General features: G+C 46.0%; 47 protein-coding genes and 1 pseudogene (2 of these 48 running past the window's edge). 20 read left to right on the forward strand and 28 right to left on the reverse strand.

Features of this window, described 5'->3' with window-relative positions; genetic code table 11:
* The 4 genes from acs to NA59_RS00750 all read right to left on the reverse strand — a co-directional run.
* A protein-coding gene (gene acs / locus NA59_RS00735) for an acetate--CoA ligase (RefSeq protein WP_044406391.1) crosses the window boundary here: on the reverse strand, nucleotides 1-1712 show its 5' portion. The gene continues 244 nt to the left of window position 1, outside the view; the window shows 1712 of its 1956 coding nt (coding positions 1-1712); the start codon lies at nucleotides 1710-1712; its stop codon lies beyond the left edge, outside the window.
* A gap of 78 nt (nucleotides 1713-1790) precedes the next feature.
* Entirely contained in the window at nucleotides 1791-3287 is a 1497-nt protein-coding gene (locus NA59_RS14105) for a sensor domain-containing diguanylate cyclase (protein WP_052501358.1), read from the reverse strand.
* A complete protein-coding gene (dnaE, locus tag NA59_RS00745) occupies nucleotides 3284-6763 on the reverse strand; it encodes a DNA polymerase III subunit alpha (protein ID WP_044406394.1) in 3480 nt (1159 codons plus the stop codon). Before dnaE ends, NA59_RS14105 begins: the two co-directional genes overlap by 4 nt.
* Nucleotides 6764-7010: 247 nt before the next feature.
* Nucleotides 7011-9398, reverse strand: a complete 2388-nt coding sequence (locus NA59_RS00750; RefSeq protein WP_044406397.1) for a Lon protease family protein — start codon at nucleotides 9396-9398, stop codon at nucleotides 7011-7013.
* Nucleotides 9399-9442: 44 nt separating this feature from the next.
* On the opposite strand from NA59_RS00750, the gene NA59_RS00755 reads away from it, so the two are divergent.
* Nucleotides 9443-10354: a 1-aminocyclopropane-1-carboxylate deaminase/D-cysteine desulfhydrase gene (locus NA59_RS00755; protein ID WP_083944808.1), complete on the forward strand. Its 912-nt coding sequence runs from the start codon at nucleotides 9443-9445 to the stop codon at nucleotides 10352-10354.
* A 181-nt stretch (nucleotides 10355-10535) separates the two neighbouring features.
* Here NA59_RS00755 and NA59_RS15450 read toward each other — a convergent pair whose 3' ends face one another.
* The 5 genes and pseudogenes from NA59_RS15450 to NA59_RS00780 form a co-directional block, all read right to left on the reverse strand.
* Entirely contained in the window at nucleotides 10536-10994 is a 459-nt protein-coding gene (locus NA59_RS15450) for a c-type cytochrome (RefSeq protein WP_232504002.1), read from the reverse strand.
* A 51-nt stretch (nucleotides 10995-11045) separates the two neighbouring features.
* Nucleotides 11046-14981 carry an ATP-dependent RNA helicase HrpA gene (gene hrpA, locus NA59_RS00765; protein ID WP_044406401.1) on the reverse strand — a complete coding sequence of 1312 codons (3936 nt, stop codon included), beginning with the start codon at nucleotides 14979-14981 and terminating at the stop codon, nucleotides 11046-11048.
* A 13-nt stretch (nucleotides 14982-14994) separates the two neighbouring features.
* Nucleotides 14995-15248 (reverse strand): annotated as a pseudogene (locus NA59_RS00770) (Txe/YoeB family addiction module toxin).
* Entirely contained in the window at nucleotides 15239-15496 is a 258-nt protein-coding gene (locus NA59_RS00775; protein WP_044406403.1) for a type II toxin-antitoxin system Phd/YefM family antitoxin, read from the reverse strand. Before NA59_RS00775 ends, NA59_RS00770 begins: the two are co-directional and overlap by 10 nt.
* A gap of 198 nt (nucleotides 15497-15694) precedes the next feature.
* Nucleotides 15695-15931, reverse strand: coding sequence for a hypothetical protein (locus tag NA59_RS00780; RefSeq protein ID WP_044406407.1), 237 nt, complete (start codon nucleotides 15929-15931; stop codon nucleotides 15695-15697).
* Between NA59_RS00780 and NA59_RS15655 the strand changes: the two genes are divergently transcribed.
* From NA59_RS15655 to NA59_RS00790, 3 genes are all read left to right on the forward strand, one after another.
* On the forward strand, nucleotides 15930-16055 hold the full coding sequence (locus NA59_RS15655) for a hypothetical protein (protein WP_269763817.1): 126 nt from the start codon (nucleotides 15930-15932) through the stop codon (nucleotides 16053-16055). The genes NA59_RS00780 and NA59_RS15655 overlap by 2 nt on opposite strands.
* 382 nt (nucleotides 16056-16437) lie before the next feature.
* Complete coding sequence (locus NA59_RS14110; RefSeq protein ID WP_052501359.1) at nucleotides 16438-18909, forward strand: methyl-accepting chemotaxis protein; 2472 nt, start codon at nucleotides 16438-16440, stop codon at nucleotides 18907-18909.
* A 127-nt stretch (nucleotides 18910-19036) separates the two neighbouring features.
* Nucleotides 19037-20758 carry a bifunctional ornithine lipid synthase OlsF gene (locus NA59_RS00790; protein ID WP_044406410.1) on the forward strand — a complete coding sequence of 574 codons (1722 nt, stop codon included), beginning with the start codon at nucleotides 19037-19039 and terminating at the stop codon, nucleotides 20756-20758.
* On the opposite strand, the gene NA59_RS00795 is transcribed toward NA59_RS00790, so the two are convergent.
* Nucleotides 20755-21000, reverse strand: coding sequence for a CCDC90 family protein (locus NA59_RS00795; protein ID WP_044406417.1), 246 nt, complete (start codon nucleotides 20998-21000; stop codon nucleotides 20755-20757). The two genes, NA59_RS00790 and NA59_RS00795, sit on opposite strands and share 4 nt — an antisense overlap.
* Before the next feature lie 80 nt (nucleotides 21001-21080).
* Nucleotides 21081-21911, reverse strand: a complete 831-nt coding sequence (locus NA59_RS00800) for a UDP-2,3-diacylglucosamine diphosphatase (RefSeq protein ID WP_083944810.1) — start codon at nucleotides 21909-21911, stop codon at nucleotides 21081-21083.
* Between the two features lie 143 nt (nucleotides 21912-22054).
* On the opposite strand from NA59_RS00800, the gene NA59_RS00805 reads away from it, so the two are divergent.
* The 12 genes from NA59_RS00805 to NA59_RS00860 all read left to right on the forward strand — a co-directional run bounded on the left by NA59_RS00805 (nucleotide 22055) and on the right by NA59_RS00860 (nucleotide 42240).
* Entirely contained in the window at nucleotides 22055-23080 is a 1026-nt protein-coding gene (locus tag NA59_RS00805) for a glycosyltransferase family 4 protein (protein WP_044406420.1), read from the forward strand.
* Nucleotides 23081-23084: 4 nt separating this feature from the next.
* Nucleotides 23085-25043: a PhoX family protein gene (locus NA59_RS00810; protein WP_044406423.1), complete on the forward strand. Its 1959-nt coding sequence runs from the start codon at nucleotides 23085-23087 to the stop codon at nucleotides 25041-25043.
* Nucleotides 25044-25078: 35 nt separating this feature from the next.
* The gene (locus NA59_RS14670; protein WP_044406427.1) at nucleotides 25079-26923 is read left to right on the forward strand and encodes a pyruvate kinase; all 1845 of its coding nucleotides are present in this window, start codon (nucleotides 25079-25081) and stop codon (nucleotides 26921-26923) included.
* Between the two features lie 12 nt (nucleotides 26924-26935).
* On the forward strand, nucleotides 26936-29362 hold the full coding sequence (locus NA59_RS00820; RefSeq protein WP_083944812.1) for a glycogen/starch/alpha-glucan phosphorylase: 2427 nt from the start codon (nucleotides 26936-26938) through the stop codon (nucleotides 29360-29362).
* Nucleotides 29363-29489: 127 nt separating this feature from the next.
* The gene (locus tag NA59_RS00825) at nucleotides 29490-31403 is read left to right on the forward strand and encodes a bifunctional diguanylate cyclase/phosphodiesterase (protein WP_083944814.1); all 1914 of its coding nucleotides are present in this window, start codon (nucleotides 29490-29492) and stop codon (nucleotides 31401-31403) included.
* A gap of 2 nt (nucleotides 31404-31405) precedes the next feature.
* Nucleotides 31406-33910, forward strand: coding sequence for a methyl-accepting chemotaxis protein (locus NA59_RS00830; protein WP_044406431.1), 2505 nt, complete (start codon nucleotides 31406-31408; stop codon nucleotides 33908-33910).
* A gap of 182 nt (nucleotides 33911-34092) precedes the next feature.
* A complete protein-coding gene (locus NA59_RS00835) occupies nucleotides 34093-34377 on the forward strand; it encodes a peptidylprolyl isomerase (protein ID WP_044406433.1) in 285 nt (94 codons plus the stop codon).
* A 12-nt stretch (nucleotides 34378-34389) separates the two neighbouring features.
* Nucleotides 34390-35205: a 23S rRNA (guanine(745)-N(1))-methyltransferase gene (gene rlmA, locus NA59_RS00840; protein WP_044406434.1), complete on the forward strand. Its 816-nt coding sequence runs from the start codon at nucleotides 34390-34392 to the stop codon at nucleotides 35203-35205.
* A gap of 88 nt (nucleotides 35206-35293) precedes the next feature.
* Nucleotides 35294-37453 carry a RelA/SpoT family protein gene (locus tag NA59_RS00845; RefSeq protein ID WP_044406435.1) on the forward strand — a complete coding sequence of 720 codons (2160 nt, stop codon included), beginning with the start codon at nucleotides 35294-35296 and terminating at the stop codon, nucleotides 37451-37453.
* Complete coding sequence (locus NA59_RS00850; protein ID WP_044406438.1) at nucleotides 37450-37983, forward strand: DUF2062 domain-containing protein; 534 nt, start codon at nucleotides 37450-37452, stop codon at nucleotides 37981-37983. Before NA59_RS00845 ends, NA59_RS00850 begins: the two co-directional genes overlap by 4 nt.
* A gap of 122 nt (nucleotides 37984-38105) precedes the next feature.
* Complete coding sequence (gene mfd / locus NA59_RS00855) at nucleotides 38106-41570, forward strand: transcription-repair coupling factor (RefSeq protein WP_044406440.1); 3465 nt, start codon at nucleotides 38106-38108, stop codon at nucleotides 41568-41570.
* Nucleotides 41571-41601: 31 nt separating this feature from the next.
* Nucleotides 41602-42240, forward strand: coding sequence for a CsiV family protein (locus NA59_RS00860; protein ID WP_052501360.1), 639 nt, complete (start codon nucleotides 41602-41604; stop codon nucleotides 42238-42240).
* Between the two features lie 31 nt (nucleotides 42241-42271).
* Here NA59_RS00860 and minE read toward each other — a convergent pair whose 3' ends face one another.
* The 5 genes from minE to NA59_RS00885 are packed head-to-tail and all read right to left on the reverse strand — an operon-like array spanning nucleotide 42272 to nucleotide 45313.
* Nucleotides 42272-42532: a cell division topological specificity factor MinE gene (minE, locus tag NA59_RS00865; RefSeq protein WP_044406443.1), complete on the reverse strand. Its 261-nt coding sequence runs from the start codon at nucleotides 42530-42532 to the stop codon at nucleotides 42272-42274.
* Between the two features lie 3 nt (nucleotides 42533-42535).
* Nucleotides 42536-43348, reverse strand: a complete 813-nt coding sequence (gene minD / locus NA59_RS00870; protein WP_044406445.1) for a septum site-determining protein MinD — start codon at nucleotides 43346-43348, stop codon at nucleotides 42536-42538.
* 47 nt (nucleotides 43349-43395) lie between these two features.
* On the reverse strand, nucleotides 43396-44109 hold the full coding sequence (gene minC, locus NA59_RS00875; RefSeq protein ID WP_044406447.1) for a septum site-determining protein MinC: 714 nt from the start codon (nucleotides 44107-44109) through the stop codon (nucleotides 43396-43398).
* Between the two features lie 26 nt (nucleotides 44110-44135).
* A complete protein-coding gene (locus tag NA59_RS00880; protein ID WP_052501361.1) occupies nucleotides 44136-44741 on the reverse strand; it encodes a YqiA/YcfP family alpha/beta fold hydrolase in 606 nt (201 codons plus the stop codon).
* A gap of 56 nt (nucleotides 44742-44797) precedes the next feature.
* Nucleotides 44798-45313, reverse strand: coding sequence for a flavodoxin (locus tag NA59_RS00885; protein ID WP_044406449.1), 516 nt, complete (start codon nucleotides 45311-45313; stop codon nucleotides 44798-44800).
* Between the two features lie 124 nt (nucleotides 45314-45437).
* Here NA59_RS00885 and NA59_RS00890 point away from each other — a divergent pair, with 124 nt between their 5' ends.
* On the forward strand, nucleotides 45438-45641 hold the full coding sequence (locus NA59_RS00890; RefSeq protein WP_044406451.1) for a hypothetical protein: 204 nt from the start codon (nucleotides 45438-45440) through the stop codon (nucleotides 45639-45641).
* 16 nt (nucleotides 45642-45657) lie between these two features.
* Here NA59_RS00890 and ampD read toward each other — a convergent pair whose 3' ends face one another.
* On the reverse strand, nucleotides 45658-46209 hold the full coding sequence (gene ampD / locus NA59_RS00895; RefSeq protein ID WP_096777565.1) for a 1,6-anhydro-N-acetylmuramyl-L-alanine amidase AmpD: 552 nt from the start codon (nucleotides 46207-46209) through the stop codon (nucleotides 45658-45660).
* Nucleotides 46210-46283: 74 nt separating this feature from the next.
* Between ampD and nadC the strand changes: the two genes are divergently transcribed.
* From nadC to NA59_RS00910, 3 genes are read left to right on the forward strand one after another with little or no spacing between them, the layout of a single operon-like run.
* On the forward strand, nucleotides 46284-47150 hold the full coding sequence (nadC, locus tag NA59_RS00900) for a carboxylating nicotinate-nucleotide diphosphorylase (protein ID WP_044406453.1): 867 nt from the start codon (nucleotides 46284-46286) through the stop codon (nucleotides 47148-47150).
* A 9-nt stretch (nucleotides 47151-47159) separates the two neighbouring features.
* Entirely contained in the window at nucleotides 47160-49157 is a 1998-nt protein-coding gene (locus tag NA59_RS00905; RefSeq protein ID WP_232504003.1) for a monovalent cation:proton antiporter family protein, read from the forward strand.
* Entirely contained in the window at nucleotides 49158-49412 is a 255-nt protein-coding gene (locus NA59_RS00910) for a SlyX family protein (RefSeq protein WP_052501362.1), read from the forward strand.
* 234 nt (nucleotides 49413-49646) lie between these two features.
* Here the strand turns inward: NA59_RS00910 and NA59_RS00915 are convergent, their stop codons facing one another.
* The 11 genes from NA59_RS00915 to ileS form a co-directional block, all read right to left on the reverse strand.
* Nucleotides 49647-50708, reverse strand: coding sequence for a nuclease-related domain-containing protein (locus NA59_RS00915; protein ID WP_044406461.1), 1062 nt, complete (start codon nucleotides 50706-50708; stop codon nucleotides 49647-49649).
* Nucleotides 50709-50773: 65 nt separating this feature from the next.
* A complete protein-coding gene (locus tag NA59_RS00920; protein ID WP_052501363.1) occupies nucleotides 50774-51454 on the reverse strand; it encodes a glutathione S-transferase family protein in 681 nt (226 codons plus the stop codon).
* A 9-nt stretch (nucleotides 51455-51463) separates the two neighbouring features.
* Nucleotides 51464-51721: a YfhL family 4Fe-4S dicluster ferredoxin gene (locus NA59_RS00925; protein ID WP_044406463.1), complete on the reverse strand. Its 258-nt coding sequence runs from the start codon at nucleotides 51719-51721 to the stop codon at nucleotides 51464-51466.
* 1 nt (nucleotide 51722) lies between these two features.
* Nucleotides 51723-53174, reverse strand: a complete 1452-nt coding sequence (gene trhP / locus NA59_RS00930; RefSeq protein WP_044406466.1) for a prephenate-dependent tRNA uridine(34) hydroxylase TrhP — start codon at nucleotides 53172-53174, stop codon at nucleotides 51723-51725.
* Nucleotides 53175-53217: 43 nt separating this feature from the next.
* Complete coding sequence (locus NA59_RS00935; RefSeq protein WP_044406469.1) at nucleotides 53218-53739, reverse strand: DNA-deoxyinosine glycosylase; 522 nt, start codon at nucleotides 53737-53739, stop codon at nucleotides 53218-53220.
* A gap of 48 nt (nucleotides 53740-53787) precedes the next feature.
* Nucleotides 53788-54252 (reverse strand): hypothetical protein, encoded by a 465-nt coding sequence (locus tag NA59_RS00940; protein ID WP_044406471.1) that lies wholly within the window; start codon nucleotides 54250-54252, stop codon nucleotides 53788-53790.
* Between the two features lie 303 nt (nucleotides 54253-54555).
* Complete coding sequence (locus tag NA59_RS00945) at nucleotides 54556-54945, reverse strand: hypothetical protein (RefSeq protein ID WP_044406474.1); 390 nt, start codon at nucleotides 54943-54945, stop codon at nucleotides 54556-54558.
* Nucleotides 54946-55038: 93 nt separating this feature from the next.
* Complete coding sequence (gene rimO / locus NA59_RS00950; protein ID WP_044406477.1) at nucleotides 55039-56370, reverse strand: 30S ribosomal protein S12 methylthiotransferase RimO; 1332 nt, start codon at nucleotides 56368-56370, stop codon at nucleotides 55039-55041.
* Between the two features lie 200 nt (nucleotides 56371-56570).
* A complete protein-coding gene (locus tag NA59_RS00955) occupies nucleotides 56571-56783 on the reverse strand; it encodes a hypothetical protein (protein ID WP_044406483.1) in 213 nt (70 codons plus the stop codon).
* Complete coding sequence (locus NA59_RS00960; RefSeq protein ID WP_044406487.1) at nucleotides 56780-57073, reverse strand: BrnT family toxin; 294 nt, start codon at nucleotides 57071-57073, stop codon at nucleotides 56780-56782. The genes NA59_RS00955 and NA59_RS00960 overlap by 4 nt, the downstream gene beginning before the upstream one ends.
* Nucleotides 57074-57090: 17 nt before the next feature.
* On the reverse strand, nucleotides 57091-57671 hold the final stretch of the coding sequence (gene ileS / locus NA59_RS00965) for an isoleucine--tRNA ligase (protein WP_044406490.1). 2248 nt of this gene lie beyond the right edge of the window; only the last 581 of its 2829 coding nucleotides appear in the window; its start codon lies beyond the right edge, outside the window; the stop codon is at nucleotides 57091-57093.

Consider the following 57671-nt stretch of genomic DNA (forward strand, 5'->3'; position numbering starts at 1 on the left):
TTCAGGACCACAAACGCAAAAACCGACTCACCTTTAACATCATGCGGCTTACCAACGACCGCGGCTTCGGCTACTTTTGGATGTGCAACTAAGGCAGATTCAATTTCCATCGTACCTAATCGGTGACCTGACACATTCAATACGTCATCAATACGCCCTAAAATCCAAATATAACCATCCGCATCTTTATGCGCGCTATCGCCAACCACATAATATTTATTATTAAACTTAGCATAGTAGGTATCAATATAACGCTGATCATCGCCCCAAACGGTTTGCAACATAGACGGCCAAGGCTTACGCACCACCAGATACCCCCCTTGGTTATTGCCAATCTCATTGCCCTCTTCATCCACCACGGCGGCATCAATACCTGGCAATGGACGGGTACACGAACCTGGCTTTAACGGTGTCACACCAGGGAAAGGCGCAATCATGTGCGCACCGGTTTCAGTTTGCCACCAGGTATCAATAATCGGACATTCACCACGTCCAATCACCTCGTGATACCACATCCAAGCTTCAGGGTTGATCGGCTCGCCCACTGTGCCAAGAATACGCAACTTAGACAGGTCATACTGAGCAGGAATCTCTTTGCCAAATTTCATCAAGGCACGAATTGCGGTCGGCGCGGTATAGAATACCGTAACACCATGGTCTTGACACACCTGCCAGAAACGACCGGCATCTGGATAGGTTGGCACACCTTCAAACATGAGAATGGTCGCGCCCATTGCCAAGGGGCCATAAGCCACATACGAATGGCCTGTAATCCAACCGACATCCGCAGTACACCAGAACACATCCTTATCTTTTAAATCGAACATCCACTCATTGGTGACCATCGCATTTAATAAATAACCTGCCGAACCATGTTGAACACCTTTTGGTTTACCTGTAGACCCTGAGGTATAAAGCAAAAATAACGGATGGTCAGCGGCTACCATAACCGGATCATGGTAATTACTCATTCCCGCTTCGGCTTCATGCCACCATAAATCTCGACCTGCCTGCATGGTCACGTCTTGCTTAGTACGCTGGTAAACAATCACTTTTTTAACATGGTCACAGCCTTTTGATAAGGCTTCATCTACCGCCGCTTTAAGCGGAATCGATTTCCCGCCACGCAAGCCACCATCGGTGGTAATAATCATCTTAGCGCCGGCATTCTCAACGCGATCACGCAAGGCTTCAGCCGAGAATCCACCAAACACAATCGAATGAATCGCGCCGATACGTGCACAGGCCTGCATGGCAATGACCGCTTGCGGGATCATCGGCATATAAATAATCACCCGATCACCCTGCTTGATACCCTGAACCTTTAATGTATTAGCAAAACGGCACACTTCATCATGCAACTCTTGATAGGTGTAATGATGCACATCACCTTTATCGCCCTCAAAAATAATCGCTAGCTTATCGCTCTTGGTATCCAAATGACGATCAATACAGTTATAAGACACATTCATCTCACCATCTGCAAACCAGCGATACAAAGGTGCTTTCGACTCATCAAGTGCTTGAGTAAAAGGTTTGTGCCAGCTTAGTTTTTCTTTGGCTAAGTCTGCCCAAAAACCAACATGATCTTGTTCTGCTTTGGCATACATTTCAGCGAGCTTGGCTTCGGTAATTGTGGCTTGGGCTTTGATGGCTTCTGAAGGTTCAAAAACTCGGGTTTCGGTTAAAATGGATTCAATATTCGTTGACATTCACGCCTCCGCTTGTTTAATAAATAATGGTATAAACATAAAGTTTCGATATTCTACCGTTTTTGCTCTTTAATCTGTCTAATTTTCGTCAAAAGCACTGACAATTCGGTTTCTTCCGCTCTGTTTCGCCTGATATAAGCGTTGATCCGCTCTTTCTATTAAACTAGCCACATCATCACCCGCGCGCACATTCGTCACACCGCCACTAATCGTAACAGGGTAAGGTTGATGCTGTGTTATATTTTCTTCCACATACACTCTAAATGCTTCAACCTTTTGCAGAACCACCTTGGTTGGAATATGCTTAATGAAGACCGCAAACTCTTCCCCACCCCAGCGCACTAATAAGTCATCTTGTCGAAAAAAATGACGCATCATATTCCCCAACTCCATCAATACACGATCGCCCGCCGGATGCCCATAAGTGTCATTCAAAACTTTAAAGTGATCAATATCAAAAAACAGCAAACAGCCAGTTTGCTGACACTGAATCAAATTTTTAAGCTCTAAATTAAAGAAGCGCCGATTGTATAAACCCGTTAACTCATCGGTATTGGCCTGATTTTTTAACTTATCCTGTATTCGACTAAGATCATCAAGCGCACGCGCAGAACGTGCTAGCGCGACGGAATAGCGATTAAACATATAATAGATTACCGCCAGCAATAATAACAAAACCACCAGATTTACCAAATTAGCACGAATTAACTCCATTTGGTTAGCATAAACCAAATCAGTAATATCTTTCGCCACCACAACTTTTGCCACCAACTCACCTTGATGGCTAGATTGATCAAGATCGGTCAGCAAAAGATAATGACGCCCCTCAACTGTTAGTCTTGCGCGCTCAACAGACAGGTCTATTGAAGAATTAAGCGAGTCAAAAAAATCCGTGTTTTGAATAATAGAGTAGTTATCTAAGGTGTCAAATTGGTAATCATTAATTAACTTACCCAGCGAACGGGTTTTAACCAAAATCATCGACTCTAGTTCAAACCTTGCTGCCAAACGTTCGACAAAATAATTAGGGCGAATACCAAACTCCAGCAACCCAAAATGTTCGCCCGCCTGATTGATTAAGGGTGTGGTAATTCGATAGGTAATGCCATTCTTACCGACCTCAAAACCCTGCAATGCGGTCTTGGATTGGTTTGCATCACGCACAATAGGTCGGTAATCCGTTAAATCGTCGCCAAAGTTATTGGGCTGGTGTAAGCGAAGCAAGGTGATATTTTGTGGGTCAAAATAATGCATCACATGCAAATCAGGATTATCCTGTTGCAAGCGTTGGTAGTCTGGATTGGAATAGGCATACAGCGCCTCTCGATCACCCTGTTTAAAAGCCCGCTGAACGTGCTGTTCATTGGCATAGTGATGTGTGAGTGTTAAATAACGCTCAATCAAAGATTGCTGTAAATCTTGATGATAAATAAGCGCCTGATCCCCCAACTGCACAATCTCCTGCTGTAGCTTATGATTATGGCTATGATAATCATAAGCACCTCGCAGCAGTACACTCAGAAAAACCAAAACTGAAATATAAAGCAAATACTGCCACTTTAAACAATTATTCATTTCATCACTACCTGAGGTTGCCAGTTCAACGCAGCGAGTAACTCAATAAGGGCATCATCAGGCTTGAGTGACCAGTTGGACTTAAACTGCGCTTTTGCATACTGATTTTGATACTCAAGCACTAAGGGCAAGCCATCTTCTACCTGATAACTCATCATAAGCGCATTAAGTTCATTTAATTTTTGCACATCTAGCACGGATTCGCGAACAAGAATTTTTAATGCCCGGGCTTGCTGAATTCGCATCTCCGCCAAGGTGACCACCTGCTCGGCGCTTAGTTTAATCCCGCCATTAAAGCTATCTTCCTCTACCGTGCCATACATCAACAACACCGTATCTGGCTGCACTAAATCCTTAACACTACTAAACACCGCTGGGCGCAATACGGCTTCTAAACGTGCGGTGCGGTCATCAAGGGTAACAAACCCCATCTTATCACCGCCACGAGTATTTTTAGCACGCACCGCCACAACCAGGCCTGCTACCCAGCGTTTATCATATTTATTGGGTGTAATTTTGGCTAAGGTTTGGCTCACATAATGGCTTAACTCTTGGCGATAAGCTTCAATCGGGTGACCACTTAAATACAAACCTAGAGTATCCTTCTCACCCTTTAAACGTTCACGCTCTATCATTTCGGGGATATCAACCAGGCCTGGTTGTGGTGTAATGTCTGGCTCGTCGGCCATCAACGCACCAAATAAATCATCTTGACCCGATGCCTCATTCTGCAACGCCTGCTCTGCTTGATGCAAGGCTAGACTAACACTGGACAGCATCGCCTGACGATTGCTATGCAAACAATCCATCGCACCCGCGCGAATTAATGCCTCCATCACGCGACGATTGACCTTTTTCCCTGATCGCGCCGCAAAATCAAACAAATCATGAAAAACACCTTGCGCTTGACGGTCAGCAATCACCCCGTCTAATGCCGCTTCACCCACCCCTTTAATCGCGCCTAAGCCATATAAAATCGTTTTAACATCGCTAGCTTTAAACTTAATATCACAGCGATTAACATCAGGCGGCACCAACTCCAAACCCATGGCATAACACTCGTTAATCATATGCACCACTTTTTCAGTGTTATCCATATCCGAGGAAATCTGTGCCGCCATAAAATGCGCCGGGTAATGGGTTTTGAGCCAAGCCGACTGATAAGACACCAACGCATAGGCCGCCGAGTGAGACTTGTTAAAACCATAGCCCGCAAACTTTTCAACCAAATCGAAAATCTTCATCGCCAGCTGACCATCGACGCCATTATCGATCGCGCCCTGCTCAAACTTGCCGCGCTCCTTGGCCATTTCCTCCGGTTTCTTCTTACCCATCGCACGGCGCAACATATCCGCCCCACCCAGTGAGTAACCCGAAAGCACCTGCGCAATTTGCATAACCTGCTCTTGGTAAAGAATAATGCCGTAAGTCGGCTCTAAAATTTCTTTTAGGCTTTCATGCTGGTATTGCGCATCGGGATAAGACACGGCTTCCTTGCCATGTTTACGTGCGATAAAGTTATCCACCATCCCCGACTCAAGCGGACCAGGACGAAACAAGGCCACTAACGCGATAATATCTTCAAAACAGTCGGGCTTTAAGCGCCGAATCAAATCCTGCATCCCGCTGGATTCAAGCTGGAATACGCCGGTTGTGCGCCCAGTTTTAATCAACTCAAATACCGCACGGTCACCCAATGGAATCCGCGTAATATCAACAAACCCCTCATCACCTGGTTGCTTGCCGGCATTAATCGCCTGCAACGCCCAGTCAATAATGGTTAAGGTACGCAAACCCAAAAAGTCAAACTTCACCAAGCCAATGGTTTCAACATCATTCTTATCCAGCTGAGTGACCACACCCCGACCATCGGCTTCCGAATACATCGGACAGAACTCGTCCAGCGGTTTCGGGCCGATCACCACCCCACCCGCATGCTTACCGACGTTACGCACCGTGCCTTCAAGCTTTAAACCTAAATCCAAGAGTGTTTTAACATCTTCATCGTTTTTATAGCGCTGCTGCAACTCCTCTTCTTTTTCGAGCGCATCCTTCAGCTTAATCCCTAGTTCGAGCGGAATCAGCTTAGCGACACTATCGACCATGCCATAACCATGACCCAAAACCCGCCCAACATCGCGCACAACCGCCTTGGCGGCCATCGTACCGTAGGTAATAATTTGCGACACATGATCACGACCGTAATGACGCGATACATAATCAATCACCTCATCGCGGCGCTCCATACAGAAGTCAACGTCAAAGTCAGGCATCGACACCCTTTCCGGGTTCAAGAAACGCTCGAATAGCAAATCGTATTCAATCGGATCCAAGTCGGTAATTTTCAGCGCATAAGCCACCAAAGAACCCGCGCCCGATCCACGCCCAGGACCGACGGGGATTTGATGATTTTTGCCCCACTGGATAAAGTCCGCAACGATAAGAAAGTAACCAGGAAAACCCATTTGCAAAATGGTATTCAGTTCAAACTCTAAACGCGCGACATACTCAGCCTTTTTCTCAGCCTGCTCCGCTTGCGAAAGATGACCAAACAAAAAGGCCAACCGTTCATCCAAGCCCTTGCGACACTCCAGATCAAAAAACTGATCCATCGTCAGGCCCTCAGGCACCGGAAAATTAGGCAAATAATAGGTACCTAACTCCAGCGTTAGGTTACAGCGCCGTGCAATATGCAGCGTGTTCTCAATCGCCTCAGGAATATCCGCAAACAGCGCCAGCATTTCGTCACTAGAACGCAAATACTGTTGATCGGAATAGGGTTTAGGACGGTTTGGATCATCTAACACATAGCCGCCGTGGATACAGCAACGCACTTCATGCGCTTCAAAATCTTCACGCTGCATAAACCGCACATCATTGGTCGCTACCACCGGCAAGTCAAACTGATGCGCTACCTCAATCGCGCCCTGAATATAACGCTCTTCATCGGTGCGCCCCGTGCGCACCAACTCTAAATAAAAACACCCAGAAAAATGCTGCTGCCACCAACGCACCCGCTCCGCGATTAAGTCCGAATTTCCAGCCAGTATCGCCTGCCCAACATCGCCCTGTCGCCCACCGGATAAAACAATCAAGCCTTCATTATGTTTCTCCAACCAGGCCTGGTTGACCAGCGCCACTTGCTGCATCGCATGCAATTTCTGATTTGTTAAATAACTCTTTGAAATTAAACGTGATAAATTAAGATAACCCTGATGATTTTGACAAAGCACGCTAATACTAAATACCTCGCCCTCGGCGGACTCCACCCACAAATCCGCCCCCAAAATTGGCTTAACCTGCGCGCCGCGTGCCGCGCTATAAAACTTCACCAACGCAAACATATTACATTGGTCGGTCAAGGCCATCGCCGGCTGTTGGTAGGCTTTAACCTGATTCACTAAGGGTTTGATATGCAAAAGACTATCCACCACCGAAAATTCAGAATGGACATGAAGATGAATAAATTGGGACATGGGCAAGGAAGTTCGTTTAAATAATAGTCTATTCTAAAGACAAAAACGCCACATTGCTAGTGATAAACCGACGGAGGGTGCAATCAAAAGTGCCGGCAACCTCAAAAGATTCCGGCCTTCGCCAGCATGACAGGAGAAACGTTTTCTCACACTCACGCACAGCATCAGCGCGAGAAAACCTAGATCCGCCTGTTAAGGTTTAGCCCCTATGCATTCGAGCTAGGTATAAGTACGACTAATTTCCAAGCTACTCGCGATCTTTTTCGTTCATTCGCTCTAGTGCTTGCATAATGCGGGCGTTGAAGCTGCCTGATGGAAACGCGTCTTCTGCATTCGCTTCACCTACAGGCATGTCACCAAACAAGGCCAAACCTTCATCAACATGGCTAATGGCATAGATGTGGAACACCCCTTTTTCCACCGCTTCGCGTACTTCTTGATTGAGCATGAGATGACGGGTATTGGCTTCTGGAATCACCACACCTTGATGCCCCGTTAAACCACGGGCGGAACAGATTTTGAAGAAACCTTCGATTTTTTCATTAATGCCCCCCACCGGTTGGATTTCACCAAACTGGTTTACTGAACCGGTTACGGCCAAATCCTGACGCATTGGTACCTGTGCAATCGCTGACAACAAGGCAAATAACTCGGCGGATGATGCACTATCCCCTTCAATACCGTCATAGGTTTGCTCGATAACAATCGAGGCGCTAAAGCCTAATGAGCGGTAGCGCATGTAACGCCCTCGGACATAACCCGACAAAATCAGCATGCCTTTTGAGTGAATCGGCCCGGCCATTTCAATTTCGCGCTCGATATCAACAATCCCTTCATCACCCGCCGAAGCCTGCGCCGTAATACGCACAGGTTGACCAAAAGATTGACGCCCGACGGTCATCACGGTCAAGCCATTGACCATACCGACATGATGACCCTGTAATGAAATAAGCACTTGTTGTTCGATAATCGCGCGATGGAAATATTCCTCCATCAAACCTGTATGAAAATCACGCTGGGCAATGGTCGCTTCAATGGTTTCACGGCTGACTTTTTCTTGACCGTTAGCGCGGGCAAAGGCGGTCGCTTCGGCCAATACATCACGCAAAATGGCTTTATTAGTATAGAGGCGGTTTTCGTCTTCCGCCATGCGTGATGCATATTCAATCAAACGCTCAAATGCAGACAATTCAACCGGTAAGTCTTCCCAAGATTCAATTTCACTGGCGAGCTGTTGCGCTAACGCCAGTTCATGATCAGGAGTTCTGGCGAGCTCAACTTCAAACTCAACCTGCACCTTAAACAATCGGCTAAACTGGGCATCTATTTCATGCAGTGCATAAAAATGTGCAGACTGCCCGACTAGCACGAGGGTTAGATTCAATGGAAAATCCGGCAAGTGATAAGGCACCACACTATTGGATGACGGTATTTCAAAACTAAGATGGCGCGACATCAACGAGGCTTTTAAACTTGACCAAATTTCTGGGTCTTTTAACAGTGATTGGATATTCAGAATTAAATAACCGCCATTGGCTTTTTGCAATAGACCCGCTTGATGGTTCATCGCTAAACCTAGGGTATCACCGGTCATGGAGGAGGCGGCTGTGTTAATCGCATAGCCAAACAATTTAGGCATGGTCGCATTTTGTTCGTAAATAACCGGCGCATGCTCTAATTCACGGTGATCGACCAATAAATTAACCCCAAATTGACCGATTCCCTGTTGTTCGGGGGCGGTTTCTTCGATTGGACTATTGTTCGTATTGCTGGTGGTGACCTGATCGGCCGATTGATCCCAGAACAAATGTAACTTAGCGAGCAACGCCTGTTCAAGGTCATCAAGATAACTCTCTACTTCGGGATTCGTCGCAAACTCTTGTTTCAAGTTTTTAATCAAGGGCGCAATATGCTCGGAGGCGACTTGGGTATTTAGCTGCTTGCCCTCCTCCAGATACTCATGTTGCATCGTCGGGAAACGGGTCAAGGCTTCGTTGATTTTAGCTTCAACCTGATCGAGCGCATCGGTAAAGTATTTTTGCACATCGGCATCCAATGACTTAAGTTCCGATAGGCGCATTTTTTCGCCATCCACCAACGCATGTAAGACAAAATTATTTTCAGTTTGTTGCACATCAATACTGAGCTCACGCGCGAGTTCAAACGCGGGTTCAAGAATCTCTTCTTGCTCAGCCGCTAAACGACGCTCCAGCTGTTGTGAGCGTAATTGATAAGCATGGCCATCAAACACCACGGGTAATTGGTTTTTGAGTTGGGTTATAAACCGTTCAATCGCTTGACGAAACCCATATCCCTTACCCGCTGGGAAATATAAATACATGGTTTTTGGCGTTTCTTTAAAATTAGACACCAGCACCACATCATCAGGCATGGGCTTGTTTTGTGCGGCCGTTTTTAGCATCGCCTTGGTCATGCCGATGCGTCCAACGCCCGGCTCACCCATAATAAAAATATGATTTTGATTGCGCTTTAGATGCAAGCCAAAGTTAAGCGATTGATAGGCACGCGGGTGAAAACGCTGCATAAAATCATCAATCGAGGTCGTGTTTTGCGCAAAGGCTTGCGGATCGATTTGAGTTTGACGGTAAAGCTGTTGGCTAGAAAGTTTTCGCATTACGCACAATCCAAGTAAAATAGTAAAAAATTAAAAGAGCGCTATTGTACCAAACCATGCCCATACCTCATCAACAAATTCCTACCCCATTACAAAAGCTTGTGTCTCCGGTGTTTGCGCAAGCAGGCATTGAGGTCTGGATCAAACGCGATGACTTAAACCATCCGCTGATTCAGGGCAATAAATGGCATAAGCTAAAACTCAACCTTGAACAGGCCAAACAACAAGGCGCACAGGAGCTTATCAGCTTTGGCGGCGCCTATTCCAACCACATTGCGGCCTTAGCCGCCGCAGGTAAAGCCTATGGCTTTGCCACACGCGGGTTTATTCGTGGTGATGAACTCGCTCACAACAACCAGGCCTGGTCGGCCACCTTAAAAACAGCCGCAGAAAATGGGATGATGTTTGAGTTTTTAAGCCGTAGCGAATACCGTTTACGCCACAACCCGAGCTGGTTATCTGATTTGCAGCAATCTTATCCAAACGGTTTTATTTTACCCGAAGGCGGCAGTAATCCATTGGCTGTGGCAGGTTTTGAATCCTTGATAAATGAATTAAATCAGCAGCTTGATTTTAGTCACTTGCTTTGCGCCGTCGGCACAGGCGGCAGTCTGGCTGGAATGGCCAAATTCGCCCGTGCTGATCAACAGGTTTGGGGAATTGCCAGCTTAAAACAAGCGGATTATTTAATCCCACAGATTAAAGATTGGATAGCTGAAGACAAACAAAACTGGCATTTATGGACAGAGTTTCATGGCGGTGGCTATGGCAAGACGACAGATGAAATAATTAATAAAACCAATGAGTTTGAAACGCAATTTAATGTTTTACTTGACCCTATTTACACGGCTAAACTGGTGTATGGGTTTTATCAATTATTGTCTAATGGTTGTTTTAAGAGAGGAAGCCGCGTGGTGCTATACCACAGCGGCGGCTTACAAGGGCGAGAGGGGTAAGAGAGTTAAGGGCAAACGCATCTTCAGCAAATAATAATCAATAGCTTACAATCAGATCTCGCTCCCACGTTGAACGTGGGAGCGCCTTGGACTTGGGTTCGAGGGCTGTTTCATAGGTTAAATCGGTATGCATTCCCACGCACAGCGTGGGAACGAGGTTAAGAGAGTTAAAAACTTAGATCTAAAAAGTAAGAATAAATCTAACCACATTCTGAATATCTTCGTCAGACATGTCTTTCGCCATTGGTGCCATCATGCCGGTCATCGGACCGACCTGCTCGCCTGCACGATATAGCATCATTTTACTGATAAGATCTTCTTCAGGTTGGCCTTGTAGTTTAGGACCCACACCGCCACCACCGGTCATACCATGACAACCCGCGCAACTGGTGTACAGTGTTTGACCCGATGCGGCTTTGGGTTGCATTTTTACTTCCGTCAGTACAGGTAGAGGTGCCGCCTCTTCAATCTTAGCCACAGCAGGCACTTCAATACGCTGGCCCAATGAAGGCGCTTGAGGTTCCGCTTGTTTGGTAACCTCACGGGTATCGACCGTGGTTTTAGGTTCGGTTTGGTTCTCACCACACCCCACTAGCATAAAGCCTAAACTCAACGCGACGCTCATTGTGATTGTTTTCATGGTTAGTCCTTTATTTATGCTTTTTAACCTATACACAAGTGTAACAGGAATTTAGCAAGATTTTAATCTTTTTTGAATCCGTTCTATCGAAACAGGCTTAATTGTTTTCATGGGCTGGGCAAACAGCGATACCCGCAATTCTTCAAGTAACCAACGAATTTCAATGAGTTCAGCCGTTGGACGTTCGTCATAAGCCTGAGCAATACGTTGGTAGTCTTGCAACACAGCTTGCAGTTGTCGCTGGATTTGCTGATCTTTTTGGGGATCAAGGTCGAGTTTTTCAAGCCGCACGTCGAGCGCTTTGAGATAACGTGGCGTTTGTTTAAGCCACGCATCGGGTGTCTCTAGCACAAAGTTTAAATGTACTAGGCGATCCAGTTGGGTTTTAATGTCGTCCAACGAAGCGAGCCAGCGCGGATTCAATTTGCCTTTGATCTGCTTCGCTAGTTTTTGATGAGCGATTAAAATTTCGGTGATGAGTTTTGCTAGGGCTTGAGATTCAAGCACCCATTCGGCTTGCAGTCGTGCCAGCGCCTGCTGAAACTGCGCTTGTTGGCGAATCGCTTGCGGCTCGATCACGAGCCGACGCAATGCTTTATCAATGATCTGCTCATTTAAATGCGCACAAGAACCATAAGGTGCAAAACACAAGCAGGCCTGGTTGAGATTAAGGTGTTTTTGCAAATACTTAACCTTGTCTTGCAATAGGCTTTTTAGCAAAGCCCACACCGCATAACCATGATGTTTTTTAGCTTGCAATTCATCGCCACTGCGCGACAAAACCACCTGCCCTTGCTCTAGCACCAGGCCTGGGTAGGCTTGTAATTGTTTGCCGTGAGATTTGATATTTTCATGGTCGGCTAAATCACCAAAATCCCATTGTGTGATCAGTTGTTTTTTGTCGCCATCACCACTGGCAATGCGTTGTTCAACCAAATGATGATAACGTTGTTTTAGCTCGGCTAAATCAGCACTTTCCGCAATCAGCTTGCCTTTGTCATCGAGCAGCTGATACCAAGGCAGCAAATACGCCGGCAGATTGACCGCACCAAAATCCGCCACCGATACTTTCTGGTTAATACCGCGATTAAGCGCTTGGATTAATTGCGGAGCAAATTCACCTTGCTGTGGATCAAGCTGTTGACTCACTCGCTCAGCTACCCCAGGCGCGGGCACAAATTGTTTGCGAAGTTGTTTGGGTAATGCCTTGATATAGCATACTATTTTTTCTTTTAGAAACCCAGGTGTTAGCCATTCAAACTGCGCCTCATTCACCAGGTTTAAACCTGCGAGCGGAATTTTAAACACCACGCCATCTTGTTGTTTTCCTGGTTCAAAACGATAATCCAGCTGCAAGGGAATACGCTGGCTGAGTTGAATTTGATCCGGAAAATCACGCTCATACTGGCTGTCTAAATCCTGTTTCAGGAGGTCAGATTCTTTGAGCTTGAGGGCGTCTTGCGCTTTGGCTCCGGCTTTTTTCAGCCAGCTTTCTAACGCCGGTTGGTTGCTGATATGTTCAGGAATCCGCGCGGCATAGAAGTCTTGCAACACCTGTTCTTCAACGAGCAAATCCGGACGACGCAGTTTGCTTTCGTAACGTTCAATGTTCTCAATCAGCTTTAGATTGTGCTGGTAAAACGCGGCTCGCGTATTAACGTCCTGCTGAGCCAACGCACGAATAAAAATGCCACGCGCCTCTTTCGGGTTAATTGGGCCATAATTACAAACACGACGACTAACAATCGGTAAACCATAGAGTGTCACCGATTCATAGGCTCCAACCTGACCGGTTTTTTTCTGCCAATGCGGGTCAGCGTAGCTGCGCTTTATTAAATGCGGCGCTAATTCCTCGACCCAGCGCACATCAATCTGTGCGTTGGTTCGCGCATAGAGTTTGCTGGTTTCCACCACTTCTGCTGACATCAGCCATTTAGGTTTAAGTTTGAACTGTGCCGAACTGGGGTGAATAAACAGCTTAGTGCCACGCGCACCGAGATAGCTATTATCATCCGAGCGCATCATCACCTGCCCTAACAAGCCGGCCAGCAAGGAGCGATGCACATTAATACTGTGTAAATCACTCAAGCGCTCTAGCGTCTGCCCTTGTTCGGTGATTTCCTCATACAGATGCAGTTCACCGACTTTTAAGCCAATGGATTTTAAACTGACTTTAAGCTGATGAAACAGATCATGCCATTCACGCAGTCGCAGATAGGATAGGAAATTGGTTTTACACAATTTGCGCAGTTTGTTTTGGCTCAGGTGGCGTGCTTGGTACTCGTAAAAACGCCAGAGGTTTAAGAAAAATAAAAAGTCCGAGCGCGGGTCTTCCCATTGTTTATGCTTGGTGCGTGCCGCTTGCATGGTTTGTTCGTTGATGTCGCGTGGGTCTTGAATACTAATCGCGGCGGCAATAATTAACACCTCGGCCAACACATTGTTTTTTTCCGCCTCCAACACCATTTTGGCAATCCGTGGCTCTAACGGCAAACGAGCCAAATCGCGCCCTGCTTCGGTTAGGTTTTTCTTATCATCCAACGCACCAATTTCAATCAGTTGGCGATAACCATCATTCACCGCTTTATCTTCCGGCGGCTCAATAAACGGAAAGCTTTGCACCTTGCCAAGTTTAAGTTGCGCCATATTCAATAGCACAGAACTTAAAGAGGTGCGATGAATTTCTGGATCGGTGAACTCAGGGCGGGCGTTAAAATCCTCTTCCGAATACAGACGAATACAAATACCATCGGCCACCCGTCCGCATCGGCCTTTACGCTGGTTAGCGGAAGCTTGTGAAATGCGCTCAACCGGTAAACGCTGCACTTTGGAGCGCACACTGTAGCGGCTAATTCTAACCAGGCCTGGGTCTATCACATAGCGAATGCCCGGAACGGTTAGCGAGGTTTCCGCGACATTGGTAGATAAAATAATCCGCCGCTTGTTGGACGTTTGAAATACCTTGTTCTGCTCGCTAACCGATAAACGCGCATACAAAGGAATGACATCGGTGTTTTTTAGATTTTGTTTGCGTAAGGCTTCGGCGGTTTCTTTGATATCACGCTCACCGATTTGAAACACCAATACATCGCCATGCCGATCATGGGCGGCTAACTCCTCAAGCGCCTCGACGATGCCAGCGGTCATATCCTGTTCAATCACCGTGCCATCATCCATCTCAACCTGACCTAAAGGCCGATAACGCACTTCAACCGGATAAGTTCGCCCCGACACCTCAACAATAGGCACGGTTTGGTTGGGTTGATTAAAATGCGCGGCAAAACGCTGGGTATCGATGGTTGCCGAGGTGATAATCAGTTTTAAATCAGGGCGTTTGGGGAGCAGTTGTTTCAGAATACCGAGTAGAAAATCAATATTAATGCTGCGCTCATGGGCTTCATCAATAATAATCGTATCGTATTGGCTTAAAAAACGGTCATTTTGAATTTCAGCCAACAGAATACCGTCGGTCATCACCTTGATTAAACTGGTTTCATGCACTTGATCATGGAACCGTACTTGATAACCGACCAATTCACCCAAGTTAGAACCCAACTCTTCAGATAAACGTTCAGCCACACTACGCGCCGCAATACGACGCGGTTGGGTACAACCAATCCGACCTAACACCCCCCGACCGGCTTCTAAACAAATTTTGGGAATCTGAGTGGTCTTACCCGAACCGGTTTCACCGGCAATCACCACCACTTGATGGGTTTTAATAAGCGCTAACAACTCATCACGCCGCCCCACGACTGGCAAAGCAGGATCAAAATCAATTTTTGGCACCAGCGCTTTTCGGGCTTCTACTTTGTTTAAGGATTGCTGTAAACGCGCAGACCAACGCAACCAGGCCTGGTTGTCTTTTTCTTCATCTGATGTTAGCTTAAGTCGCGCTAAATCACGCTTCAAACGAAACTGATCACGCGTCTGCGCTTGCGTGATCAACGGAAAAAGTTCAGCTGGGTTTTTAGGAAATGGGGACATAAATCAAATAATATTAATAGTGATGACGAAGTTGAGCAATCAGTAAATCACCATCGAGTACCTTATAAACAATACGATGCTCTTGATTAATGCGACGTGACCAGTAGCCAGTCAGTGCGTGTTTAAGCGGCTCAGGCTTGCCACGCCCTTCAAAAGGCATTCTCTGGATTTCTTGGATCAGATCATTGATTTTCTTCAAGGTCTTCTTATCTTGCGTTTCCAAAATAAATAGTCAGACCAAGCATTGTCTGAAAATATTAACCGCATTCTATCAATGCTCGCTCTCTACCTTGTCCATCCTCAAGCTCATTAATGGAATCAATTAAGCGTTTGGCATTTTTCGGGCTACGCAGTAAATAAGCGGTTTCCTCCAAGGCTTGATAATCCTCAAGAGAAATCAAAACAGCAGCACGATCATTTTTCTTTGTAATCACTAATGCCTCATGGTTATCACACACCTGATTAATACTATCTGCCAAATTATTACGGGCCCAAGAATAGGTAACGGCTTGCATTGTTATTAACTCCACTTAACTAATGACAATATATTGTACAACAATTACCATCAAACACTTTAACGATTTACTTTAACTCGTTCCCAAACTTACGTCATTGCGAGGCCGAAGGCCGTGGCAATCTCTGGCAAGCTGTGCGCGACCTTTTCTCGTTCCCACGTCGTGCGTCACTGCGAGTTATAAACATATGTGCATACGTTAGCAGCGTGGGAACGAGGTTAAATCAATTTTGGGCACCAGCGCTTTACGGACTTCTACCTTGCTCAAAGATTGCTGCAAACGCGCTGACCAACGCAACCAGGCCTGATTGTCTTTCTCTTCATCGGGTGTCAGTTGAAGTCGCGCTAAATCACGCTTCAAACGAAACTGATCACACGTCTGCGCTTGCGTGATCAACGGAAAAAGTTCGGCTGGGTTTTTAGGAAATAAGACCATGAGTGAAATAACTACATTAATGCTCGCACTCGACCTTGAGCAGTCTCAAGCTCATGCATCGCTTCATGATGACGACAGGCCTGATAAACGCCTTCCGTTACAGGGTTGCCTGCCCAAAAAGTAGGGATTAGCCTGCATTATTATTCACTCCACTTAATCAACGGAACCGTATTTTACAACAGTTAAGCAAAGAACTCCGCGCTTGTTAATACACAATCAAAAGCATTAGCCGCCTATCTGACTCAACCCAGAACCTTTTCGCTTCAACCGGTTTAGTCCGATAGACTCCTAATGAGACCACCTCTCGTCCCACTTAAACTAACAAGCTTTTAAGGAGCATCAAAAAGAACATTACTTATACAAAAGCTTTGACAAAAACAATACCAGTGGACATAATAACCTTATAAACGCTATATTAGGCGGCTAGAAAAAAATATAAAACAATACAACTTACGTTGTTCTATTTGAATATGACACCATATTCCCAGTATTAAAGAGGACTCAACATGAAAAAAAGCATCGCTTTTAAAATTAACGCTATTCAAATGTTAATTATTGCGACTGTGTTATTGCTCAGCGGGATCGCGATAGTGAACATGTTTGCTACCAAAGTTGAACAACTGAGCAAGCAGAACCTGACAGACCAAGTGGAAAGCCTTGAATTTGGCTTGCAAAATACCTTTTTAACAATGGAACAAGGTGCCGAGACCTCATTTAATGTTTTAAAAAGCTTGATGGGACCACTCACCCCTAGCGCACAAAAAATAGACATTAATGGCAAAGCCTACAATACACTCGAACGCAACAACCAACCGATTACCGGTGACTTTGAGGTTGTTGATTATTACACACAGCTCACCAATGGCTCTGTGGCGACCATTTTTGCGCGTGAGGGTGATGACTTTATACGCGTCACCACCTCCCTAACAACACAAAACGGCGCGCGCGCATTCGGCACACTCCTTGACCGCGCACATCCTGCTTATACCAAGATACTTCAGGGTGAACGTTTTAGAGGCATCGCCACGCTGTTTGGCAAGTACTACATGACGGTTTATGAGCCTATCATTTCAAATGGACGTGTTGAGGGCATTTACTTTATTGGATACAACCTTGATCAAGACATCGCGCAGATCATGTTGCAAGTCAAAAACCTTGCCATAGGCGACTTTGGCTATTTTTATATCCTTTCTTCAACGGGGCAACTATTGGCACACCCCACGCAAGAAGGAAAGAACATCAATGACCTCCCCCTTCAAGACGCCTCCCAACTCAAAACAATGCTGGAACAAAAACAAGGTGTAGCGGAATACCAAGATGTGTCCGGTGAGGATAGGTTAGCAGCCTTTATCACGATCAATGGATTTAATTGGACACTGGTTGCCTCAGCAAGCAAACCGGAAATCTTAGCCACCGCGGGCCTAACCAATCAGTTTTACATGCTATCGATACTGAGTGTGCTACTACTCATTATCCTGCTTGCGCTAATCATGACCTTTATTGTACGCAAAGAGCTCAAGCCAATTCAAACCATGGCGGCCAGTATGCGTCAAATAAGCCAAACAGGTAACCTATCTACACGTTTAGCGGCAACTGACAATGAATTAGGCATGATATCAAGCTCATTTAACCAGTTAATAGACAATATGGAAACCTCGATCAAGCGCACCACCCACGTGCTACAAAACGTAGCTAATGGTGAATTCAGCAGTCAAGTTGAGGGTGAGTTTGAAGGTGATTTTAAACGATTAAAACAAGGCGTAAATGATACGGTGGGCAGCATCAAGTTCACCATGGAACAACTGCAAACAGCGATGCGCTCACTGGAGGAAGGTCGTTTTAATGTCAGCATTGATGACCAGGTTCAAGGAGCATACCGTCAAATGGTACAAAGTGCCAATAGCGCGATGCAAGGCTTACACACAACCATTGGCGACATTATTGTTGTTATGCAGAAAATGCAAGCAGGCAAATTCCAGCATCGCGTCAAAACGGATGCACAGGGTGATCTACTCACGCTTAAAAATGGGATTAATGGTTCAATGGATGCGCTAGAAAGTGCGATGCAAGACATCACCCGAATTGTGGTAGCGCAATCAAAGGGAGACCTAACCCAAAAAATAACCGCCCATTACCATGGCGAATTGCGCATACTCACAGAGGCTGTCAACGCTACGGCTGAAAAACTGATACAGGTTGTGTCACAGGCCGTGCATGCCTCTGAAGTTGTCAGCGGTGCCGCCGCAGAGGTATTTGACGGATCAAACAACTTAAGTCAGCGTGTGCAAGAGCAAGCGGCGGCTTTAGAGCAAACCTCTGCCACAATGAACCAAATGAACGCCGCCGTACAGCAAAATACCGACAATGCCCAACAAACGGCACAGGTTGTACAACAGGTTCAAACACAAACACAACAAGGTGCTGAGGTGATGCAAAAAACCATTGAAGCCATGGGCAATATTCAGAACTCAAGCCACCGCATCGCAGAGATCGTCAGCTTGATTGACGGCATTGCCTTTCAAACCAACTTACTGGCGCTAAACGCCGCCGTTGAAGCGGCACGTGCCGGTGAACACGGTAGAGGGTTTGCGGTGGTCGCCAGTGAAGTGCGTGCCTTAGCGCAAAAATCGGCTAACGCCGCCAAGGATATTAAAGCACTGATTAACGAAAGCGTAGCCCGCATCGATGAAGGCACCCAGCTTGCATCTCAATCAGGTGAAATGCTCAATGGTATCAATAATTCGATTGACGATATTACATTAAAAATCAATCAAATTGCCGCCGCTTCTACAGAGCAATCCGCAGGCATTCAGCAGGTGCACCAAGCCATTGCACAAATCGATGGCGTCACCCAACAAAACGCGGCATTAGTTGAGGAAACCTCCGCCGCCTCAGAAAGCCTCACTGAACAGGCTAAGTTATTACAAGAGGATATGGCCTTTTTTAACACAGCAGAACCACAAAAAAGGTTAAATTAACCCACAACCCAGATAGCCTTGACATCTTCCTCGCCGGAAGATGTCAATTCATAAACACCTCATCAAGCTGTCATACGCTTGTCATCTAACACCGGCATTATTTATCTTATTTTAAAAGAGATCAGACATGCTAAACCTTGAAAAAACCCTTGAAGACCGCTTCCCAGATTTCAATAAAAAACCGGGTGCCAAGCTAATGGTGAAACTGCTTAAAGCCCTCACCCATCAAGATGAAATTAATCAATTTATTGAAACCCATCAACACTTACGCGGTTTTAACTTTTTAAACAAAGTGCTCGACCACTTTAACTTTGGCTATCAAATTAGCGCCCGTGAGCTAGGTTATATTCCCTCAGAAGGTCGCGTTATTATTGTCGCTAACCACCCTATCGGCTCCTTGGATGGACTTGCACTGCTCAAACTAGTACGTTCAGTCCGTCCAGATGTGCGCATCGTCGCGAATGATTTGCTCACTCAACTCGACCCGATTCGCTCATTATTTATTCCAGTTGATAATATGTCGGGCAAGGTATCGCACAAAACCCAATACAAAAATATGTTATCGGCGCTTAACAACAACGAAGCGATGATTATCTTCCCCGCAGGCGAAGTGTCTCGCATTCGTCCGAACGGTGTGCGCGATGGCAAGTGGAAAGCGGGCTTTATTCGACTCGCTGAAAAAACGCACTCACCCATTCTCCCCATCTTGATTGAAGCACGTAATTCAGCGTTATTTTATAGTTTATCCGCCATTTACAAACCCTTAGGCACAGCGATGCTGATCCAAGAAATGTTCAACAAAGATGACAAGGAAATTGCCTTCCACATTGGCAAGCCAATAAACTGGAAAGCCATTAAAAAATTAGACCTAGAAGAAAAAGTACTGGCCGCACGCTTTAGAAAACACCTTTACCGCCTAAACAACCCGAAAAAAATAGCGCAAAACCCATTGTTTGACGCTGAAATCACCGTTGCCCACCCTGTTGACCCTAAGGCACTTAAACGTGAGCTGAAACAAGCGCAAAAACTGGGACAAACCGCGGATGGAAAAATCATCTATTTGTATGACTACAAAGACGATTCACCCGTGATGCATGAAATCGGGCGTCTAAGAGAACTCACTTTCCGCACGGTAGAAGAAGGGACAGGCGGTTCATTGGATCTTGATAAATACGATAGCTACTACCGTCATTTAGTATTATGGGATGACGAAAACCTCGACATTGTCGGCGCTTATCGGATTGGCGAAGGAAAGCAGATTCTCGAAAACAAAGGGATCGAGGGCTTTTATACCCACAGTCTGTTTAACTATGATGAAGCCATGCTCGCCTTGCTGCCCTCATCGATTGAACTGGGGCGTAGTTTTGTTCAACCGCGTTACTGGGGACTGCGAAGCTTAGATTACCTTTGGTATGGTATTGGCGCTTATATTGCCGCCCATCCAGAGGTTAAATACCTGTTTGGCCCTGTCAGTTTAAGCGCAGCCTATCCTGAGCCTGCTAAACAAAAACTGATCGGTTTTTATCAACAACAATTTGGCAGCTGGCAACATCTCGCGCAAGCCAAAGCGCCTTATGCCTTGACAAGCGACACCCAAAAACAGGTAGCCGATGATTTTTCGCAGGATTACGCCACCTGCTTCAAACGCCTAAATCACCAACTGGATCAACTCGGGGTCAAGGTGCCTACACTCTACAAACAATACAGTGAGCTATGTGATGAACAAGGCTGTCACTTTATCGGTTTTAGCGTAGATGCCCAGTTTGGACATTGTATTGACAGCTTGATCATTGTCGAACTCGACAAAATAAAAGAAAAGAAAAAACAACGCTACATGAAAGGGATTTAATCGGCAAAAAGCTTGTACAAAATAGCCATCGAAAGAGCAAGATTAAAACCAATCATCCAACGATGCAACTTCTGCTCAGTCTTAATTTCCCATGTATCGCGCTTTGTTGCCAACTGTGTTTCTAGCGCCTGCTCAAAAGCGCGCTTTTGACTTGTGGCTAACGCTTCTGCCTGCTGGGCTGTAAAGCCATTTTTTTCGAGTTCTTTTACATACTCTAAAGTATCAAAATTGACGATTGACATGACTCAACTCCACACGATTAAAATTCCATTAAAGTTCTACGGACTGATTATATCACCAAACAACAAAAAACAACGCCTCATCAAGCCGCTTCTTGCTCGCTTGATGACCAGCGGATGAGGTGGATTTCGCCTTGCTCGTCTTCAATAAGTGCGCTTAGGGATTCAACCCAATCACCGCAGTTATAATAGGTTACACCCTGCTCAAACTGGCGGATCTCAGGGTGATGTATATGGCCACACACCACACCTTGAACCTGCTTTTGGCTGGCCGATTTTGCTACCGCCTGTTCAAAATCACTAATAAAGTTGACGGCACGTTTTACCTTGTATTTTAGATAGGCCGACAAAGACCAATAGCCAAACCCTAAACGACGACGCGCCGCATTAAACCAGCGATTAACGTTTAGCACCGTTTCATAGGCCCAATCACCTAAAAAAGCCAGCCAGCGATGACACTGGATAACACCATCAAACTGATCGCCGTGAATCACCCATAATTTTTGTCCGTTTTTTAGCTGATAAATATATTCATCCACTAACAAGACATTGCCGAACTCTATCCCTGAATAGCGTCGCATCACATCATCATGATTACCGGTAATATAAATGACACGGGTGCCGCGTTTAGCGCGGGTTAAAATGCGTCGAATCACATTGGTATGCGCTTGCGGCCAAAAAGGTTTTTTTCGCATCCGCCACCCATCAATAATATCCCCAACCAAAAACAAGGTATCGCAATTATAGGTTTTTAAAAAATCGGATAATTCATCGGCCTTAGCCCCTTTCGATCCGAGATGCACATCCGATATCCAAATGGTTCTGACTTTAACGGGAGAGTGCTCAGCCTCCTCTATTGGGGTTTCAATATCCTTCATCCATGCCGGAATAGCGGCGCGTTCTTTTAGCATCATTACTCTCACCTTATCAACGTTTAACCATACTAGCGCGACTGAGTGAACTTGATATGACGACAAATTGACGTTTTTGTGACCAGGCCTGGTTGTCATATTTGTTTCATTTAACAAACGTATGATTAAAAGAAAAGGACAAGGATATGAATACAAACACAATCAAACGCATCACGCTGGTCACCGATGCTTGGCATCCACAGGTGAATGGTGTCGTCACCACCTTAACCCAATTAGTCAATCATCTGCAAATGATGAATATTGAGCTGGACATCATTCACCCTTATGATTATGCCTACTTTGGCCTGCCCAGCTACCGAGAAATTCCGTTCGTCTGGCAAGCCAAAAATCTTGCACAACGCTTGGACGACTTTCAACCGGATGCCATTCACATTGCCACCGAAGGCAGTTTAGGGTGGCGCGCTCGGCGATGGGCGATTAAAAACAACCTCCCCTTCACCAGCGCTTATCACACCAAATACCCAGAGTATCTGCGTAAACGTCTACCGATTCCACAAGAATGGACCTATCGATTGCTCGCGCATTTTCATCTGCCAGCAACACGCACCTTTGTGCCTGCGCAAAGCATCATGAGCGAATTAAATCAACGCGGCTTCAACAATCTGGTGATGATGAGCCGTGGGGTAGATAAAAGCATTTTTCACCCTGGGCAGGCTATCGACCTACCTTACCCTCGGCCGATATTGCTCTATGTTGGGCGGATTGCCGTTGAAAAAAACCTTGAAGCCTTTTTACGATTACCGATTGCAGGCAGCAAAGTCTTTATCGGCGATGGTCCCGCCAAATCGGAACTGCAAAAACGCTTTCCCAAAACCCATTTTATCGGTGTAAAAACCGGTCAGGAATTGGCGCAATATTATGCAAGTGCCGATGTAATGGTGTTTCCCTCACTCACTGACACCTTTGGACTGGTTAATATCGAAGCGATGGCCTGCGGCACGCCTGTAGCGGCATTTCCGGTTACTGGCCCAATTGATATTATCAACCACGGTGTCAATGGAACGCTTAATGAAGACCTTGAAGATGCAATAGAGGAAGCACTAGAGCTGGAACCTGAGTACATCGCGCCCAGTGTCGCCCACTATGACTGGGCCGAGGTGGCCCAAGCGTTTTTAAACCAACTTGCTCCTATTCAACGCAACGAGAGATAAACCGATGACCACACACCACAGCCAGATTATTGATCATCACGAAGGCGATGAAGACCTTTGCAACTTGTCAAAAAACAGTCATTTAAATCAAGTTATTGAACGACGCATGAGCCGAAGACACTTGCTAAAGGGCGCACTCAGTAGCGCCATGCTTGGCTTTATCTCCCCCGCTTTTGCGACCACTGAGCGCCCCGCTTTTTCAGCACAACGCCTTGGTTTTGAAGCCGTTAAGATATCCAGCGCAGACCAAGTTATTGTCCCCAAGGGTTATCAGGTACAAACCTTGATCCCTTTTGATAGCCCCTTGCCCCACCCTACAGAAAAAAACCTAAAAATTGGCAGCCATCATGATGGCATGCACTTTTACCCCATCCATCAAGGCCATAATGAAGGCTTGCTGGTTTTAAACCACGAATACGTCGAACCGCGCTTTATGCACCCCCATTATCACGGTCTGACGCTCAGCGCCAATGCCATTAAACTCAACCAACAAGGCTTGCGCCCACTCAATGAGGTCAAAGCCGAAATGGCGGCGCATGGCGTGTCAGTGGTGCATATTAAACGCAATGCACAAGGCGAATGGCAAACCGTTGAAGACAAACTTAATCGACGCATTGATGCCACAACAACGATGTTCATTTCGGGCCCAGTTCGCGCTCATGATTTGGTAAAAACCGCCTTTAGCCCTGAGGGGACTAGCGCGCGCGGCACACTGAATAACTGCGCGCACGGTGTCACCCCCTGGGGCACCTATTTAACCTGTGAAGAAAATTGGGCGGGCTATTTTTACAATCCAGGCGCTCAGCCGCGTGAACAAAGTCGCTATGGTGTTCGCAAAGAAAAATCCAGTCGTTATGCATGGGAAAAAACCGACAGCCATGATTCCATTTTTACGCGCTTCCATTGCGAAGCCTTTGCCGACAGCGCAGAACATGACTACAGAAACGAACCCAATACCTTTGGCTGGGTGGTCGAAATAGATCCATTTAACCCAGAATCCACCCCCATCAAACGCACCGCACTCGGACGGTTTGCCCATGAGGGTGTGGTGTTCCAAAAGCCCCAAGCAGGTCAACCGATTGTCTGCTACATGGGGGATGATGCGCGCTTTGAATATCTGTATAAATATGTCAGTGACGCGCCGTTTCAACCCGGTGAATCAGGCGGTGAACTGCTTGACCAAGGCACGCTCTATGCCGCACGTTTTCATGATAATGGTAAAGGTGAATGGCTCGCCTTAACGTTTGGTCAAGGGCTACTCACCCCGGCGCACGGCTTTCACAGTCAAGCTGAGGTATTGGTCAACACCCGCTTAGCGGCGGATCGCGTTGGCGCAACCAAAATGGATCGACCTGAATGGGGGGCGGTACATCCACAGAATGGTGAGGTCTACTTCACACTCACCAACAATCATCGTCGAACCGAAGAACAAACCGACCAAGCTAACCCTCGTGCGCAAAACCGCTGGGGACATATTATTCGCTGGCGTGAATCCGCGAAACACGCGCTAGAGTTTGATTGGGACATCTTTCTATTAGCGGGTGATGAACAAGACAGCGCCTTCGCCAATCAACCGCTGGATCAAACGAATAAATTTAACAGCCCTGATGGGCTTTGGTTTGATCTTGAAGGGCGTTTATGGATTCAAACCGACATGAGTGAGTCGGTGCTAAACCAAGGCGACTGGGCGCAATTTGGCAATAACCAAATGCTGGTGTGCGACCCACTTAGCCAAACCATCAAGCGTTTTCTAGTGGGCCCAGTTGGCCAAGAAATTTCAGGCATCACCAGTACACCCGATGGAAAAACCTTATTTGTCAACGTCCAACACCCAGGTGCCACCACCCGTGCAGAGGACTATGCAAAGGGAGAGTTTACAAGCCACTGGCCGCAAGGACAAGGCACGCCTCGCTCGGCTACGCTGGTCATTAGCAAACGCGATCAAGGCATTATTGGTACTTAATCCTATAAACTTAACTCTACAAATAGGAATAAAATATGGACGTCATACAGCTCGACCACAAAACACTTTTTGATCAGGTTTTACAACTTAGAAATGACGTGCTCCATCAAGCCGCAATCATGCTTGATGACCCACTTTACAAAGGCCAGGATCACTCTATGCGCCGTCTTAATCTTGCGCATTATTTAGCATTGCGCAGTTTTGAACTGCGACAATTACAACAAGCCCTCTCAAAACTCTCCATATCATCACTTGGACACAGTGAATCCCATGTCCTAGCCAATATCCAAGGCATACTAGACTTACTAGCGCAACTCACACGCCAAGATTACCACCCTGAAGCCGCTCAGTCCGAACAAACAGCCGAAACCACGCTTGAAGCCAATACCAAACAGCTATTTGGCCATCACCCATCCAATCGCAAGGCACGCATTATGGTCACCCTGCCGACCCAAGCCGCTTGGGATGAACACCTCATTCCCGACCTACTCAAACAGGGTGTCAACTGCTTTAGAATCAACTGCGCGCACGACCAAGCTGACATTTGGCATAAAATGGTTAAGCGCATCCGCGCCGCAGAAGAAGAACTTCACCTTCACAGTAAAATCATGTTTGACCTTGCGGGACACAAACTGCGAACCAACCCACTACTGCAAGCTAAACCCGTGAAACGCATCAAGACCCAAAAAAATCCACTGGGTGCGGTGATTGAATACGGACAAGTCTGTTTTTATCCCGATGAAATCAACCCAGAAGACATGAACTGCCCTTTCCCACTGATTCCTCTGCCGACACACCTATATCCAAAGCTCAAACCCGCTGATAGCTTTTTCTTTAAAGATGCCCGAGGCAAACAGCGTGCCATCAAACTCGTTGAAAAAAATCCCGATCACAGCTGGCACGCGATGACAGAGCAAACCTGTTATCTAACACCTAACTTAAAATTCCACTGGCAACGCATAGACAAAAAGGGGCACTTAAAAGAAGTGGACACCTTCAGCCTTCCGCTGTTTAACGGCGAAGAATCCCCCATTCGCCTGTTAAAAGACGACCTTCTATGGTTAAGTGCCAAAGAACACCGCTGTAAACCAGCGCTCTATAATGCACGCGGACAACTAGAAAAACCCGCTATCTTGTCGATTGCAGTACCCGAAGTGATTAACCAATTGCAAACTGGACACGGTGTTTGGGTTGACGATGGCAAACTGGGTTGTGTGGTAGAAAAAGTAACCCAAGATGGCGCCCAACTGCGTGTCACCATTGCGGGTAGCGGGGGCGTGCGCGTTAAAGCCGATAAGGGCGTTAACTTTCCAGATACCGCGCTAAATCTTCCCAGTCTGACTGAAAAAGATTTAGCCGATCTCGATTTTATTTGTCAACACGGCGATATGGTGGCGTTTTCATTTGTACAACGTCTGAGCGACATCCACAACCTACAACAAGAACTCATTAAACGTGATTGCAAAAACCTACCGATTATCGCCAAAATCGAAACACGTTTAGGTGTGCAAAATCTTGCGCAAATTCTACTCGGCACGGTAGATCAGCACCCGATGGGCGTGATGATTGCGCGCGGTGATCTAGCGATTGAACTGGGCAGCGTAAAAATGGCTGAAATCCAAGAAGACATCCTCTGTGTATGTGAAGCCGCCCAAGTCCCTGTTGTTTGGGCCACTCAAGTACTCGAAACGCTAAATAAAACCGGCGTTATTTCACGCCCTGAGATTACCGACGCCGCCATGAGTGTGCGTGCCGAATGTGTGATGCTTAATAAAGGCACGTACCTACCTGAAACGGTCAAGGTGCTGAATGCGATTCTTGAAAACATGGAACCGCGCCAGCAAAAACGCTTGTTTTATCTCAACCAATGGTCGCTTTAACAAGGAATAGACATGAATAACGAACAGATTGATTTAAAAGCCAGCTTACTGCACTACCTGCAAAATCAACTTGATCGTCGATTTACCACCGAGCAAGATTATAATCGCGCGGTAGCTAGCGCGATTCGTGACTATCTAATGCCCGCTTGGCGTGAAACCCTGGCTCGCCATCACCATCAAGAAAAACGTCATGCCTATTACCTATCAATGGAATTTCTAATTGGGCGCTCGCTGGTCAATAACATGCAAAATCTCGGCATAGAAAACGAGGTGACTCAAGCATTTAACGAACTCGGTTTATCGCTTGAATCCATCCAGCAAGCCGAAGCCGATGCCGGGCTTGGCAACGGCGGGCTGGGGCGTCTTGCTGCCTGTTTTATGGACAGTTGCGCATCACTTGCACTGCCCGTTACGGGTTATGGACTGCGCTATGAATATGGACTGTTTCGTCAGTTAATAAAAAACGGTCATCAAATTGAAACGCCCGACTGCTGGCTTGAATTTAACAGTTACCCCTGGGAAGTGAATCGAAAAGAATACACCTGTAAAGTCAAATTCGGTGGTCACTGCTGGACACACAAAGACCCCGACACGGGGCGTTTTGAGGTTATTTGGCAAGCGGACGAAGAAGTATTAGCCGTTCCGTTTGATGTGCCCATCGTTGGCTATCAAAACAACACCGTTAACACGCTCAGACTATGGGATGCTAATGCGACCGAAGCCTTTAAGCTTGACGAATTTAACGCAGGCGATTACTTTGAAGCGGTCGCAACGAACAACAGCGCAAAAAGTATTACCATGGTGCTCTACCCCAATGACAGCAATCAAAACGGCAAAACACTGCGACTGCGCCAACAGTACTTTTTAGTTTCCGCCAGCCTGCAAGATGTGCTGACCCATTGGGTTAAAAAACACGGAATTGATTTTAGTCAATTTGCTCAAGCCAATGTTTTTCAACTCAACGACACCCATCCCAGTTTAGCGGTGGCTGAACTTATGCGGCTTTTAATCGACGAATATCAACTTGAATGGAACCAGGCCTGGTTGATTGTGACACAAACCATGGCCTATACCAACCACACCCTATTGCCCGAAGCCCTTGAATCTTGGCCGGTTGAGATGATGCGCACATTACTACCACGCCCACTGGAGATAATAGAGGAAATCAACCGCCATTTTCTAGTCCAAGTGTCTTACAAATGGCCAGGAGAACTGGACAAACAACGCCAACTGTCGATTATTGACGGCTATGGCATGGTTAAAATGGCGCACCTTGCGATTGTTGGCAGCTTTTCGGTTAATGGTGTGGCCGCGCTTCATTCCGAATTGTTAAAAAGCAAACTGTTTAACCACTTCTACCAACTCTGGCCGCATAAATTTAACAACAAAACCAATGGCGTCACCCCACGCCGTTGGATTGCCGCCGCCAATCCTGCGTTGCGCAACCTACTCAACGACACCTTAGGGAGCGATTGGATCACAAACCTGAACCAGCTTGAACAACTCGAAGCCTATCAAAACGATTCGGCGTTTCTGGCTCGCTGGCGCGAGATCAAGCAGAACAACAAACAACGGCTTGCTGATTTCGTAGCGCAGCAGACAGGTATTGAGCTAAATATTGAAGCCATGTTCGATGTACAGGTAAAGCGCATTCATCAATACAAACGCCAAATCCTTAATGTTCTGCATGTCATCCATTTATATAGCCAAATAAAAAAAGGGCAGACCGACAACTGGACAAACCGCGTCGTTATTTTCGGTGGCAAAGCCGCGCCTGGCTATTGGATGGCAAAACAGACGATTAAACTGATCAATAATGTGGCTCAAATCGTCAATAAAGATCGTGATGTCGGCGATAAACTCAAGGTCGTTTTTTATCCTGATTATCGGGTATCCGCCATGGAAATGGTTTGCCCTGCTACTGATTTATCGGAACAAATTTCAACCGCCGGCAAAGAAGCCTCTGGCACAGGCAATATGAAGTTCATGATGAACGGGGCGCTAACGATTGGCACGCTGGATGGCGCGAACGTCGAAATGCTCGAAGCACTCGGTCAGCAAAATTTCTTTTTGTTTGGTCTTGAAGCTCACCAAATTCAAGCGTTAGAGGGTCATTACCAACCGCAAGACCTTATCAATCAAGACACGGATTTACAAGCGATATTTCATTTACTTGAAGTCGGCCACTTCAGCCTTTTCGAATCCGGTATTTTTGATCCACTCATTGCCTCATCAAAAGACCCGGCTGATCCCTGGAAAACGCTGGCCGATTTTCGCAGCTATATTGATGCCCAAGCACAGGCCGCACAAGCCTACCGTGACCCGCAGGCCTGGTCCAGAATGAGTCTACTTAATTGCGCCCGCAGTGGACGCTTTTCAGCAGACCGCACGATTCAGGACTACAACCGAGATATATGGAAACTTAACGACTTAAAATAGAATAAAAGGACTTATTCACCTTAAAATTCTGTATACCCTGTCATATTACCGTCATCATAAAAGACTAAAATGCATTAACCCCTGTCAAAGGGAACCTCGCAAACTTAACTATTTTTATGAGCTTAATATGACAAACATTGACGCGTTACATACAACTAACACAGTACATAGCCAGCCGTTTATAAAACTGGTTAAAAATACGCATCAACCCGATAATACATCAGCGAAACGCACTGGCAAGTCAAATCACTTTTTTGATGCTTCTAACATAAAACTAGACCCAATATTACGTGAAATCTTTGAAAAACAACAACTCACCCCGCTATTTCAACCGATTATTGATTTAAAAAACAAATGTGTTTTTGCCCATGAAGCCTTGATTAGGGGCCCGAAAAATTCAGAACTCTATCATCCTCTCAAACTGTTTGAAGTAGCGGATCAACAAGGATGTTTGTTTGAAATGGATTGGCTTGCACGAAGTATATCGATTAACACCTTTCAGCAACAACAGGCACAAAACCATCTATTCCTAAACATTAGCGTCAACTCACTGATGACTGAAAGTCATCAAAAAGGCATGACCCTCGACTACCTAGCCGAAACGGGGTTAGCTCTGGATCGCGTTGTAATAGAAATCACAGAACTTCAACCTGTTCACGACTTTGAACTGTTTGTACAATCCGTTAATCATTATCGCGAAATGGGCTTTAGAGTTGCGATTGATGACCTTGGATCGGGGTACAACGGGTTACGCCTCTGGTCTGAGTTACGCCCCGATTTTGTCAAGATAGATAAACACTTTATTAGCGGCATTGCGCAAGACGCAGAAAAACGTCATTTCCTGCAAACGATTAAAGTGCTTGCACAAGGACTCAACACCCAACTCATCGCCGAAGGCATTGAAACCCCCGAAGACTTAGCGGTGATTGAATCACTAGAGATAGATTTTGCGCAAGGCTATTTATTTCGACGCCCTGAACGCCATATTAGCGAAAAAATACAACACCAATGGAAACTCAATAACAGGCCAAAAACACCCATCTCAGCTACGGTGGCAAGTGATTTATCCCAGCTTGTGTTACAAAATCAGAGTATTGCACCCAGCGCCTCTGTTGATGAGGTCGCGCATAAATTGCTTAACCACAAGGAACTCGACTTCATTCCTATCGTTGAACAAGGCAAGGTCTGCGGCATGATCTGGCGGCGCGATTTAATGGATAAACTGGCACGTCGCTACGGTCAAGAATTACACCGTCGCAAATCGATAGCACACGTTATGGATAAAAATCCAATAATTGTCGATATTCACACCCCGATTGAACAACTGAGCCGAGAGATTACCGATGGTCATCGAAACCAAAATGGCGATGCGTTTATTATTACCCAACAAAACCAATACCTTGGCTGTGGGCGCTTTATTGATTTACTACGTTTAATGACTGACCTAAAAGTCAAAAACGCGCAATACGCCAATCCGCTTTCCGGGCTTCCTGGTAATGTGCCGATTCAACGTCATTTGCAACAATCTATAGAAAAGCGTGAAGGCTTTAGCGTGATCTATGTGGATGCTGATCACTTTAAACCCTATAACGATTTTTACAGTTACGAGCAAGGCGATGAAATCATTCGCCAATTGTCCCGTATTTTACAAGGCGTTTGCCAGCCACAGGATGACTTTATTGGTCATATTGGCGGCGATGACTTTATGATAATTCAAAACAACACCCATGCTTACCCAACCACCTGCGAAGCCATTCTGGCGCAATTTAATCAACTCATTCAAGACTTCTACCTACCCAACGACCGCGAACAAGGCGGGATAGTCAGCGTCAATCGACACGGTGAAACCGAGTTTTTTCCAATGATGAGTTTATCGCTTGGAGTACTCGTGGTGCCACCAGGCCTGGTCGCCCATCAGCAAAAAATTGCTGGCTTAGCGACAAAAGCCAAAAAGCAAGCCAAACAAACGGCTGGCAATAGCTGGATTATGATTGAAGCTAACCAAGATAATCAGATTAATTTATTAAATCAAGGACACTGAAAATGAACTTATTTAACAACCTAAGCATCAAATCACGCTTAAGCTTAAACGTGTTATTAAGCTTAACCTTTGTTGGCATGGCGGTATTAAGTGGCTGGTTAGCTACTCAACACGCCGCTGACCAGGCTCAGCAACTCACAAACCAACAGCAAACCACAACCCAGCAAGTGGCCGAATTTCACAAACAATTTATTACTACCCTGCAACAATCCAACAACTATATTTTGACCAATGAACCTACCGAGGGCGAACGCTTTAATCTATTAATTGACCAACAGATTGAATACCTGCAAACCTTGCTGATAGGCTTTGGTGCGACACTCGATCGCAATGAAGCGGGGCACTCTATTCTTAGCGAACAACCCCAAGGCGAACACGCCTCATTGATTAACACACTTATTAGTATCGACAGTGATCTAAGAATGCTTAAAAGCGCAACCAATGCCAATGTATTTATGACAAACCGCATTAATCATTTACTCGAGTTTGGTATTAAACGCAGCGTGAATAATTTGCAATCGGCCCTAACAGAACTTGAAAGCTTTACGATTGACAAGCCTGACATTGAAGCGCCACTCAACCAACTTAGACAACGCCTTGCCTCATCGCAATTAAGCGTTGCCAATATGATTGCACTTAAAGATATTAGCCTCAAAGCCGAATTTGATGAACAAGGCTTGGGCTTTAGCGCAATGCCACTTATTGCGCAGATTAACCAAGCCTTTCAAGGCGACTTCTTTAATCAGCAACTCGCGCAAAACTTAGAGCGTAGTTACGGGGATTATTTTGATTCGTTTGGTGATATCCGCGATACCCTAAATACCATGACACAAAACAATGCCAGCCTCGCCGCCATATCTGAACGCAGCAATATGACATTACTGGGATTAATGTCAAATCTGCAAAACCAAACGATTGAATCCCTCATTACCCTAGAGAAACAAAGTAATAAAACGGCTGAGCTACTGCTTTTAATCGGCATAGTAGGCCTTATCATACTACTCATTTCCAACTTACTAATTAGCCACTCTATCGTTAATCCACTAAAAAACATGCAACAACAACTGTTAGATGTGGCCAACAACGCAGACTTTAAAAACTGGCAGATACTGCAAGGAAAGCATGAGCTCGCGGATATGAGCCGCGCCCAATTTGCACTCCTAGCATCGGTTTCTCACGCCTTCAATGAAATTGATCAGGTAAGTCAAGCACTGGCTCAAGGTAATACCCAACAAAGGATGTCGTCTGACTATACCGGTGATCTCGCCCACCTAAGCGAATCCTTTAACCAGAGTTTGGAGTCAGTAGAAACCACATTCAATGAAATCGAACAAGTAAGCCATGCACTTGAACAAGGGGATTTATCAATTGAAATAAACACAGATGCTCACCAAGGTCAATTCCACAACGTATTACAAGCGATGAGCAATGCGATTGGCGTTCAAAAAACCGCGATTAACGATATTCGACGTGTCACCCACTCGATGCGCGCCGGACAGTTTAGTCAGCGTGTCGACATTGAAATGCCAGGCGAACTACACAATCTCAAACGCTACTTAAACGAATCGCTTGAGCGGCTTGAAGACGCCATTAACAATAAAGCCGAATCACTGCTTGCCTTTAGTCAAGGTGACTTTTCGCACCAATCCAGCCATCAATTTGAAGGCAAACTTCAAGAGCTCAATGGCCACATGAGCAATATGGCTCAAAGCATTAGTCATATGCTCGAAGACGTTAAACACGCTACCGATCATGCGGTACATGGGATGAAAGAAATCAGCTCTGGCAACCAAGACCTCAACCAGCGGGTTCAAAAACAAGCTATAGCGGTTCAAAGTACCAGCGCCAATATGTCGGTGATGATGGGCTCGATTCGCGATACACTCAACGAGTCGCAACAAGTCAGCCAGACCACGGATCAGGTCCAACTGGATTCGGCATCCGGTTTAGTGATTGTTGAACAAATGGTCGTGGCGATGCAAGGTATTCAATCCGCTAGCAAACAAATCGCCGACATTACCGGGCTGATTGACAGCATTGCCTTTCAGACCAACCTGCTCGCGCTCAACGCCGCCGTTGAAGCTGCCCGCGCAGGTGAAGCGGGACGCGGTTTTGCTGTGGTCGCTGCCGAGGTGCGCAGCTTGGCGCAACGCTCCGCCGAAGCGGCACACCAAATTCGCGGTGTCATCAAAACCACCATGACCAGCATTGATCAAGGGATGACACTCAGCCAACAAACCCAAGCGGTATTTGAACAAAACACCACCTCGATAGAGCGTGTGGCCAAAATGATTATCAAAATGAACCGAAGCTTAGAACAACAAAGTTTAGGCATTCATGAAGTGACAAACGCCCTCAACGACATCGACCAATCGACCCAACAAAATGCCGCCTTGGTTGAGCAAATTGCCACCACCTCCTCCAATATCATCGAAGAAGTTTTAGGACTGGAACACAAGGTGAGTGGCTTTAAATTGCGTGATAAATCGGTCATGCGTGCGGCATGACAGGCTGGCTCGCTGGTAGGTCATGCGACTAGGATTCGATAAAATGCCCGTTGCGAGGCGGGAAGCGACGCTAAATATGCGGGTTAGATGCATTTGCCCTACGTTTTCAAGCTAAAATTTGGCAAAACGACCGTTTGCGGTTACCATGTGCTTTTTTTTAAACTTAGTAGAAAGGAAATCCCATGGCAAAACGTGCCTCTGCTCGTCATCTTTTAGTTGAAACCGAAGCTCAGTGTTTAGAATTGAAGCAACAAATTGAAAAGGGGGCTGACTTCGCTGAAATCGCTAAGGCGCATTCATCCTGCCCCTCATCGGCTCAAGGTGGTGAATTAGGTGAATTTGGACCAGGCATGATGGTGCCTGAATTTGATAAGGTTGTATTTAGCGCACCGGTCAATACGGTTCAAGGCCCTGTTCAAACGCAATTTGGTTACCACCTGCTTGAAGTCACCTCTCGCACCGAATAATCTTAACCCAACATGTACGCCTGCCCACTTTGCCAACAACCGCTGATGCGTGTCGCTAAACAGTGGGTATGTGAAAATCGCCATAGCTTTGATATCGCCAAAGAAGGTTATGTCAATTTATTGCCTGTACAAAACAAACGCTCAATCGATCCAGGCGACAATCTGACGATGATGCAGGCCAGGCGTGCATTTTTAAATCAAGGCTTTTACCAGCCATTGGTGCAAAGCATTTCCAGCTTACTCCAAACGCATCTGTCTGATAATGCCTCGCTTTTAGATTTAGGTTGTGGTGAAGGTTATTACACCCAAGCTCTCGCACAACAGCTTAACACTACTGGTCAACACCAATTTTGGGGCGTTGATATTTCTAAAACCGCGATACGTTATGCGGCTAAACGCGAACCTTCGATTGCATTCACTGTCGCTAGCGCTTATCAATTACCCTTTTTTAACGCTAGTTTCGATGCAGTGATTCGGATTTATGCCCCCTCTGACGACAACGAACTGCGCCGTGTAATAAAACCCAATGGCTTGCTACTCACGGTACAACCCGCTGCTTATCATCTGTTTGAATTAAAACAAGCCATCTATCCAGCACCCAAACGGCACACAGAAGATGCCAAAGTGCTTGAAGGTTTTGAACTTGTATCACAACAAACCCTAGATTACCCAATGCATTTTACTCGCCCTGAGGATCTGTTAAACCTAGTGAATATGACCCCTTTTGGTTGGAAATGCGACCAACAGAGAAAACAACAAATAGGTCAAACTATTGATTTAGTCCAAGCTGATTTTTTAATTCAACTCCAAAAAAAATTACCACAATAGTTTCATCAATAACCCGGCCGGGTTGTTAGAGAAGTGCTTTAAAATCTGTTAGCATAGTCGTATATTTTATTTTGGCTGATTAAACTCGATGACTACTGCATTATTGCTTGCGCAAAAAATTTTCCCTAACCGTGATCCAGACCAGTTACCCTCCACACTGTTAGAAGCCTGCCGCCTTGCAATGGAGGCGGATGCTTTGCCAAATCGCCGTGTTATTTCAAGCCTTGAAGCGATTAATGCGCTACTGCCCTTAAATCTGGATGATAACACCCTGACGGCGACACTGATTAGCGACTTAAACCTGGAGCCCATTTATCCGATTGAAAAACTAGAAGCCCAATTTGGAGGCAATATCGCTAAATTGGTAGAAGGCATTCGTAAACTCAATAATTTTAAAGAGTTTGACCCTAACACCCATTCCGATCAAATTCAAACGGAACGTTTGCGTCAAATGCTACTCGCCATGACCTCCGACATTCGTATTATGGTGGTCAAACTAGGCTATCGTGTGGCGCGTTTGCGCCATTTAAAATTTGAAGACGACAACACTCGGCGCCAAATTGCTGAAGAAACCCAGCTCATTTTCGCTCCCCTAGCAAATCGCTTGGGTATGGCACAGCTAAAATGGGAACTTGAAGACTTATCTTTTCGATTTCTTCACCCAGAGACCTATAAATCCATCGCTACACAGCTGGCGGATAAGCGTACCGAACGTGAAGCCTACATTCGCTCCTTCACCGCACAACTGCAGTCCATTTTAATTGATGAAGGTATCGCAGCTGAAGTAACTGGACGACCAAAACATATCTATAGCATCTGGAAAAAAATGTCGAAGAAGAAACTTGGCATAGATGAGCTATATGATTTACGTGCAGTGCGGGTGTATGTCAAGCATATTAGCGAATGTTATCGGGTACTCAGCCTTGTCCATAGTCAATGGAATTTTATTCGCTCCGAATACGATGACTATGTAACTACACCAAAAGAAAATGGCTATCAATCGATTCATACCGTGGTAATAGGCCCACAGGGCAAAACCGTAGAGATTCAAATACGTACCTATGAAATGCATGAGCATGCTGAACACGGTATAGCGGCCCACTGGAAATACAAGGAAGGCGGTAAGGGCTATGATGCCAACCTTGAAAACAGCATTAGCAATATGCGACAACTCCTTGAAAACAGAACAGATTCAGACGTTTTCAATGAAATAAGTACCGAACTACAAAGCCAAAATATTTTTGTCTTAACACCCAAAAATCAAATCATTACCCTACCCCAGGGCAGTACCGCTTTGGACTTTGCTTATGCTATTCACTCTGACTTAGGTCACAGCTGCCGCGGTGCTAAACTGAATGGTCGGATCATCCCACTGACCAAGGCGTTAGATACAGGAGATCGCGTTGAAATATTGGCGATCAAACAAGGCGAGCCCAACCGTAACTGGCTCAATCCCAACTTAGGTTACTTAAAAACAAGCCGTGCGCGAACGCGCATCCGTCACTGGTTTAATAAGCGTGATCGCCACCTCAATATTGAATCGGGCGAACAACTTTATCAGCGCGAAACCAAGCGTCTTCATGTGCAAGATATGAAAGCAAAAGACATTGCGAAGTATTTCTTTTTTGACGATGAAAAAGATTTATTTGAAGCGCTAGGTAAAGGTCAGCTGAATGAGCGCCAACTGATTAGTGCCCTACAAAAACGCTTGCAACCGCGTGCTAATAAACCCACCCTTAAATCCAATTACGCCGAGAATCTAGCGACGCTTGCAGATGATCAAGCCTATGTCGTGGGTGCGCCCCAACTTAAAACACATCTCGCACCCTGCTGTCTTCCTAAGCCAGGTGATCAAGTTGTTGGCTTTGTCACCCGTGGACGGGGCATTACGGTTCATACATCAGACTGTGCCAACATTCTAAACCTCAGCAATCCAGACCGTCAACGGCTGATTGAGGTCAACTGGGGACAAGCCAGTGAGGTACAGGATGAGATCTATGTGATGACGATGCATATTCTCGCGTTTGATCGCAAAGGACTATTGCGCGATATTATGAGCAAACTCACTGATTTAGATGTAAACTTAGTACGCTCTAACACAGCAACCCAAAAACAAGATAGAACGGTCGAAATGCAGCTTGATTTAGAAGTATCATCACAGACCGATTTAAGCGCCCTACTCGATCAAATAGAGGCCTTACCCAATGTAGAAGAGGTAAGCCTAGAACAAGCTGAGGAACATTCATGAGGTCGGTCAAACTAAGTATCTTGCGCGGCATCCGCGCCATTAAATACAGCCAATGGTTAAATAAACGCTTTCCTGGTTTAAAAAACAAAGACCTGTGGCGTGGCGATCGTAATACCTTTGCTAAAGCGGGATTTGTCGGCGCTTTTTGCGCCTTTATTCCAGTTCCTCTCCAAATGCCCTTAGCGGCGATTATGGCCTATTATGCCAAAGCCAACATTCCCTTTTCAGTGGCACTGGCCTGGATTACTAATCCGGTCACCATGTGGCCGATCTGGACGTTTGGCTATCTAGTCGGTGCCAAAATTTTAGGCATGCCAACACTGCGCAACATTGAAGTCACCGAGGGTTTAGGGGTCTGGGGCTGGATGACTGAAGTATTTCCACAAATTTGGATTCCTTTGTGGTTTGGTAATATTTTTATGGGCACATTGGTTGGTCTAGGACTTTATTTAGTCATCCGTTTTATACCGATTCCCCACTTCAATAAAAAAACAATGAAAAAATCACTCTCAAACAGCATTGAAAAATAATCTCACCCTAAGCACCAACATGCTCAGGCTAAGAGCTAGCGCGTTTGCAGCCGATTGGCTTTAGTCCGACAGGCTCTTAGAATAAGATTTTTTAACTTAATGATACAAAAGGCAACCCAGGCATGAGCCAACATTTATCCCTTGTTGATTTTAAACCCATTGAACTCAAAGCTAGCCGCTCCCATTGGGGGCCACTTAATCTAAGTGAGCAAGCACTCGCGATAGTGCAACAAGCGATAACCGCACCCGGCCTGGTGGTGCTGGTGTGCCGGGATATGGCGCAAGCCAATGAAATGATGGAGCTGACGCAATTTTTTGCGCCGGACACGCTCACGCTATTGCCGTTTCCTGAATGGGAAACCCTGCCCTATGATCGTTTTTCACCCCACCAAGACATTATTTCTGAACGCTTAAAAACGCTTTATCAATTGCCGCAGACCCATAAAGGGCTGTTGATTATTCCGGTAGCCAGTCTGCTGCAAAAAATCGCGCCTGCTCAGTTTATTCAGCAACATACCCTATTACTTCAAGTCGGTCAACGTATTGATAGCGCCAAGTTTGCCAGTCAACTCGAATCGGCGGGTTATCAACGGGTCAGCCAAGTGATGGAGCATGGTGAGTTTGCGATTCGCGGCGCACTGATTGATTTGTTCCCGATGGGCAGCCGCCAGCCGCTGCGCATTGATTTGTTTGATGACGAAATCGACACGCTGCGCCAGTTTGATGTCGACAGCCAGCGTACTACCGGGCAAATCGAACAGGTTGAGCTGCTGCCCGCGAAAGAATACGACTTTACCGAAACCGGCATTGCTCAATTCCGCCAAGCGTTCCGCGAGCAGTTTGCGGGCGATGGACGTAGCAGCGCACTCTACAAACAAGTCAGCGACGGCGAAAATGTCGGCGGATTAGAGTATTATCTGCCGCTGTTTCATGCGCAAACCGCTACCCTATTTGATTATCTACCCGCCGATGCGTTGTTTTTTGACACGGCGGATTTAGAAAACGCGATCGAGCACAATTGGCAAGACTTTAACGAGCGCTATGAGATTGGGCGCTATAATCCAGATTATCCGCTCTTAGCGCCCAATCAATTAATTCTAAGCGCCCCCGAATGCCTTGGACACCTTAAAGCCTTCCACCGCATAAGTCTGCACAGTGCTAGCGAAGGCAAGCGTTTTAATGCACGATTTGATAGCCAAACCCTACCCGATTTACGCGTTGATTCACATTCTGATTATCCCTTGGCCAAACTCACTGCATTTATTGATCGTTATGCGGGTCAACTGGCCTTCTGTGCAGAAAGCTTAGGACGACGTGAAACCCTGCTGAACCTGCTGAACAAGCAGCGTATTCAACCTAAGGTATTTGAATCCTGGGCAGAGCTTGCAGAACACCGTGCTGAATGCACCGCACAACAACCAGGCCTGGTTGTCGGGCCGTTGCAGGAATCCATCCATACACGCGATTTTACACTGATTGCCGAGGCGGCTTTACTCGGTCAAACTGTGGTGCAAAAACGTCGCCGCCGCACCAAGCACCATGAGTTTGATCAGGCGATTAGTAATCTGGTTGAGCTCGAAATCGGCAGTCCTATCGTGCATATTGACCATGGTGTTGGCCGCTATTTAGGTTTGGAAAAACTGGCTTTGGATGGCGATGAACGCGAGTTTTTAATGATTAGTTATGCCGGTGGCGACAAGCTGTATGTGCCCGTGACCTCATTACACCTAATCAGCCGCTACACCGGTGCCAGCCCAGAAACCGCGCCGCTGCACAAACTCGGTACCGATAAATGGGATAAGGCTAAACGCAAGGCGGCTGAAAAAGTACGCGATGTCGCCGCTGAACTGCTCGACATTTATGCGCAACGCGAAGCCAAACAAGGCTACAGCTATCAACTAGCGGATGAGGCCTACGCACAATTTTGTGGCGGTTTTCCGTTTGAAGAAACCGATGACCAAATACAGACGATTGCCGCTGTGGTCGCGGATATGCAATCGAAAAAACCGATGGATCGTTTGGTCTGCGGTGATGTTGGTTTTGGTAAAACCGAGGTCGCGATGCGTGCGGCGTTTGTGGCGGCTTACGATGGCAAACAGGTCGGCATTCTCGTTCCCACCACCCTGCTCGCCCAACAGCATTTTGAAAATTTTAAAGATCGATTTGCTGACTGGCCGATTCGCATTGACGTGTTATCACGCTTCCAAACCGCCAAACAACAAAGCCAAGTGCTCGAAGCCCTGGCGGATAACAAAGTGGACATTATTATCGGCACCCATAAGCTGATTCAAAAAGATGTGGTGTTTAGCAATCTAGGGCTATTGATTATTGATGAAGAGCATCGATTTGGTGTACGCCAAAAGGAGCAACTCAAAAAACTGCGTGCACAGGTCGATGTATTAACGATGACCGCCACGCCGATTCCTCGCACCTTGAATATGGCCATGAACGATATTCGTGATTTATCGATTATCGCCACCCCGCCGGCAAAACGCCTGTCAGTACAAACCTTTGTTCAGCCCTGGCAGGAAGACACCGTGCGTGAAGCCTGCTTGCGTGAATTACGCCGTGGTGGGCAGGTGTATTTACTGTTCAATCAGGTAGATAAAATCGAACACATGGCTGAAGAAATCCAAGCGCTAATTCCCGATGCGCGTGTCGGTGTGGCGCACGGTCAAATGCATGAACGTGAGCTGGAAAAAATCATGCAGGATTTTTATCATAGACGCTTCAACATTCTGGTCTGCACCACCATTATCGAAACCGGCATTGATGTGCCTACCGCCAATACGATTATTATTCATCGTGCGGACAAATTCGGGCTGGCTCAGTTGCATCAACTAAGAGGTCGCGTGGGGCGTTCGCATCACAAAGCCTATGCCTATCTACTCACCGGTGACAAAGCGAGTATCACCGAAGATGCCCAAAAACGCCTAACGGCGATCGCCAAGCACGACACACTGGGCGCAGGCTTTATGTTGGCCAGCCATGACCTAGAAATTCGTGGCGCAGGTGAATTATTAGGCGAAGGCCAATCAGGTCAAATCCACGAAATTGGCTTTGGCTTATACAGCGAGCTGCTCGAACGTGCGGTCAATGCACTTCGCTCCGGTAAACAGCCTGAATTGAATGCGGACTTGAGTGGCGGTTGTGAGGTGGATTTGGGCTTTGCCTCACTGATTCCTGAGGATTATTTGCCCGATATTCATAGCCGGCTGGTGTTTTACAAACGGATCGCCAGCGCACAAGATGAAACGCAACTGCATGAGCTGGAAGTCGAGATGATTGATCGCTTTGGTTTGTTACCCGAGCAGGTCAAAAACCTGTTTGCCGTGACACGTGTAAAACTGCTTGCGGCGCCGATTGGAATTAAAAAACTCGATGCGGGTGACACAGAAGTTCGGATTCAATTTAATAGCCAGCCGAATATCAACCCAGTAAAACTGATACAGTTGATTCAAACACATCCAAAGCGTTATCAGCTAAAAGGTCAAACAGAGCTGAAAGTTTTCGATACAATGCCTGATATCAAAACCCGCGTCAGCACCTTGGCGTTTGTGCTTAACAATCTATCAGTGGATCAATAACCAGCCATAAAAAGCGTAACGAGTTCATACTATGAAAAAACTAATTTTAAGTCTATTTATAATGCTGTTATTCCAACCAGGCCTGGTTGGCGCTAACCCGCAAACTGAACCCAAAATTCAGGTTGAGATTATTATATTTCAGTCCTTAGCACTGCGTGGTTGGACGGAGGAGTACTGGCCTGACCTGGATGGCATAATTTCAACAGCCGATAGTCGTCGCATCGCGGGACTGGATGGTTATGCACAACGGCTAGACCCTGACCAAAGAACCCTACTGGAAGAAGCCGGCAAAATGACGACCGATCGCGGATATGACATTTTAGCGCATCTGGCCTGGCAGCAACCGCTACGCTCAAACCAACTTGCCATGCCTGTTTTAATTGACCCTAGCCTACAATTAAGACGTGCTAACGTCAGTCGCCTACTTGGTAAAATTAGAATCTACCAAGAACGGTTTATTCATGCCGATGTTCAAATGGAATTAGATCGCCAGATTCCAACCAGAATCCGAGAAAACTTCGCTAACCACCAACAAATTCCAATCGAATGGTTGCCTGAGAGCTGGCGTTTTAAGATCGAAGAATCACGCCGCGTTCGCTACGGTCAAATTCATTATCTTGACCACCCTATTTTTGGTGTCTTGATAAAAATTGACCGTGTTGCAAATTAGCGCCGTATGATTTTGGAGACGTGATAACGAACTAACCTTTACCCTCTGGTAAAACGAGGTTTAGTTCTAAAATTTCAAAACCATTTTCCTCATCCAAAGAAATTTTAAGATTATCTTCTTCAATTTCAACATACTTGGCGATCACAGCTAAAATTTCTTCGCGCATTTTAGGTAAATAATCCGGTGCTTTTGCATGAGAGCGCTCGTGCGCAAGCAAAATTTGCAACCGATCCTTGGCCTTGTTCGCAGAACTTTTTCTACGCTGGCCGAGCAAATAATCTAACAACGCCATCGTTTACTTCCCAAACCATTTTTTAAACAAGCTCTTATGCTCAACCGATAAAAACCGTTGTGGCTTATCTTCACCCAAGAAACGATCTACAATATCCTTGTAAGCCTCAGACGCACTCACACCTTCGGTTAAAATAACAGGCAGGCCTGAGTTAGATGCCTGCAACACATCCTCTGATTCAGGTACCACACCTAGCAGTTTAATATTAAGTAACTCAACCACATCTTCCATCGCTAACATCTCACCCGCTTGTACGCGATTCGGATTATAACGGGTGAGCACTAGATGCTCTACAATCGGATCATCACCTTCAATCGCACGCTTTGATTTAGCTTGCAAAATACCTAGAATGCGGTCCGAGTCACGTACTGATGATACTTCAGGGTTAGTTACAACGACCGCTTCATCGGCATAAAAAAGTGCAAGCTGGGCGCCCTTCTCAATCCCCGCGGGTGAATCACAAATCACATAATCAAAGCCATCCGCACGCAAATCCTCGATCACCTTGCCCACACCTTCTTGGGTTAGCGCATCTTTATCACGGGTTTGTGATGCGGCAAGAATGAATAAATTATCGACCCGCTTATCTTTAATCAACGCTTGTTTAATACTGGCCTCGCCCTGAACCACATTAACAAAGTCATAGACAACACGGCGCTCACAGCCCATAATCAAATCCAAGTTACGCAAACCAACGTCAAAGTCAATCACTGCAACTTTAAAGCCTTTTTGCGCTAAACCGGCTGCAAAGCTGGCGCTTGTAGTGGTCTTACCCACCCCCCCTTTACCTGATGTTACTACGATAACACGTGCCACATGTGCTCCTTTAGAAAACGTAAATTTTCAGAAAATTAAGATAAGAATTATAATAAATTAAATACTAAACGATCTTGCTGTAAGCAAATTTCAACCCAACCCTGCTTATATTCAGGCTTAATATCTTCAGCCATTTGATATAAGCCAGCAATGCAAACCATTTCGGCATCTAATTGCTGAACGAAAATACGCGCTTGTCGATTCCCATTACTGCCTGCAAATATTTTACCCTTGGCTTTACCATAAACATGAATATGACCATCCGCGACTACTTCAGCACCGGGGTTAATCGCGGCTGTAACGATCAAATCTCGCCCTTTGGCGTAAACTTGCTGTCCAGAACGTACAGCTGTTTTTACCATTAAAGCGCCTTGATCTGGCGTATCAGCAGAAGCCGCTGAACTGGCAGCGCGTGACTTATCTGCCTGATCTGCTTTATCTACTTTTTCCGCTGACACCTTCACAGGCTCAAATACCGCTAGCCCGGCATACTCGGCCTGCTCAATAAGCTGAGGATCAGCCGTGCGCACGCCAACAGGCATCATATTTTGTTGGTGCAACAACTCCACTAGTTGCGCTAAAAACATCGGCGCGAGTGGCGATACTTCCGGTTCAATAACGATGGGTAAGGCCTTAAAAAAATCAGGGGCTTGAGCCACCTTGTTTGTTAACACCGCTTTTACTTTCGCAAAGTCATCGCTAAACACTTTTAATACGGATAACGATAACACCGACCCCTTCAGGGCAATCACTTCGCTCATTCTATGTCCCGTTTAAAAAATAAGCATTATTTTAGCATGTCAGGCCAAAAAGACTGAAAAAACCCGCATACTTGTTGATCATAATTGGCAATATTTACAAATCTATGTCCACCGCCTTGTGAAGTGTAGGTTTGGACATCGGCCAAATAGTCCAAGGCGAGTTGCGCATCCAGCACTTCATCGTCTAGCTGTTGCAACAATAATAAGCGTGACTTCAAGTTAGCGGACAGGGTTTCCACCCGATAGGGTGCTAAGCGCTTGAAGTGTTCGGCTTGCCAGCTAAAGGCTTCCGACGCATCTAGGGGTGAGGGAATGGATTGTTTACAACCTTGATGCCAAGGAGGAATGGCAGGATTAATTAATACAGCAGGAAGTTGAAACCGTTCGGCAAAATAGATCGCTAAATAACCGCCCAGTGAGGAACCGATTAAACCTATTTGATAGTAAGGAGAAAGCAGGCCTAAGGTTTGGTTTAGCGTATCCACCGATAACCTTGAATCTTTCGCTAGGCTAGGCGCTAACACACGATGCTTACCAAATAGTTGCTGGTAGTGTCGTGCCTTAGTGCTCAAGCCTGTGGAGCCATAACCATGAATATAGACAATCAGTACAGGCTTGTGCAAACCCGACACTGAGAACGTCTTGGATAGAAATGCGCGAGTCGCCAAAGCGCTGTTTATTAAACCGATTACATATCCATCTCGGCTTTAATCTGCTCGACCCACTCATTGACACGCGCCTCTGTCAACTCTGGCTGCTGGTCTTCATCTATAGCTAAACCGACAAAAAACTCACCATCCTCTGTCGCCGCTTTCGATTCATCATACTCATAACCGGCGGTAGGCCAGTAACCGGCTGGTGTGCCACCATTTTCTAACACCACGTCATGCATCATCCCCACAGCATCAATAAAATACTCAGCATAATCGGCTTGGTCGCCTAACCCAAAACAAGCCACTGTTTTGCCGGTGAAATCAATCGATGAAAAATCTTCCCAAAAATCATCCCAACTCGATTGACGCTCGCCATAATACCAAGTAGGCTGACCTAGGATAATTTTTTGATATTGATCAAAATCGGATTTTTTGGCACCTGCAATATCGTGTACATCGACACGGTCTGCGCCTAATTTTTGTTTAATCAAGTCAGCAACCCGCTCGGTGTTGCCCGTATCCGTACCATAAAACAAGCCGATCTTTTCCATAAGCCATCCTTAATAAATAAATTTTACGTTTTCTGATCAGGTTTAACTGTATCAGATTTAAAAAAGTGCGACAATACTATCACATTTTTATCTATTATCTTATTCAGCTATTTTATCAACACCTATGAAAAAAATTGATTGCTTTCGCTGCCAGTACTTTTATGTCACCTGGGAACAGGCCAACCCGCGTGGTTGTAAAGCCTTTGGTTTCAAGACTTGGCAAATGCCCAGTCAAGTGGTTGAAGAATCCTCAGGCCAACCCTGCATGCAATTTCGTCCCAAGCCTATGCCCGAAAATAACAATAACAAAAAAGGCTGGATCGCTTAACCCGGCGAGTTAAAGTCTAGCTATTGTTAAGCAGCCGAAATAAGGCGCGCCAATTGAACAAGGGGCCAGGATCCGTTTTCCGCCCCGGCGCGATATCACTGTGACCCACAATATGTTTTTCATCCAAAGTTGGATAGGCGTTCAACAACGCCTTGAGAGCCAATGCCAAAGCTTGGTATTGGCTGGCGGTATAACAAATCGCATCGCCCCCTTCCAGCTCAATCCCAATCGAAAAGTCATTACAAGCTGAGCGTCCTTGATAACGCGAAACCCCCGCATGCCAAGCTCGTTGGTCAAAATTAACAAATTGGATGATCTGACCATCGCGGCGAATAAATAAATGCGCCGATACCCGCAAGTTGGCAATTTCGGCATAATAAGGGTGCGCATCAGAATTCAATTGATTGGTAAAAAGCTGCACCACTCCTTCGCCGCCAAACTGATTAGGCGGTAAACTCATGCCATGAATCACAATTAAATCGATAATCTGACCAGATCGTGCGTCACAGTTTGGGCTTTCTACCCATTGCGCTTCAACTAAACGCCCTGATTCAATGTGATAGCGCATAAGTTTTTCCTTCATTTTAGGTGTATCAGCTATAATAAGATTTTATAACATAACACATAACTAAGACACTTTTTATGAGCCTATACTTTACCGATTTAGACCAAAATGTCCGCCAAGCGCTAGCGGAAGACCTAGGCACGGGTGACATCACCGCCAACCTTATTCCAGCAGGCAAGCAAGCCCAAGCACGTGTCATAGTGCGTGAAGAAGCTATTATTTGTGGTCTAGCTTGGTTTAATCAAGTTTTCAAACAGGTTGATCCTTCGGTGACGATTAACTGGCACTGTGAAGATGGCATGCGGGTTAAACCGAATGACCTGCTTTGCGAAATCAAGGGATCGGCGAGAGCCATTTTAACTGCAGAACGCACGGCCCTTAACTTCCTACAAACCCTTAGCGCCACCGCTACCATCACCGCGAGCTATGTGGCGGCGTTAGTTGATAGCGATGGCGATAGCAATGGCGTTGGCCATTCCAAGACCCAATTGCTCGACACGCGCAAAACCTTGCCAGGCCTGCGACTTGCTCAAAAATATGCCGTCAAATGTGGCGGCGGGCGCAATCATCGATTTGGGTTATATGATGCGATTTTAATCAAAGAAAACCATATTATGGCTTGCGGTGGCCTATTCCAAGCGGTGCAAACGGCGAAACAACAGCAACCTGAGGTATTGGTCGAGGTCGAAACCGAAAACCTTGATGAAGTTCAACAGGCACTCGATGCCAAAGCCGACATTATTATGCTGGATAACTTTTCGATTGAGATGATCGAGCAAGCGGTAAAACTTAATAACAACCAAGCCAAGCTTGAAGTATCGGGTAACATCGAAATCGAACAGCTTGCGCGCCTAGCGGCCACCGGTGTGGACTATATTTCGACTGGCGCCATCACCAAACATATTCGCGCGATTGATTTATCCATGCGCTTTCACTTTATCTAGGATGGCTAGATGCACAGCGTAATGCAAGAAAACATTTTATTATCCGTAGTACTATTGCTAGGTATGGCTGTAATGACGGTGTCGATTGCGCGTCGTTTGCACTTTCCGCCGATTTTAAGCTATATCCTTGTTGGGGTTATTGTGGGCCCTGGAGGCTTTAGCCTGATTCAAGATGAAAGCAATATACGTTTTCTGGCTGAATTTGGCATCGTATTCCTGCTATTTACCATTGGGCTAGAGTTCTCCATCGCGCAAATGCGCGCGATGCGTAATATTGTGTTTGGCTTGGGGACCTTGCAGGTTGTTGTAACTGGCGCGCTCGCCTATCTGTTTGGCTGGTTACTCGGTTTCGATAACCATACCAATATCGTGATTGCCAGCGTGGTGGTAATGTCATCCACCGCCATCGCGATTAAACAACTGAGTGAACAGGGTGAGATCCAATCACGCCATGCACGCAATGCCATCGGTATATCGATATTCCAGGACATCTCCTCGATTCCATTACTGATTCTATTTTCCGCATTGGCCTTTAGCCAAGCTGAAAGCTCGCTCGGTGAAGCCCTCGGCATCTCTTTTTTAAAAGGCGTGTTTGTTGTTATTCTAATGCTGGTAGTCGGGCGTTACTTATTGCGCCCTCTTTTCCACGAAGTCGCCTCAGCCAAGTCCACCGAACTGTTTATGCTCACGGTTTTATTAGTGGCTCTGGGCGCCGCCACCTTGACTGAACAGATTGGCTTATCTCTAACACTAGGGGCTTTTTTGGCGGGTATGATGTTGGGTGAAACTCAATTCCGCCATCAAATCGAATCCGACATTCGCCCTTTCCAAGATATTTTGCTTGGTTTGTTCTTTATCACCGTCGGCATGATGATTGCCCCGTTGCTCATCTGGCACAACCTCGGTGTGATACTGTTGGCGACGATTGGGATTATTTTGCTCAAGGCGCTGGTGGTCTATGGCTTAATGCGTCTGTTTTTCTCTACCAGCAGTGGTGTCGCCATTCGAACGGCGGTGACCTTGGCACAGGTCGGTGAGTTTGGTTTAGTCTTGATTGCGTTAGGCTTTTCTTATCAGCTGCTCGATAATGATATCGGTCAAATCCTGCTTTCCGCCTCGGTACTCAGTATGATGCTGGCGCCGTTTTTAGTCAAATTTAATGGTCGCATTGCCAATGCGCTTAGCTTTGATTATGTCAAAGAAAAGCGCGACATGGAAACCCATATTGAACAAGACAATGAATATTTAAAAGACCATGTTATTGTCTGCGGTTTCGGACGTGTTGGGCAGATTACCACACGTTTTTTACGCAAAGCAAATCAAGCCTATATCGCGCTTGATCTCGATGCAACCCGCTTAAAAGAAGCCCAACTTGCCGGTGAAAACGTCTATTATGGCGATGCGGCGAAACCGGATATTTTGCAGGCAGCGAAAATTGAAAAAGCCAAGGTCATTATTATCACTCACCCTGATCATCACTTGGCGCTTAAAACCCTGCGTTCGGTGCGCAGCCTTGATGCTAATATCCCGGTTTTGGTGCGCACACCTGATGATGCCCATGTCGATGAACTGATGGCGGCTGGGGCGACGGAGGTGATACCTGACTATTTTGAATCCAGCATCATGCTCGCCTCACATCTACTATTGATGCTCGGGCATCCACCGAGTCAGGTATTGCGTGAAACCCGTCAGGCGCGCGCGGATCGCTATACTCTTTTAGCAAACTTTTACCCTGGTGAAAGCGATTTACGCACCGGCTCGCCAATGGTTCAAGGTGGCGTTATCCATGCGGTGAAGCTTGATGAAACCGCTTATGCTGTTGGCAAACGTTTACATGAGCTACCCTTTGATGAGCATGGCATTCATATTGATGCAGTAAAACGTGGCTCTGTTCGTGGCGAAAACCCGGATGACCGCACCCGATTGCGCCCAGATGACACACTGATTATTTCTGGTCTGCCTGAAGAGGTTGAAGTGATGGATAGAATTTTAAAAACAGGAAAATAAATGAGCGAAACCGCCAAAACACAACCAGGCCTGGTTGTTGAACTAACCAATCTCAATAATAAAGTGATGGATTTAGAAATAAAACTGAGCTATCAAGATGAAGCCTTGCAGGCGATGGAACACACCATCGCTGCGCAGCATCAATCAATTCAGGGCTTAGAGCGTAAACTGACGCTCCTTGCCGAGTATCTTAAAAGCTTAAAGGAGGACCCGATTAAACCTTTAAGCGAAGAAGTCCCGCCACCGCATTATTAGCAGATAACCTTTGCTCATATGCTTATACCTCTCGCCCAAAAAATCATGCGTCATTGCAAGGCCGAAGGCCGTGGCAATCTCTTGCCGACTGCGTACGCCCTTGAGAGACTCAGGCTTCGCGCTGACTTCGTTGGCCGCGTCGCTGCGCTCCTCGCAATGACGGTAATTTTCTATCCTTAATCGCAGTGACGCATAGCGTGGGAGCGAGAAAAGAAGTGAGCTTAGATTAGAATCTTAGTGGGTGGGCTCAGCATTTTCAACAGGCGATTTTGCTGGCGTTTGTAATGCCGGATCTTTCGCCATTTCAGTCGGCAATAAGAAGAAAATACCGCGCTGACCTTTTCTAAACTGAATACCCGCTTCACGTCCCTTATCACTAACGAAGGTCTTAAACCCGCGCTTTTCTAGCAAACCTTGCTCAACCAAACGTGCTTGCAAGTCTTGAGAATGAATCCCCATCTCGCGTGCCAATTTCGCCAGCGTTAGGCGCTGCAACCTGGCCTCTGGCTGATAAGATGACTCAGTCCCGGGCTTGACTTCAACTTTAGTGGGATCATAGTCTAAGTTTAAACCGTACTTTTCAACATAGTCGATGATTAAGGGTTGGTGCGCCTCAACCAATGGCGCGACTTGTTTTACAAGCTGCGAATGGGGCACGCCCTCTGGTGAACCAAAACCAAATAGACGCTTAATCGACGCCATCAAACCACCTTGGTCACTCGGCTTGTCCGCTTCAAGACGTTTTTTAACTTCATCTGAACGTACAATCATGTCATAACCCGTATCGGGTTTGATTAATTTTGCACGGTAATCGACAACAATAAAATGCTGAAATGCCGGCATCTTGCCCAGCATTGTTTCCAGCTTTGGCTTTAAATTTAGTTTATTTTTTTCTGCATTATCTAGCGGTGAGTTAATAGAATAAAAACTACGCTTAAAGCGATTCCAATAGGCAAATTGACCGTCTTCGCCCACCTTAAGTCCATTGGTAAAGTTCTTTGTTTCAAACAATGTCACACGTCCATCACACCCAATAACAAGATGATCGAGTTGCGATGCCTGCTCACCCTGCCCCAAACGTAAGTCATGCATAATAACGACATCATCACGACCTGCATATAAATTCTCAATAAACTCAGAGGCATTAAACTTACCCCTATCGCCACCCCGTACACGCTTTAAATCCACCAAAGCTTTACGCTTAATATCTTCTTGCTCTACAGTAAGTTGGTCTAATATCCATTCTAGTTGTTTAATTTCTTCAACACGCGGTTCAAACTTTTTAAGTACCGTCATTTTATTCCTTTTAATATTTCAAATAAAACCCGCATCAACGCGGGCTATAACACGTCGCTAACACGCTAGCTTAATCGTGTACTCATGTAACCATCAAAATGCGCGATCACACCGCGATACATTTGGGGTAACTCAGCGACGACCGAATCTTTAACACAAGGTCGCGCCAATAAGGTTTGCTGCCAAGCCTGCATCACAGGCAGACCATCCAACAAGTCCAAATCACAGTGGCTTTTCAACAAGTCAAAACGCATTAACATCGGCGCATAGGCCGCATCAATCAAACAAAAATCTTCGCCATTAAAAAACGTCTTACCCGAATGAACCGACTCTAATCGTGTCAGCAGCTCTTGTATAGCGCCAATCATTTTCTCGCAGGTTGCTTGGTCTTTTTCATGGATGATGCCGTGTAAACCCTGCATCCCCATTAATTCACCACCAAATGCAATCCACGCACGGTTTTTAGCTTTAGTCAGTGGATCAACCGGATGTAATGAAGGCGGTGTAATCTCATCCACATACTCTTGTATTACAGAGGACTCAAACAACACCTCAGTGTCATTCACTTTTAAAACAGGCACCTTGCCTAACGGCGAAATGGCTTTAAACCAAGCCGGCGGGTTTTGCAAATCTATATAGGTAATCTTAAAGTCCACTTTTTTGTGTTTCAGCGTAATAATCGCACGCTGTACATAAGGACAAAGTTTAAAACTAATTAACTCAAGTTGTGGTATCGTCGCTGACATCCTTGCTCCTTAAATTTTATTCGCTTGTATGAGCTGCTTAAATTTTTCATATAAACTGTCCTGATTTTCAACATGCTCAGGATCCTTAATAATCACATCTAACGGGCAAACACTAATACAAGTAGGGTTATCATAATAGCCAACACACTCGGTGCACAAGTCTGGATTGATCTCATACACCTTTTCGCCCATATAAATCGCCTGATTTGGGCACTCAGGTTCACACATATCACAGTTAATACAACCGGATAAAATCTTTAATGCCATGTTAGCCTACCGACTTAGCGGCCGCATCACGCTTGGTATCGCCACCCCAAGCTTCATTGCGCATTAACAAACCAAACTTTAACACATCTGGGCTTAAACCTCTAAAGGGATTCGGAATACGCGCAATCCAACCCGACCCCAGCGCCGCCTCAATCGGACGATCATATTTATCTTGCATTTGCGCTAACACCATCGTCATATTGCCCACTGGGGTCATAATCTCGACCGAATCGCCGACACAAAATTTATTTTTGACATCAATTTCAAGGTAATCATCGGTAACATCAATCACCTCACCCACAAAACGCTGGCTATCAGACTTGGACACACCATAATCATAGTTTTGATATTCAGAATGAACATGGCGACGCAAGAAGCCTTCGGTATAGCCACGGCTCGCCAAACCGTCAAGCTGTAACAACAAATCCGAATCAAACGGTTTGCCTTCAGCGGCATCATCAATCGCTTTGCGATAGACCTGCGCGGTACGCGCGACATAGTAATGCGACTTGGTACGCCCTTCAATTTTTAATGAATGCACCCCGATTTTCACCAGGTCTGGAATCAACTCCACCGCACGCAAATCTTTGGAGTTCATGATATACGTACCATGCTCATCTTCATAAGCAGGCATCAACTCACCTGGCCTGCCCTGCTCTTCTAGTAACCATATGCGATCCGTAGTGTCACCTTCGCCCAGCGTGGGTGCTGTTAGGGGTGCTGTGACTGGCGGATTAACCGGCGCGGATTGCGCAGGAGCCGGACGCCCGGTTGTGCCCGTTAAGTCGGTAATGCGTTCAATGCCAACCACTTCACCCGCTACATTTTCTTTACCTTCATAGGTATTGTAGTTCCAGCGACAAGCATTGGTGCAGGTCCCCTGATTGGCATCGCGCTTATTAATGTAGCCAGATAACAAACAACGTCCTGAATAGGCGATACATAAGGCACCATGGACAAAGACTTCCAGCTCCATCTCCGGAACCTGCTCACGGATTTCAGCAATCTCCTGCAAAGACAACTCGCGGGATAATACCACACGTGTAATCCCCATTTGATACCAAAACTTCACGGTTGCCCAGTTTACCGCATTGGATTGCACCGATAAATGAATTTCTTGCTGAGGAAAGGCTTCACGCACCATCATAATCAAACCCGGGTCTGACATAATCAGCGCATCTGGCTTCATATTCACTACCGGCTCAATGTCCTTCAAAAAGGTTTTCAGCTTCGAGTTATGCGCGGCGATATTAGTCACCACATAGAATTTCTTGCCTAACTCATGCGCGCGCGCAATGCCCTTAGCGAGATTGTCGTGATCAAACTCATTGTTACGCACACGTAAGCTGTATCGCGGCTGACCGGCATACACCGCATCAGCCCCATAAGCAAAGGCATATTCCATGTTTTTCATTGTACCGGCGGGCGAAAGAAGTTCGGGTTTAAAGGTCATGTCGAGGTGTCCAAAATTAATCTTAAATAATAACCGAGTTATTTTATAGGAAATTACACAATTTGTCCTGCCATATATTTGTTTTTTCAGCCAAATTGAGGCGGGCATTGGCCGGACTGGTAGAGGGTAATTCAATAAGTTGAATCGCTTTGAACTCTGCTTGCTGGGTAGGATGCGGGGTAGAATAGATATGCTTTTTGAACAACTCAAATGCCTTGGCACCATTAAATCCAATCGCACGACACTCTGGATGCGCTTTAATCAGATCAACTAAATTATTAACTCTACAGCTATCAGGTTTTATCGCACTATCTAAACTACCAGCACGTTGGCAGCTAGCCAACACATCCCATAACCCAACATAACAATGCGACAATTGTGCATAGCGTTGTTCAAAATCCTCCGACCAGGCCTGGTTACACAACTGCGCCATAATCGGCCAAAAACTATTGCGTGGATGGGCATAATAAGCCTGTTGTTGGAGCGAGGCCGCACCCGGCATCGAACCCAAAATCAAAACCCGCATTTCAGCGGGTTCAATCGGTGCAAAACCTTGGCAAATCATAACCCGGCCTGGTTAGCCCCTAGCTTTGCAATTGCTGCCTTTAAATTACTAGCGATTTGCATTAATAAACTCAACCACCGCTTCAGGGCTATCGACAAACAGAGTATCAACGATAGATAGGTTATCCAACTTCATTAAAGTCACTTTGTCTTCCTGCTTAGGTAAGCCTTGGGTTAATTCACCATCACGATCCAGTGCAAGATTAAACTCGTACTTACGCATCGCCGGCATCGCAAACATGCGAGTAATCAAGGCTGGCATTTTTGAAATGTCAGCAATATACAGCCCTTGATGCGCAGCAAAATCTTTTATCCCAGATTCATCTATTGCCTGCTTGGTCATTTTAGCCCCCTTGTTATGATGACTAAAAATAATCCACTTCACCTCTGAGTTCAATTCAATAACGCTACCATGCTGGTCTTCAAAACTGACAGGCTGCAGGGTTTGTGCCTGTGCCACAGTAAATGCCAACAACAACCCAAAACCAACAAACCACTTTTTCAATAAAATCATGCTATACCCCCATAAAAAAATGAAGTATCGCATAAATAGCTGAGATTGTTAAGGATAAAAAAGAGATGAATTAAGAAAACAAAAGCGCCAAAAGGCGCTTTTTTAATGAGGGTTTAATAGGGCCAGCCCGGGTTTGTCATAAATTCGCGTGATAATCGCGCAGTACATTGGTTTCCCAGTTTTTTTCGAAGGAGTGCTGTAGTTAGTCATACAGCCAACTGAGAAAAATCTGCTGGGAAATCAAAAGACAAGCGAGGACGCGTGAACTTTATGAATCAAAGAAAGCGAAGCTAAATATCCGGGCTAATAACCAATACTCTCATGATGTGACTGAGGAATAGCCTCGGAATCTGCCAATAAATACCACATCAAATAATCCACGACCATCGGCACTAACACAGTATGCTGATTATTGGTCTCCTGAAGCAAGCGTCGCACAGCCAGCTTTAACTCTGGACGGTTTGACGTGTCCATAATGATATCAATTTTATCGCCGTACTCACGAATGGCTTCTTCGTAGTTAGGTAAATTTGGAATACCACGATTTTTGACATCCTCCAATAATGGGTTCGCCATATTGGGCTCGCTGACCGCTAAAATTTTAACTCGACTTTCGTCTATATTGACAAATTGACTATAAAACTTGCCACCAATACGCCCTAGACCTATCATAAAAACAGTAATCTGTCTCATTCTACATCCTCCTGATGTTATTATTATGGATACTCTTAAACCTTTACAATACTAGGTTATTTAACTTCATTAGTCCAGTTAAAAACGACTTTTCTAATCACTATTTTTTACAGGCTCCGCCCAAAGGTCATATTCGTCTGCCGCAAATACCTCGACCTCTAGCATGTCACCAGGCTCTAAGTCCTGCCCTTCTGGGATAAAGACCATGCCATCAATCTCAGGGGCATCCGCCGCCGAGCGTGCAATCGCACCCTCATCATCGACCTCATCAACCAACACGCTCATGCGTTTACCAATTTTAGCCTGCATTTTTTTCGCACTAATCGCCTGCTGGGTTTGCATAAAACGATCATAGCGATCCTGTTTAACCTCATCAGGCACCTGCTCCGCGATGTCGTTCGCCGCCGCACCTTCAACGGGTGAATACTGGAAACAGCCGACCCGATCAAGCTGAGCTAACGCCAAGAAATCCAATAAGCGCTGAAACTCTTCTTCGGTCTCCCCCGGGAAGCCAACAATAAAGGTCGAGCGCAGGGTTAAATCCGGCACTTGCTGACGCCATTGTTGAATACGCTCCAGCTGTTTATCAATATTGCCTGGGCGGCGCATGGCTTTTAACACGCGCTTATCAGCATGTTGCAATGGCATATCCAAATAAGGTAATACCTTGCCTTCGGCCATCAGAGGAATCACCTCTTCGACATTCGGATAAGGATACACATAATGCAAACGCACCCAAACACCCATATCCCCGAGTGCTTTAACCAGGCCTGTCATTGAGGTTTTAACCGGCTGACCATTCCAAAAATCCAGCTTATGCTTCACATCAACCCCATAGGCGGCGGTATCTTGCGAAATAACCAACAACTCCTGCACCCCAGCTTCGACTAAACGTTTAGCCTCATCCAACACCTCACTCACTGGTCGACTGACTAAATCACCACGCATTGAGGGAATAATGCAGAAGGAGCAGCGATGATTACAGCCTTCAGAAATCTTTAGATAAGCGTAATGGCGAGGCGTCAACTTAACCCCCTGCGGCGGCACTAAATCCACATAGGGGTTATGCTCGGGCGGGGCGATGACTTCATGCACCGCATTCAATACCGTTTCATAGGCCTGGGGGCCAGATACCGATAAAACCTGCGGGTAATGCTTGAGAATTTCTTCATCACGCGCGCCCAAGCAACCGGTCACAATCACCTTGCCGTTTTCACGCAAGGCTTCCCCAATCGCATCTAATGACTCTTGTACCGCCGAATCAATAAAGCCACAGGTATTGACAATGACGGTATCCGCATCTTGATACGAATTCGACAAGTGATAACCCTCTGTGCGCAGCTGGGTCAAAATCCGCTCCGAATCCACCGTTGCTTTTGGACAACCCAAACTAACGACACCCACTGTAGGCTGATGTTTACTCATATTTTTCTCACAGTTGTATTGCGCGCTACTTAACTCGCTAGGAGCCTGTCGGACTAAAGCCAATCGGCTGCAAAAAAGCTGGATTTGGCCATTTTTTGCCCACTTCCTCGTCAAATAGCTAGCTATTCTCCTCGGAATTAAACAAAAACTGACTCAAACCAGACTTTTTTTCGCTTCGACCGGTTTAGTCCGACAGGCTCCTAAACGCTGCTTAATTGTTTTGTTATTTCAATATCTTTTTTAAGAAGGCTATTTATTAATTCACTCAAAGAAGTGGTATTGGACTTAGATTTTAACTTTGTCAACATAAACTGCTTTACGTCTTGATCCAAATAAATTGGAATATCTAACGCGTCTATTGGGCGATAAAAACGCCCCTGTTCAGCCGCTGAAAAATCATACTCTTGTTTCATAATGGACACCTTTTTTGATAAGTGTTGCTTTCAATTTTTGTCGATTTACGTGCACTAATAATTCTAACCTTTTCTATACCCTCTAAATCTTTATAGGTATGAACTACTGTTAAGATCGTTTCATTAAATGACTTACCTAACAGTATCCACCTATCTTCTGACTCAGAGTGGGCTTCATCATAAATCGTCAAAGCAAATGGGTCTGAAAAAACATAACAGGCCTGTTCAAAAGACACGCCATGCTTTGCTAAATTAACTTGTTCCTTGATAGGATCCCATTCAAATTTCATAAAAATTTATCACACCGTTAAGCAAAGTGGCGGGTTTCGCCTTGGCCTATTACGTTGTCTACACAGCGTTGGCATAATTCTGGGTGCGTAGGGTCGGTGCCAATGTCTTCGCGGTGATGCCAGCAACGCGGGCACTTATCCGCCTGCACTGCTTGGGCGTCAATCCATAAACCGGCTAGTTCAGTTTCAATCGCACTAGCGGGTTTATCACTGATAGGCAAAACCTGCGCATAAGAGGTAATTAACACAAAGCGTAACTCATCACCCAACTGCGTTAAGGCATTCAACAATTCACCCTCCGCATAGAGTTTAACCTGTGCGGTTAAGCTCGCCTTGATTTCACCGGCGTTACGCAACTCTTCCAAGCGTTTAGCCACCGCTGAGCGCACTTCAATCATTTGCGCCCAATAGGCCGAATTCATCTCAGCGGTCTCATCCAAAGCCGTCAAACCTTGATACCAAGTGGCAACAAACACCGTTTCGCTGCGCTCCCCTGGGATATAAGGCCAAATTTCTTCAGCGGTAAAGCTTAAAATCGGCGCAATCCAACGTGTCATCGCCTCTACAATATGATACAGCGCTGTTTGTGCTGAACGAC

It is taken from the genome of Thiomicrospira microaerophila, from assembly GCF_000934765.1.
Lineage (GTDB): Bacteria > Pseudomonadota > Gammaproteobacteria > Thiomicrospirales > Thiomicrospiraceae > Thiomicrospira > Thiomicrospira microaerophila.

Bases quoted from the DNA above. Each gene is read 5' to 3' on its own strand.
- NA59_RS14105 (WP_052501358.1), bottom strand. From the start codon at position 3,287: ATGAATAATTGTTTAAAGTGGCAGTATTTGCTTTATATTTCAGTTTTG.
- dnaE (WP_044406394.1), bottom strand. From the start codon at position 6,763: ATGTCCCAATTTATTCATCTTCATGTCCATTCTGAATTTTCGGTGGTG.
- NA59_RS00750 (WP_044406397.1), bottom strand. From the start codon at position 9,398: ATGCGAAAACTTTCTAGCCAACAGCTTTACCGTCAAACTCAAATCGAT.
- NA59_RS15450 (WP_232504002.1), bottom strand. From the start codon at position 10,994: ATGAAAACAATCACAATGAGCGTCGCGTTGAGTTTAGGCTTTATGCTA.
- hrpA (WP_044406401.1), bottom strand. From the start codon at position 14,981: ATGTCCCCATTTCCTAAAAACCCAGCTGAACTTTTTCCGTTGATCACG.
- NA59_RS00775 (WP_044406403.1), bottom strand. From the start codon at position 15,496: ATGCAAGCCGTTACCTATTCTTGGGCCCGTAATAATTTGGCAGATAGT.
- NA59_RS15655 (WP_269763817.1), top strand. From the start codon at position 15,930: ATGAGTGAAATAACTACATTAATGCTCGCACTCGACCTTGAGCAGTCT.
- NA59_RS00780 (WP_044406407.1), bottom strand. From the start codon at position 15,931: ATGGTCTTATTTCCTAAAAACCCAGCCGAACTTTTTCCGTTGATCACG.
- NA59_RS14110 (WP_052501359.1), top strand. From the start codon at position 16,438: ATGAAAAAAAGCATCGCTTTTAAAATTAACGCTATTCAAATGTTAATT.
- NA59_RS00790 (WP_044406410.1), top strand. From the start codon at position 19,037: ATGCTAAACCTTGAAAAAACCCTTGAAGACCGCTTCCCAGATTTCAAT.
- NA59_RS00795 (WP_044406417.1), bottom strand. From the start codon at position 21,000: ATGTCAATCGTCAATTTTGATACTTTAGAGTATGTAAAAGAACTCGAA.
- NA59_RS00800 (WP_083944810.1), bottom strand. From the start codon at position 21,911: ATGATGCTAAAAGAACGCGCCGCTATTCCGGCATGGATGAAGGATATT.
- NA59_RS00805 (WP_044406420.1), top strand. From the start codon at position 22,055: ATGAATACAAACACAATCAAACGCATCACGCTGGTCACCGATGCTTGG.
- NA59_RS00810 (WP_044406423.1), top strand. From the start codon at position 23,085: ATGACCACACACCACAGCCAGATTATTGATCATCACGAAGGCGATGAA.
- NA59_RS14670 (WP_044406427.1), top strand. From the start codon at position 25,079: ATGGACGTCATACAGCTCGACCACAAAACACTTTTTGATCAGGTTTTA.
- NA59_RS00820 (WP_083944812.1), top strand. From the start codon at position 26,936: ATGAATAACGAACAGATTGATTTAAAAGCCAGCTTACTGCACTACCTG.
- NA59_RS00825 (WP_083944814.1), top strand. From the start codon at position 29,490: ATGACAAACATTGACGCGTTACATACAACTAACACAGTACATAGCCAG.
- NA59_RS00830 (WP_044406431.1), top strand. From the start codon at position 31,406: ATGAACTTATTTAACAACCTAAGCATCAAATCACGCTTAAGCTTAAAC.
- NA59_RS00835 (WP_044406433.1), top strand. From the start codon at position 34,093: ATGGCAAAACGTGCCTCTGCTCGTCATCTTTTAGTTGAAACCGAAGCT.
- rlmA (WP_044406434.1), top strand. From the start codon at position 34,390: ATGTACGCCTGCCCACTTTGCCAACAACCGCTGATGCGTGTCGCTAAA.
- NA59_RS00845 (WP_044406435.1), top strand. From the start codon at position 35,294: ATGACTACTGCATTATTGCTTGCGCAAAAAATTTTCCCTAACCGTGAT.
- NA59_RS00850 (WP_044406438.1), top strand. From the start codon at position 37,450: ATGAGGTCGGTCAAACTAAGTATCTTGCGCGGCATCCGCGCCATTAAA.
- mfd (WP_044406440.1), top strand. From the start codon at position 38,106: ATGAGCCAACATTTATCCCTTGTTGATTTTAAACCCATTGAACTCAAA.
- NA59_RS00860 (WP_052501360.1), top strand. From the start codon at position 41,602: ATGAAAAAACTAATTTTAAGTCTATTTATAATGCTGTTATTCCAACCA.
- minE (WP_044406443.1), bottom strand. From the start codon at position 42,532: ATGGCGTTGTTAGATTATTTGCTCGGCCAGCGTAGAAAAAGTTCTGCG.
- minC (WP_044406447.1), bottom strand. From the start codon at position 44,109: ATGAGCGAAGTGATTGCCCTGAAGGGGTCGGTGTTATCGTTATCCGTA.
- NA59_RS00885 (WP_044406449.1), bottom strand. From the start codon at position 45,313: ATGGAAAAGATCGGCTTGTTTTATGGTACGGATACGGGCAACACCGAG.
- NA59_RS00890 (WP_044406451.1), top strand. From the start codon at position 45,438: ATGAAAAAAATTGATTGCTTTCGCTGCCAGTACTTTTATGTCACCTGG.
- ampD (WP_096777565.1), bottom strand. From the start codon at position 46,209: ATGCGCTATCACATTGAATCAGGGCGTTTAGTTGAAGCGCAATGGGTA.
- nadC (WP_044406453.1), top strand. From the start codon at position 46,284: ATGAGCCTATACTTTACCGATTTAGACCAAAATGTCCGCCAAGCGCTA.
- NA59_RS00905 (WP_232504003.1), top strand. From the start codon at position 47,160: ATGCACAGCGTAATGCAAGAAAACATTTTATTATCCGTAGTACTATTG.
- NA59_RS00910 (WP_052501362.1), top strand. From the start codon at position 49,158: ATGAGCGAAACCGCCAAAACACAACCAGGCCTGGTTGTTGAACTAACC.
- NA59_RS00915 (WP_044406461.1), bottom strand. From the start codon at position 50,708: ATGACGGTACTTAAAAAGTTTGAACCGCGTGTTGAAGAAATTAAACAA.
- NA59_RS00920 (WP_052501363.1), bottom strand. From the start codon at position 51,454: ATGTCAGCGACGATACCACAACTTGAGTTAATTAGTTTTAAACTTTGT.
- NA59_RS00925 (WP_044406463.1), bottom strand. From the start codon at position 51,721: ATGGCATTAAAGATTTTATCCGGTTGTATTAACTGTGATATGTGTGAA.
- trhP (WP_044406466.1), bottom strand. From the start codon at position 53,174: ATGACCTTTAAACCCGAACTTCTTTCGCCCGCCGGTACAATGAAAAAC.
- NA59_RS00935 (WP_044406469.1), bottom strand. From the start codon at position 53,739: ATGATTTGCCAAGGTTTTGCACCGATTGAACCCGCTGAAATGCGGGTT.
- NA59_RS00940 (WP_044406471.1), bottom strand. From the start codon at position 54,252: ATGATTTTATTGAAAAAGTGGTTTGTTGGTTTTGGGTTGTTGTTGGCA.
- NA59_RS00945 (WP_044406474.1), bottom strand. From the start codon at position 54,945: ATGAGACAGATTACTGTTTTTATGATAGGTCTAGGGCGTATTGGTGGC.
- rimO (WP_044406477.1), bottom strand. From the start codon at position 56,370: ATGAGTAAACATCAGCCTACAGTGGGTGTCGTTAGTTTGGGTTGTCCA.
- NA59_RS00955 (WP_044406483.1), bottom strand. From the start codon at position 56,783: ATGAAACAAGAGTATGATTTTTCAGCGGCTGAACAGGGGCGTTTTTAT.
- NA59_RS00960 (WP_044406487.1), bottom strand. From the start codon at position 57,073: ATGAAATTTGAATGGGATCCTATCAAGGAACAAGTTAATTTAGCAAAG.